This window comes from Rhodoluna sp. KAS3, assembly GCF_026000575.1.
Taxonomy (GTDB): domain Bacteria; phylum Actinomycetota; class Actinomycetes; order Actinomycetales; family Microbacteriaceae; genus Rhodoluna.
On the sequence record NZ_AP026910.1, the window covers coordinates 919082 to 975737 of the forward strand.

The window sequence follows — 56656 nt, forward strand, 5'->3', positions numbered from 1 at the left end:
AAGTTGTCTTGATCGGACGAGCCAGCCTTCGTGATCCATCGTGGCCACTTCGAGCAGCCCACGAACTGGGTGTTGAGTTGGACTATTGGCCAAAACAGTATCGTCGCGGCGGTTTCTAACTACTTCGTGGTTGCGTCTTGAACTTCGCCAACGAGTTCTTCAAGGATGTCTTCCAAGAACAACACCCCTAGGACATTGCCTGATTTATCGAAAGCTTTAGCCATGTGAGCGTGAACTCTGCGCATGCTGGCCAAAGCATCTTCAAGCTCCATTGAAGCCGGAAGCGAAATCAGCGAGCGAATGCGCTTGGTCGGGAAGGCATCATCGATTTCATCTTGCTCAAGGTCAATGACGTCCTTTAGGTGAAGGTATCCCATCAGCTCACCCGAGGAATCAGTTAGTGGGTAGCGCGAGAATCCATACTTGGCCACCGCCTGCTCGACCTCACGCGGCGTGACACTGGTAGCAAACGCAACAAGTTTCTCAACCGGAATAGCTACGTCAATAACCTTTTTTTCGGTGAATTCGAAGGTGTTTGACAGGGTGCCGCTCACATCTGACAGCGCGCCTTCTCGAGTGGAATGTTCCACGATATCTTCGACCTGGTCGAGAGTGTAAGAACTTGTCGCCTCGTCTTTTGGTTCAAATTTAAACAATCGTAAGATCGCATTAGACACAGCATTAAGGCTGCCGACCAAAGGCTTAACCAGCATTGCCAATCCGTACAGCACCGGAGTCAAAATCAAAGCAGAACGTTCAGGCAGCGCAATTGCTAAGTTCTTCGGAACCATCTCGCCAACCACAACATGCAAGTAGGTAACCAGAAGCAGGGTGATAGCGAATGAAATCGTTGAAACCAACTCGTCACTGAGCCCCAGAAAGTGCAGCGGGTATTCGAGGAGGTGGTGAATACTCGGCTCGGCAATCAACAAAATAAGCAATGAAGAAATTGTGATGCCAAGCTGAGCGGTGGCCAACATCAACGAGACTCGCTCCATGGCGCGCAGCGTGATTTTGGCTGGGCGGCTACCTGCCTCGGCCCTTGGCTCAATCTGGGCTCGACGCGCACTGATCAGTGCGAACTCGGCCCCTACGAAAAATGCGTTGGTTAGCAATAGAACTACGAACCAAACCAAACCCTGAAGGTCAGAATTCACTATTCGCTCCCCTCCGCATCGGTGGTAGGTGTAAACCTGACTCGGTCAACTCGACGACCTTCCATACGCTCGACACGCAAGACGCCATCTTCAATCTGGACTTCATCGCCGTTGGCAGGAATACGGCCGAGCTCACTCATCATGAAACCTGCGACGGTCTCGTAGGCGCCGTCGGCCGGAACCTTGATTGCCATCTCGCGCAGTTCATCTGGGCGAATCAGGCCCGGAAACAGGATTGAGGAGTTTGCACCGCGAGTGACACCCGCCTTTGCTCGGTCGTGCTCGTCGGCAAGTTCGCCCACCAATTCCTCGATGAGGTCCTCAAGAGTCGCAAGACCGGCTGTGCCGCCGTATTCATCGACCACGATGGCCAGCTGAAGTCCCTTGGCTCGCAGTTCCACCATCAGAGTCTCTAACCGCATGGTCTCAGGTACGCGAAGCGCCGGCGCCATGATGGCCGAGACCGGCACGTCGGCACGTTTTTCGCGTGGCACTGCAGCCGCCTGCTTGACGTGAGCAACACCGATGATGTCGTCAGCCGAACCATCTGAGATCGGGAACCTAGAGTGCCCGGTTTTGATCGATGCCTCGATGAGAGCCTGAAGGTTTGAATCCTTGTCAAGCACGTGCATTCGCGGCCGAGGAGTCATTACGTCGGCTGCTACCAGCTGACTCAACGCAAGGGTCTTGGTGAGTAGCGTGGCGGTTTGCGCATCAAGCGCACCCATGCTTGCCGAGCGCCTTACCAGCGATGAAAGCTCTTCGGCGGTTCGAGTCGAGCTCAGTTCCTCTTTGGGTTCAATTCCAAACATGCGAACAATCCGGTCACCGGTAACACTCAAAAACCGAATCATGAATTTAAAGACCCATGTAAAAGCAACCTGAAAACGAACTACAAAGTTCAGGACCTTAAGCGGGCTAGAGAGCGCCATGTTCTTTGGAACCAGCTCACCGATAAGGAACGAGAAGATTGTTGCGATGGTCATTCCGGCAACCACCGAGAGTGCTTTTTGCGCGCCAGACTCAAGTGAAAGGCCGGCGAAGGCAGGCGTGAGTAGTTTGGTTAACGACGGCTCAGCAACAAATCCGGTTAAGAGGGTGGTAAGCGTGATTCCCAGCTGGGCGCTTGAAAGGTGTGTGCTGGTCACTTTTAGGGCAGCAATTGAAACCGAAAGGCCTTTTTCACCTCGACTACGACGTGCTTCGAGTTCATTTCGCTCGACATTCAGCAGCGAGAACTCGCTCGCCACAAACAGCCCGGTTCCGATAGTGAGTAGGACACCTACTCCGAGCATGAGCCAATCGTTCATCGGGGTAAATCACCCCAAGAACTATGGTCAGAACCTGCTTTATCCATTGCTTTAAGCATAGTCAGACTAAAAGCCACAATTCATTAGGCAAATCACCGCTAATCGCAATTTGCTGCAGACTCAAGCCGGTAGGCTTAACCCTGCACATCGAACGGATAATCATAAAGAGGTGGTTTCTCTGTCAGGCAACGCTGAGAACACAAATGGCGAAAACAATTTCGGAGCCAATGACTGGCTAGTGGACGAAATGTACGCCCAGTATCAGTCGAACCCCGATTCGGTCGATAAGGCTTGGTGGCCAATTCTCGAGAACTACCACCCAACCCAAACACCTCATGCCACCGCGTCGAGCGCAAGTCCAGCCGCTCCGCAGGGTAGTGCGCCGGCCCCGGCCGCCCAGCAGGTTATTCCAGCTGAACCGCAGACCATTCCTGCCGCTCCCCTAGTGGCAAAAACCACCCGCGTTGAGGCCCGCCCTCAGCCAATTCCAGCTCAGGCACCGGTCACCGAAGTTATTACTCAGGTCGCTGAAGCTGAAGAGGCGCAGGACAAGGTAAACGTACTAAAGGGCATGTCAAAGGCCCTAGCAACCAACATGGATGCTTCGCTACAGGTTCCGACCGCGACCTCGGTTCGAACCATTCCGGCCAAACTTTTGATTGACAACCGCATTGTGATCAACAGCCACTTGGCTCGAACCCGTGGCGGCAAGGTTTCCTTCACCCACATCATCGGTTACGCGATCATCCGCGCTCTAAAAGAGTTTCCAAGCCAAAACGTCTACTACGACATCATCGATGACAAGCCAGCTGCGGTAACGCCTGCGAACATCAATTTTGGACTCGCGATCGACATTCCAAAAGAAGACGGCACCCGTGCACTTTTGGTTCCAAACATCAAGCGCGCTCAGCGACTCAACTTTGCCGAGTACCTAAGCGCCTATGAAGACCTGGTCAAGAAGGCACGTGACAACAAGTTGACCGCCGGTGATTTTGCCGGCTCAACAGTTTCACTGACCAACCCAGGTGGAATCGGAACCGTTCACTCGGTACCTCGCCTAATGAAGGGCCAGGGCTGCATTATCGGCGCCGGCGCATTGGACTACCCGGCTGAGTTCCAGGGAATGTCAGACGCTCAGCTGTCAAAGTTGGGTGTCAGCAAGACCATCACACTAACCTCAACCTACGACCACCGTGTTATCCAAGGCGCTGGTTCAGGTGAATTCCTCAAGAAGATCCACGAACTCCTGCTGGGCGCTCGTGGCTTCTACGACGAAATCTTTGCCGACCTTCGCATTCCTTACGAGCCGGTCAAATGGGTCACCGACTTCGAGCGAAACGAAAACGACGACCGCACCAAAGAGACCCGCATCCAGGAACTAATCAACGCCTACCGCGTTCGAGGCCACTTGATGGCCGATGTTGACCCGCTTGAGTACAAGCAGCGCTCGCACGAGGATCTTGACATTTTGAACCACGGTTTGAGCCTCTGGGACCTAGACCGAACCTTCAAGACCGGTGGTTTTGGTGGCAAGGCCAAGGCTGAGTTCCGTGAGATTTACAAGATTCTTCGTGACAGCTACTGCCGCACCGTTGGTGTTGAGTACATGCACATTCAAGACCCAGCCCAGCGCAAGTGGTTCCAGTCCAAGCTTGAGCGCCCATACGCTAAGCCGACTCGCGACGAGCAGCTGCGCATTCTTGAAAAGCTGAATGAAGCCGAGGCTTTTGAAACTTTCTTGCAGACCAAGTTTGTTGGGCAAAAGCGCTTCAGCCTTGAGGGTGGCGAATCCACCATCGCAGCCCTTGATGAAATCTTGCAAGAGGCCGCCGACGCACAGCTTGAAGAAGTTGTAATTGGTATGGCTCACCGTGGCCGCCTAAACGTTCTAACCAACGTTGCCGGCAAGACCTACGGTCAGGTCTTCAAAGAATTTGAAGGCAACACCGACACCAAGACAGTTCAGGGCTCAGGTGACGTTAAGTACCATCTAGGCACCGAGGGTGTTTTCACCAACATGGACGGCAAGCAGGTTAAAGTTTCACTTGCCGCTAACCCATCTCACCTCGAGGCTGTAAACCCGGTGGTCGAGGGTATCGTGCGCGCCAAGCTTGACCGCACCGACTCTGTGATCAACAACAGCTTCCCGGTTCTTCCGGTTGTTATCCACGGCGATGCTGCTTTTGCAGGCCAGGGCGTAGTGCCTGAGGTACTGAACATGTCTCAGTTGCGTGGATACAAAACTGGCGGAACCATCAACATCGTCATCAACAACCAGGTTGGTTTCACCACTCCTCCAGGTGAGTCTCGCTCTACCGTTTATGCAACCGACGTTGCGAAGGGTATCCAGGCGCCAATTTTCCATGTAAACGGCGATGACCCTGAAGCAGTAGTCCGCGTGGCACGTCTAGCTTTTGAGTTCCGCCAGGAATTCAAAAAAGATGTCGTTCTTGACATCATTTGCTACCGTCGCCGTGGTCACAACGAGGGCGATGACCCATCGATGACCCAGCCTTTGATGTACAACCTGATCGAGGCCAAGCGTTCAGTACGCACCCTTTACCTAGAGTCACTCGTTGGCCGCGGTGACATCACTCACGAAGAGTTTGAAGCTGCAAACGCTGGCTTCCAGACCCGCCTTGAGAATGCATTCGTCGAGGTTCACGAGGCCATGATCGCTGCACCGGCTCTGCCGTCGCGCCCAGTTGGCATCGGTACCACCGCAAGCGACCAGACCGGAGTTGCGCAGGCCACTGCGATTTCACGCGCGGTTGTTGAGCAAATCGGTGATGCCCACAACAACCAGCCACCGGGCTTCCACGTGCACCCTAAGCTTCAGCAGCTGCTGACCAAGCGTGTTGAGATGAGCCGCGAAGGCGGCATCGACTGGGGCTTCGGCGAGCTACTAGCTCTAGGCTCGTTGCTTATCGAAGGCAAAACCGTTCGCATGGCCGGCCAGGACAGCCGACGCGGCACCTTTGTTCAGCGTCACGCTGTGTTCCACGATCGCGAAAACGGTCAAGAGTGGATGCCACTGCGCAACCTGTCTGCTGACCAAGCCAAGTTCTACATCTATGACTCACTGCTTAGCGAATACGCGGCCATGGGTTACGAATACGGCTATGCAGTTGAAAACAAGGATGCACTTGTTCTATGGGAAGCACAGTTTGGTGACTTTGCCAACGGCGCGCAGACCATCATCGATGAATTCATTTCATCAGCCGAGCAGAAATGGAACCAGCACTCCGGTGTAGTTCTGTTGCTGCCTCACGGCTACGAAGGCCAGGGGCCAGACCACTCATCAGCCCGAATCGAGCGCTACCTACAGTTGTGTGCTGAAAACAACATGACTGTTGCTCAGCCTTCGACTCCGGCATCTCACTTCCACCTACTTCGTCGCCAGGCTTACTCGACTCCGAAGCGCCCACTGATTGTGTTCACTCCGAAGTCAATGTTGCGTTTGAAATCAGCAGCATCGTCTGTTGAGGACTTCACCAATGGAACCTTCCAGCCGGTAATTGATGACCAGCAGGGTCTGGACAGAAACGCAGTCAAGCGAGTGCTGTTCTGTTCAGGCAAGATCTACTGGGACCTTTTGGCAGAGGCTCAAAAGCGCAACGATGGCACCACCGCAATCGTTCGTGTTGAGCAGCTCTACCCAACCCCGGTTGATGAAATCAAGGCGACCTACGCACAGTATCCAAACGCAGAATTGGTTTGGGTACAGGATGAGCCGGCTAACCAGGGACCATGGACCTACATCGGTCTATTCTTGCCTCGTTACATGGATGGCAAGGTGGCCAAGTTGGTTTCACGCCCAGCTAGCGCATCACCAGCAACAGGTTCTGCAAAGCGCCACGCTGTTGAGCAAGCTGACCTTATTGCCAGAGCGTTCTCGATCTAAGCATGCTGCAGGAGCCGCGTAAAGACATCAGAATCGTCATTCTTGGCGACTCGATAATTTCCGCTGCCGGCGACCCTAAAGGAATGGGGTGGGTTGGTCGCGTAACGTCCAAAACTCCAGCCAATTCGCCAAGGGTCGACATCTTTGCTTTGCCAGCGCCAGACGAAACAACCAGCAAGCTATCTGAGCGTTGGGCTCAGGAGGTTCAACGCCGGTTTAGCGACCAGACCGAAAACCGCCTGGTAATTGCGCTCAACAATTTGGATCCAGCCGCAGGTATATCAATCTCACGCAGCCGACTCAACATCGCAACTATCGTTGACGAAGCCAAGCGCGCAGGCATTGAGTCATTCCTGGTTGGCCCAACCCCTCACCGCAACCCTGAGTTGAATTCCGAGATTGAGCACCTAGCCTCTGGCTTTGAGGACGTTGCGTCAAGACGCGGCATACCGTTTGTTGATTGCTTTAGACCGCTCGTTGAGCACGAGGGTTGGAATCAAGAAATTGCCAACACCGAACACGGATTACCGGGGCAAATTGGTCACGGATTAATCGCATGGCTGGTGCTAAACCGTGGCTGGTACGAGTGGCTTGGGCTTCCAGAGCCAGAATAAAAAAATCCGCACCCAGGTGCGGATTTTTCGTTTAGCAAATCTTTTTATGCGTGCTTAGTGAGCCGCACCATTCTGAATATCGCGGATGCGCGACATCACGCGCTGGGCAAGTTCGGCAGGCGGGGCTTCATCGCAGGCGCCCTTAATGACACCGTTGATCAGGTTCTCAAGGTCGTAGTCAGTCTCACAACTATCGCAGTTTGCGAGGTGAGCAGTAATGTCATCGATGTCCTGGCCACTGAGTTCGTTGTGCAGGTACTCGTGCACGTGGCGCTTGGTTTCTTGGCAATCGAAGTTAGACATTCGAGGCCTCCCCTTTGTTGGATTCAGATACGTCGTAGCCCTCTTGAGCCGCATACTCAGCAAGTAGCTTTCGGAGAAGCTTCTTACCTCGGTGAAGGCGGCTCATGACTGTTCCGACTGGAGTGTGCATGATGTCTGCAATCTCTGCATAAGGCAGGCCATCGACTACGGCGTAGTAGACCACCATTCTGAATTCATCTGGGATAGCGTGAAGGGCTTTCTTGATGGTTTCTGAAGGCATGTTGTCAATGGCTTCGAGCTCGGCAGACCGAGTCGAGTGAGCTGTGACCGACTCGGCTGAACCGAGCTGCCAGTCCTCTAGCTCGTCTAACCCACCCTTGGCCTGATCTTTGGCCCGCTTGTTGTACAAGTTGATGTGGGTGTTGGTCATGATGCGGTACAGCCAGGCCTTTAGGTTGGTGCCTTGCTGGTACTGGGCCCATGCTACGAACGCCTTGGCAAAGGTCTCTTGAACCAAATCCTCGGCGTCAGATGGATTACGAGTCCAGCGCAAAGCTGCACCATAAAGTTGCGGCATGAGTGGTAGCGCCTGCTGCTCAAATTCGTGAATTTGGAGGCGCTTTTGTTCTGCATCAGATTGCTTCATCACGTTTGAGTTTAGCCGCGAGTGCGACAACCCCATTCCAGAGACAGCAAAAGTAGACATGGTACTTTTAACTCATGACTTCTAACCAAAATTCCCAGCCTTGGCACGCTCCTGTGGCCTCGGCGCCACTCGATGCAGCGGTGGCCCTCCCTGGTTCAAAGTCACTAAATAATCGAGAGCTTGTGCTTTCTGCGCTGGCCTCCGAACCAACTCTTCTAACCGGCACCTTGGCTTCTCGCGACAGCACACTGATGATCGAGGCGCTTCGGCAGCTGGGTACTGACATCGAAGTCCGCGATGTCGGGTCTATTTTGGTTACCCCAAAACCGTTCGACAACCCAGCGGTCATTGACTGCGGCTTGGCCGGCACCGTGATGCGGTTTGTTCCGCCAGCTGCGCTGCTAAGCAACCAAAAGGTAGTTTTCGACGGCGATGAAGCTGCACGCCGCCGTCCTATGAGCACAACCATCGATAGCCTGCGTGCGCTGGGTGTATCGGTGTCAGATGAGGGTAAGGGCTCATTACCCTTCACGGTTCACGGCACCGGCACGGTAGCGGGCGGCGAGGTCACCATCGATGCCTCCGCTTCAAGTCAGTTTGTATCCGGGCTGCTACTAGCTGCTGCCAGATTTGAGAATGGCCTAGTGCTGCGTCACGTTGGCGAGCACCTGCCATCGATGCCTCACATCGAAATGACCCTAGATTGCCTAACCAAGCGCGGCGTTAAGGTTTCAACCCCAGAACCAGCTGTCTGGAAGGTCGAACCAGGTTTGATTAGCGGCGGTTCAGTAGCAATTGAGCCAGATCTCTCAAATGCTGGTCCTTTCCTGGCCGCAGCGATGGTTGCCGGTGGCTCGGTATTCATTCAGGGCTGGCCTGATTCCACAACTCAGGTCGGCGACGAATTTGATGGAATTCTTCAGCAGATGGGCGCAGAGATTGTCCGTGAAAATGGTGGCCTAACCATCACCGGCACTGGCGCGATTCACGGAATCGACATTGATCTTTCTATCGGCGGCGAACTCACCCCGGTAATTGCTGCGCTGGCGGCTCTTGCTGACAGCCCAACTGTGATTCGCGGTGTAGCACACCTTCGCGGTCACGAGACCGACCGTCTGGCGGCGCTGGCAGCCGAAATTAACCGCATCGGTGGAATTGCACGCGAGACCCCTGACGGTCTAGAAATTGACCCGAGCGATAACCTTCACGGCGCCATTTGGCAGACCTACGAGGACCACCGAATGGCGACTGCCGGTGCAATCATTGGACTTCGGGTTCCTGGAATCCAGATTGAAGACATCACGACTACTTCAAAGACAATGCCAAACTTTGCCTCAATGTGGCAAGGCATGCTTGGCCAGAACAACTGGCAGATTCAGCTTGGTGAAGACGCTTGAGTTGGCTTTATGAGCCAGATCCGGGTCAAAACGACCTAGACGAAACCGATGTGCGTGTGCGCCCAAACCCAAAGGGCAACAAGCCAAGAACTAAGAAACGCCCAGAACACAAAGAGGCACCAATCGGCTTGGTATTGGGCGTTGACGTCGGGCGCTATCGGGTACTCCTCGAGTCTGAGGACCGAATCATAAATGCCACCTTGGGTAAAGAATTACGCAAACAAGGTGCCGCTGTAGGCGACCGTGTAGCGCTTGCCGGCGACATCTCCACTACCGAGGGCGCGTTGGCGCGAATCGTGCGAATCGAACCTCGCACTTCGCTGCTGCGTCGCAGCGCCGACGATTCTGATGTGGTCGAGCGGGTAATCGTTGCTAATGCTACCCAAATGGCCATTGTGGTTGCTATTGCTAACCCAGAGCCAAGAACCCGATTGATTGATCGCTACCTTGCGGCTGCCTACGACGCGGGTCTTAGACCAATCTTGGTAATCACCAAAACCGACTTGGCCAACCCAGATGAGTTCCTGGCTAACTTTGCTGGACTGAGTATTCCGGTAGTGCTCAACCGCTCTGATGCACCCGCTCTGCCGGCATTGCGCGAGTTGCTGACTGGCCAAACCACCGTGTTTGTTGGGCATTCCGGAGTTGGTAAATCGACTTTGGTAAACGCCCTGGCACCGCATGCGCAGCGTGCAACCGGCGGAGTAAACATTGTGACCGGTCGCGGCCGCCACACATCTTCTTCGGTGCGGGCCATCCGCTTGGATGAAAACTTCGGCGAAGGTTGGATCATCGACACCCCGGGTGTTCGATCATTTGGTTTGGGGCATGTGAAGCCTGAAAACCTTTTGCGTTCATTTGAAGACCTTTGGGCAGTGATTGAGACCTGTCCGCGCGACTGCAACCACACATCCGACGCCCCAGATTGCGCCCTCGACGATGCCATCGCGGCAGGGTCACTTGGTCCTAGCGGTGAGGGGCGAGTCGATTCACTCCGCCGCCTGATTACATCACTGGCAAACCACAGCGAAAAGCCCGGCGAATAGAATTTCAATCATGACCTTTTCTTCTGACCTCGACCTAGCTCTGGCAATTGCTGACCTTGCAGATTCAATTGCGCTCGAGCGCTTTCGGGCATTGGACCTAAAGGTTGAAACCAAACCTGATCGCAGCCCGGTCACCGATGCAGATCAAGCGGTAGAGCGCGCCATCAAGGCGCTGCTGGCTGAAAAAGCGCCTTCTGACGCACTCATTGGCGAGGAGTATGGAAGCGCCGACGGCACCACTAACCGCACCTGGATCATTGACCCGATTGATGGAACCGCAAACTACCTGCGCGGTGTTCCAGTTTGGGCAACTCTGATTGCCCTGGCTATCGATGGCAAACCAACTGTAAGTGTGGTTTCAGCCCCTGCAATGGGAAGACGCTGGTGGGCTGCCCCAGAAATCGGTGCTTGGACGCGAGACATCGATGGATCAACTCGACAGTTGGCCGTGTCTGGAATTTCTGATTTCGAAAACGCCTCAATCAGCTACAACAACTTGCAGCTGTGGGACCAATCAGGGCGATTGCCGCAACTTTTAGAACTAAGCCGCAAACTATGGAGAACCCGTGCTTACGGTGACTTCTGGAGCTACATGCTGCTAGCTGAAGGCGCCCTTGAAATCGTTGCCGAGCACGACCTGAAGATTTACGACATTGCCGCCTTAGTGCCAATCGTGGAGCTAGCTGGCGGCCAATTCAGCGACTTGGATGGTTCGCTGAACGCAGCATCATCCAGCGTGCTGGCAACCAATGGAAAACTCCACTTTGCAACCGCCGAGGCGCTCCGAGCCTAACCAACTTAGGCTGATAATGTATTAACAACTTGTCAAAGTTTGACGAGTGTAAACATCGGCGTTGAGGATGGCAATGAACCAGCAGGAGAATATTCTTCCCCTATCCGTATTCATGGATCTTGACCGTTCGGGACCGATTCCTCTCTACTTCCAGGTAGCTCAAAAAATCGAAGATGCCATCATGAGTGGCCAGCTAGCGGCTGGTTCACGTCTTGAAAACGAGGTATCCCTTGGTGAGCGACTGGGGCTTAGCCGCCCTACTGTTCGCCGCGCGATTCAGGACCTAGTCGATAAGGGACTTTTGGTTCGCCGTCGTGGAATCGGAACCCAGGTGGTTCACGGTCAGGTAACACGTGGCGTTGAGCTTACTTCCCTCTACGAGGACTTGAGCCGAAGTGGGCAGAAGCCTTCGACCAAAATTCTTGACTACAAACTCACCAAGGCCGATGCCAAAATTGCCGAGAAACTAAACGTTGCCGTAGGCTCACCGGTGCTTTACGTCAAGCGTCTACGCTCAGCAGATAAAGTTGCGGTGTCAATTCTCGAAAACTGGCTGCCAGCCGAATTCACCGACATAACCGAGGCGGATTTGAACGAACACGGCCTTTACCAAATCCTTCGACTACGCGGCGTAACCATCCGGGTTGCTAAACAGCGAATTGGTGCGCGCAAGGCAAACCAGGCTGAGGCAACCGCACTCGACATTGAAAAGAACGCTGCGTTGCTAACCATGGACCGCACCGCCTATGACAACTCTGGCCACGCGGTTGAATTTGGCCACCACTGCTACCGCCCAGATCTTTACTCATTCGAAGTAACCCTGGTTGAAAAATAGAATCCAGGCACATACCTGTTAAATGAGAAATCGGGCCAATCCCCTTCGGCCCGATTTCTTCTTTTTGGCGTAACTCACCGACTATGCAGACGGAACAGCCAACTCCCCAGTTTGATACTGTGCGACGCCAAACCCAAACGACCAATCCTGTGGGCCGTTTTCGACATATCCGATGAAAACATCTTCGCCAGCGATCTCAACCTCGGCTAGCTTCTCGGAAATGCGTGCATACAAAGCCTGCTTTGTTTCATCGCTTCGCCCACGTTGGGTGAAGATCTGGATCATCACAACACCGTCGGTCCGATCGAAGCCCAGCCCGGCGTCCTCAGCAATAATCAGCGTTGGCTGATTGATTATCTGAAAACGATCACGGATAGGAATGCCGTAAACCTCGACAATCGCGGTGTGAATTCCATCGGCAATTGCCCTTACCTGCTCGGCACTGTATCGCGGATTCAGGTCAATACGGACCAGCGGCATGTGGCTTCCCTTCGATAGAAATTTACTTTGTTAGGACATTCTTACATATATCGAAGAGTAAGGCAATAGCCCCGAACTTAGGGATTGTTTTTCTACTGAGGAGTCAGTAATCGCCTAAATTCAGCCAAGGCGTGGCTTGAATCACCTTTCGCCCACCCCTCAAGTGCAACCACTCCGCCGTATCCAATGCTCTCCAGCTCGGCTGCAATGCGCGGGTAATAGATTTCCCCAGTGCCTGGCTCACATCGGCCCGGGACATCAGCTACTTGAATTTCACCGATATACGGAAGCGCTTCTCTTACCAACTCAACGAGATTGCCCTCGCCAATTTGAGCATGGTAGAGATCTAGATTCATTTTTAGGTGTTCACTGTCAACCCGGCGGACGAGTTCCATAGTGTCGGCGGCACGAGCAAAAGGCGTTCCAGGGTGGTCCACTGCCAAGTTCAAATTCTCGAGAGTAAACACTCTCCCAGCTGCCTCGCCAAGCTCCGCGATTCGCTTGAGTGTATCTACGGCCTTGGCCCAGTCATCGGGGGTGACTTCGGTTCCCTGACGGATTGCCTGACCATTTTCATCGAGACCGGTTCCATGCAGGTTGAGCCTCGGTGAATCGATTACCTCCGCTGCCTGCAAGGAGAGCTTTGCCGTTCTAATAAGTTCTGCGGCACCGTCATCGGTAATTAGGTCACCGGTTAAATATCCGGTCATCGATGAAAAAGTGGCGCCAGTCTTTGCCAGTGCTTCGAGATCCTTATTGGCCCAATTCCAAATCTCAACCAAAAAGCCTTCGTCTTTGATGCGATTCACGCGCTCAACAAAAGGTAGATCTAGAAATAGCATCTCCGCGGATGCGCCCAACTGATACTTCATGTATTTCTCCACAAATCAAGGCTTCGTCGCCTACGAGTAAGTCTAGTTTGGACCGGTCCATCTATTTTCACCATTTTGGATTCAAACACAGAAAACCCCCGAGATTTTTCTCATCCCGGGGGCCTCCAATCAACTTCTAGTTATAGAACGTCGGCTTGTTCGCGTATTTTGCATCAACGCACCCTCCGGTGTGTAGAGCCTCAAGCCCTGCCTCAACAGCAGCTGCCGCCAGATAGCCATCCCAGGCGCTTGGGCCATCGATTTCGCCACGCTTAGTTGCATTGACCCAGCGTTGAATCTGAGAGTCGTAAGCCGCAGCAAAACGGGTTTTGAATGACATGTGCTCTGCAGTGCCAATTTGGCCATCGAACCAGGTATTCATGCCACTGGTACGCCCAATCTCGGCGATGCCGTTCTCAAAAACGGCCTCGGTCTTAACTTGGTAACCGAACTTCACTGAAACGTTCATTTCCACGGTCGCCAATACATCTGATTCCGTGGTCAACAGAACCAAAATCGGGTCATTGAAACCATCATGATTGTTTGAATTTCGCTTCATTGCTTTGACTTCAACACTTTTAATCGGTGAATCAGTTAGGAAGCGCACGATGTCAATCTCGTGGACTACCGAGTCAAAGATCAACATGTCGTTGTGATACGACTCTGGGACCTCAGGGTTCCGGTGGGCGCAGTGCAATCCGAGAAGTTCACCCTGTCCTTTGGAGCTGATCAGTTCTTTTAGATTTTGGTAACCTGCGTCGAATCGGCGCATGAAGCCCACCTGAATGAGCTGCTTTCCGGTTGCCACCTCTGCCTCGACCATTCGCATTGAAGACGCTGAGTCAGGGGTGAGAGGTTTCTCGCAAAGTATTGGAAGACCTGCAGCTAGTGCCGGCAAAAGCACAGGCTCGTGGAATTGACCCGGGGTTGCAATCAGCACCGCATCGATGCCTCCGGCTGCGATTGCCGCCTCAATGTTTGGGAACCACACTGCTGCTGGGGCTTCAGCCAAGGCGGCCCTTGCCCGACCTTCGTCAGGTTCAACGACTGCCGCCACCGAAGCTCCAACAATTCGATTTTCAATTCGAATAATGTGATCGGCTCCCATTAGGCCCGCGCCGACTACGGCGATTCTTAGTTCAGACAATTTTCTCTCTCTGGTTTAGATGAATCGGGCCGCGTGCGTGCATGAACCAATATGTTCGCGAGTGCGCTTGGCGATTGGGAATGGAAAATCTACTTCACAGCCGTACATGTCCTGCTCAACGATTGCGAACATCTCCGGGTTGATTTCGGCTGCCTTTTCAAGAATCGGAGCGAACTCTGGAACGCCCTCGAATCCCGGCTCTGTCATAACGCCCTTTGCGACTGCGTCCACAAACGGCATGTCATTCTTGAGCGCTTCAGCCAAAATGTCAGGGTGAACCTGCTTCAGGTGGAGATATCCGATTCGGTCCGGGTAGGCGTTCATGAGCTTGACGTTGTCGCCGAGGTAGTAGGCAAAGTGACCAGTATCCAGGCAAAGGTTAGTGAACTCTTTGTTCGTCTCCTGCAAGAATCTCTCCACCTCGGCATAAGTGCCGATGTGACTGTCCGCGTGCGAGTGGAATTGTTGCTTGATGCCGTATTCCTCTAGAAGCGCCTTGCCCAGTTTGTCGTGACCCGCTGCCAACTTCTTCCATTGATCATTGTCCAAAGTTCTCGACTCCAGGACTTCTGCGGTTGCGTCAGAGCGCCACAAATCCGGAATCACTACCAGGTGTTCAACACCCAACTTTGAAACCAGTCCAGCTACATCGAGCGCTTGGTCCCACGCGCGCTTCCACTGGTCATCACCCTTGTGGAAGCCGGTGAACACCGTTCCTGCCGACAACTTTAGGTCGTGCTCGGCAAGAACGTCAGCAAGCTGATTTGGATCCGTTGGCAAATAACCAAAAGGCCCTAACTCGATCCAGTGGTAGCCAGCAGCTTGCACCTCGTCTAGGAATCGCTCCCACGGAACCTGCTTTGGGTCATTTGGAAACCAGACACCCCACGAATCAGGGGCAGTTCCAACGCGAATTTGATTAGTCATAGTTAGTTTCCCTGCAAACTTTCACGATATTTGCGAATGCCCTCTGCGCCGCCAACCACCGCAGCGGTCAACTCCTCGACAGTCGTGCCCTCCCGGCGCACATCAAGGATTTTGCGGCCATGATTCATGACGATGTGCCGATCGCAAACTTGGTAGGCATGGTGAAGGTTGTGAGTAACCAGCACCGAACTAACACCCTCGGTTTTCAATTGACGGAGGTAATCGAGCAATGCCTCGGTGGCACCAAGAATTGCTAGTGCGGCGATGCTTTTCTTTCTGATAGATAGCTTCACTTCATTGTGTCCTTTGTTAGTTGGATGTGGAGATTGACTTCTAGTAAGTAATCGAACCCACATCGAACTTAGCGTTAAGAAAAACGCTATGTAAGGACAAAGCGCATTTATTTGATAACGAATTAGTAAAGTTATACTAGCACGTGCCAATTGAGATAGGCCAGTATCTAGAGCTTTTTTCGGCTAATCCGTTAGATTGTTTGGCTGGCACGTGCTAGATCTAACGACCAGAGTTGAGCTGGTGAGAGACGTTTCCGATAGGTACTTGTCGCCCCGAATACGGGCAGCCAAGTCCTCAACGCTAGCCTTGGCAAGCTCAGTCGGATCCTGACGCACCGTAGTCATGTCTAGGTAGGACTCTTTGGCGATCGTGTCATCGTAGCCAACGACAGAGACGTCCTCTGGAACCTTTAGGCCTGCCTTTTGAAGGCAGTGAATGAGGCCAAATGCGCTTTGATCGTTATTGCAGACCACGGCGGTTGGTAATTTCTCCATCGCCAGTAGTCGTTCGGCAGCTAGAGCACCCCCGGCCTCAGCGAAGTCACCCGAAATCCCAATAATGGTTTTCTTTAGGTGGTGCTTATCCATCGCTGATTCATAGCCCTCAAGTCGATATTCGATGTCGAGCATATCCTTGGCATTCACGTAGGCAATCGACTTATGCCCAAGACCGATCAAATACTCAACCGCGTCGAAAACTCCCGATTCGCCGCGCGATGAGACCACTCCGCACCTGACGCCCGTGAGTCTTCTACCTAGACTTACCAACGGAATTGTTCTCGCCAACTTTTGCAACCTGGTCAGACTTAGCGTCGAGGCTATAAGTATTAGACCGTCGCATCGATGGCCAATTACCTCGTCAATGGCCTCCAAATCGGTTCGATCACTTGAAATGGCGCTCAAGACCAGCTGAAAGCCCTGTTCCGCAGCCTGCTTATAGATTGCCGGAATGATGTCGTAGGTTGAGCTTTCAGAAGCGTGAAATACCAGGCCTATGTACTTAGAACCCTCGCGTCTAAGTGACTGCGCCGCCAGATTCGGTCGGTAGCCCAATTCCTTTGCAGCTGCGCGAATTTTGGCCTCAGTGTCAGCGCTCACTCCCGGTGCATCTCGAAACACCAAGCCCACCAATTGACGCGATACGCCCACTCGCTCAGCCACATCGGCCATAGTTGGCGGACGCTGGTCATAGCGTTCCTTGTTTTCCTTCTTAGCCATGCTCTAATCCTAAAAACAGAGATGGGTCACCCGTAAAGGTAACCCACTTTTCCTAATTCGCTTACTTCAAGGCCGCGATGCGCTTTTCCATCTCTTCACGCTGGTAAATCGCCACTGCGCGAGCATTTTCATTCTCAGCAAAGACGCTTGAGCACATAATGCTGTTCGGATTATCCAAGAACCCAATGCTCTTGAGGCCGCCGAAGAATTCATCGAAGTTCACATCTCCATCACCCATCTTGAGGTGCTGGTGAACACGAACTGCGTTGCCAGGAGGGTTTGTGATGTAGCGCAGACCGTGAGAAGCGGTGTGGTCCATGGTGTCTGACACGTGAACAATTCCAAGTCGATCGCCGGCCGCCTGCATAATTTCGAGCGGCTGGTTACCCATGTGGAAGGTGTGCGAAGCCACATAAACCATGCCGAAATTCTTTGAATTGATTCCACGGATAACGCGCCAGGCAGCTAATCCATTTTCAACAAAGTCATCTGGGTGCGGGTCAATGAATACCTTGATGCCCTCTTTTTCAATGATAGGAACCAGCTCTTCCATCGAACGGTAGAAAGCGCGTTCCGACTCCTCGGCGCGCTCTGGGCGCCCGTTGAACTCGGTTCCAATCGTGTCAACACCAAGTTCGGCGGTAATCCGAATTACGCGCTTCCAGTAACGCACCGCGGCTTCGCGGGCGTCTTCATCTGGGCCTGACCAACGAAGCACCGGCAAGGTTGATGCAATCTCGACACCGGCATCCTGACAAGCCTTCTTCATCTTCTTGACTAGGTCATCATCGGCCTTCGGGTGATTGAAGAACGGAATCATGTCGGCATGCGGAGTCATCTGCAGGTATTTGTAACCGAGGTCTGCGGCGAGCGCCGGAAACTCAAGCAGTGAGTGAGTGCTGTGGAACGGGGTTGGGTCTAGTGCAATCTTGACCATTGACTTCTCCTTCGAAGCAGTTTTGAACTTAGTTATTTCTTTCGACTGCGCCTTTGCCCAGCAAGAGCTTCTGCGACTTCTTGACCTCGGCGTATCCGATGTATGCCTGCTGAGTACTCTCAAGCTCTGAAACAGGCATTACCGGAACATCCCACCAGCCCTCGCCGTCAGGTGCGTAAATCAGTGGGTCGTTGTTGATGTGAATCAGCACTGGCCCACCCTGGTGCGCCTTGGCCGCCTTTACGGCCGCCTTTAGATCGGTGATTGAGTCAGGGCCCGGCTCAACGCGAATTACCTTGACGCCATAGCTCTCGGCATTGGCCGCAAGATCGATTGGCAGGACATCGCCGGTCTCGTGGTTGTTGCCAGACTCGTCGCGGTAGCGGTACTTGGTTCCGTAGCGCTGTGACCCAACATCCTCAGACAGGTGGCCGATAGAAGCGTATCCGTGGTTCTGAATCAAGACTGTGATGAACTTCAGGCGCTCAGCTACGGCAGTTACTAGCTCGGTGTGCATCATCAGATATGAGCCATCACCCACCATCACGATGGCATCGCGGGTCTTGTCGGCGCGAGCAACACCAAGACCGGCTGCAATCTCGTAACCCATGCAAGAGAAGGCGTACTCAACGTGGTAACCCAGGTCGTCGCGCACTCGCCATAGCTTGTGTAGGTCGCCAGGCAGTGAACCCGCGGCACAGATAACCACGTCGCGCGGGTCAGAAGACTCTTGAACGGCACCGATAATTTCAGGCTGGCCTGGCAACTCACGTCGCTGATCTACGAATGAAGCATCAACTGCGGCATCCCAGATGGCCTTCTGCTGGCCGTAGTGCTTGCGGAACTCCTCAGCAACCGCGTAGCCAGAAAGCTCCTCTGAAAGCTCTGTGATTGACTCACGCGCATCTGCAACAACCGGGATGGCCGATCCGTGCTTGAAAGCATCGAAAGAAGCCACGTTGATGTTGATGAACTTAACTTCTGGGTTTTGGAAGGCAGTGCGGCTGGCAGTTGTGAAGTCACTGTATCGAGTACCAATACCGATAATCACGTCGGCCTCAGCTGCAATTCGGTTTGCGGCAGTGGTTCCGGTTGCACCAACGGCACCTAGGTTCTGGTCGTGGTCCCAAACCAACGAACCGACTCCAGCCTGAGACATACCTACTGGAATTCCAGTCTGCTCAACAAAGCGGCGAAGTTCTTGGTTTGCGTCAGAGTAGATCACTCCACCACCGGCAATAATCATTGGGCGCTTTGCACCTCGAATTGCCTTGGCAACCTCGGCCATCAGACCTCGGTCTGGGCGTGGGCGGCGAATGTGCCACTCGCGGTCAGCCAAGAATTCTTCTGGAACGTCAATTTCCTCTGCCTGAACATCCTCTGGCAGGGCGATGGTTACGGCGCCAGTCTCAACCGGGTCGGTCAAAACTCGCATGGCTCCGAGCAAGGCCGAGAAGATCTGCTCTGGGCGGGTAACGCGGTCAAAGAAACGAGACAGCGGACGGAATGCGTCATTCACAGTCATTACCGCGTCGTAAGGCTGCTCAAGCTGCTGAAGCACTGGGTCGGCCACTCGGTTTGCGAAGGTGTCCGAAGGCAGCAATAGGACCGGCAAGCGGTTGGTAGTTGCCACCGCTGCGGCGGTCAGCAAATTGGCAGCACCTGGGCCAACTGAGGCAGCGCACGCATAGGTTGAACGGCGGCGAGTCATGCGAGAGAAGGCAATCGACTCATGCCCCATCGCCTGCTCGTTGCGCGCCTGGTGATAAGGCATGGCTTTTGGATCGGTCACAGATAACTGCTTGAGCGCCTGACCGATTCCGGCAACGTTACCGTGACCAAAGATTCCGTAAACACCTTCGATGGTGCGTACACGGATGTCTCCGTCGACGGTGTACTGGTGAGCCAGGAATTCAACGATTGCCTGACTTACTGACATTCTGCGAGTAGCCATTTTGATACTTTCTCTGTTTACGCGGTGTATGGGAGTCTTGGGTCTGGATCTTGGTGGTGCCAGGTTTCGCGAATCCAGGCGTGGTTTGGGTCGTCGGTGATGTTCCAGCTGCGATCTGGGTCTGGGCCAGCCATGACGTTGAAGAAATAGAGGTCATAACCCGGCGAAGCCATGGCCGGACCGTGCCATCCGTGTGGCACTAGGCCGACGTCGCCCGAGCGAACCTCTTCGAGCAAGTCGTACTCGCGCTCATCTGAGGCATAGCCGCGAAGGTAGCCGATTGCATCAGAGGCTGCCGGCGGTGTTACTCCCCTAGTAACGGCAGTCTCGAAGTAGTAGATCTCTTCAAGGTTTGATTCAACGCCAGGAATGTAGGTGTCGTGCTTGTGAGCCGGGATTCCCGACCAGTTGCCAGCCGGAACGATGACCTCGACCACAATGAAGCGGTCAGCATCAAGGTGCTCTGGCACACCAAAGTTGTGAACCTGTCGGCTTTCACGACCGGCACCGCGCACAAATACCGGAACCTCCTCGGCGGCGATAAATTTGACCGCCTTAGAGTTCTTTGCAGGCGCTTCACCGATGCAAACTCGGCCTTCTCCGTGGATCTTAATTTCGGTATCCACCGGCAGGTAAATCAGATCTGAGGTGCCGTGGAACACTGACTTTCGTCCACGCAGGAACTGCGTTTGAAACGCGGTTTCACCAGCCAGGCGGTACTCAACAGTCAGGCCGACGCCCTCGAGCGGGAAGATTAACCTCTCGAGGCCGTCAGCGATGATGTGGAACTGCCTACCTGCACCAAGGGTGCCCACTCGAAGGCCGGTGTGCTGCCAGCCTTTGATTGAGCCGTCGACCAAGACATCCCAGTTGTCTTTGGCTAACTCACCCTTTTTGAAAAACCACGTCATTGGAGTCTCTAACTAATTTGACTAGTTCTGAGGGAAACCGAGGTTGATGCCACCGTGTGATGGGTCAAGCCAGCGGCTGGTGATTGCCTTGCCTCGGGTGAAGAAGTGAACACCCTCAACGCCGTGAGCTTTGGTGTCACCGAATAGAGAGCTCTTCCAGCCACCGAACGAGTAGTAGGCAACGGGCACAGGAATTGGAACGTTGATACCGATCATTCCAACTTCGATTTCGTTCTGGAAACGACGAGCCGCTCCACCATCGTTGGTGAAAATTGCGGTTCCGTTACCGAACGCACCGTTGTTGATCAGTTCAACACCCTCTTCGTAGGTGTGGACACGAACGATCGAAAGCACAGGGCCAAAGATCTCTTCGGTGTAAACCTTTGATGAGGTTGGAACCTTGTCAATCAGGGTTGGGCCAAGCCAGAAACCGTTCTCGGCACCGTCAAACTTGTCGTTGCGACCATCGACAACAACGGTTGCACCGTCTTCGGTAGCGATATCGATGTACGAAGCAACCTTGTCACGGTGGACCTTGGTAACCAATGGGCCCATGTCGCAACCACGACGACCGTCACCGGTGCGAAGCTTGCTCATGCGCTCCTTGATCTTTTCGATCAGGTCGTCTGCAACAGGCTCAACCGCTACGACCACAGAGATCGCCATGCAGCGCTCACCGGCAGAACCAAAGCCCGCGTTGATAGCTGAATCGGCAACTAGGTCCAGGTCAGCGTCAGGCAGAACCAACATGTGGTTCTTTGCTCCACCAAGAGCTTGAACGCGCTTGCCGTGGCGTGATCCGGTCTCGTAAACATACTGAGCAATCGGGGTTGAGCCAACGAATGAGATGGCCTTGACATCAGGGTGGGTCAAAAGACCATCTACTGATTCTTTGTCACCGTTTAGAACGTTGAAAACACCATCTGGCAAGCCTGCCTCTTTGAGTAGCTTGGCCATCCAAATTGCCGCTGATGGGTCTTTCTCAGATGGCTTCAAGATGACGGTGTTACCTGCGGCGAGCGCAATCGGGAAGAACCACATCGGCACCATTGCCGGGAAGTTGAACGGGCTGATGATTCCGACTACGCCAAGAGCCTGACGGGTTGAGTAAACATCAACACCAGTAGATACGTTCTCTGAATAGAAACCCTTTAGAAGGTGAGGCATACCGGTTGCAAATTCAACTACTTCCTGACCGCGGGTGATCTCTCCCAGCGCGTCCGACAGCACCTTGCCGTGCTCTGAAGTGATGATTTCGGCAAGTTCTGGCTTCTTGCGGTTTAGCAACTCGCGGAAGTTAAACATGATGGCCTGGCGGCGTGCCAATGACAGGTTGCTCCAAGCTGGGAATGCTGCCTTGGCTGAGGCAATCGCAGCCTCAATTTCAGATGCGTTAGCTAGGGCAACGTGCTTGGTGACTTCACCAAGAGCTGGATCGAATACTTCAGCGGTACGGCCTGAAGTGCTTGGTCGCTCAGCGCCATCAATCCAGTGTGGAACTACAGGTAGGTTGCTCATTTTTTATCCTTTTCTGAAACTAAATTATCCGTGGACAAGCTTGACTGCGGTGTCAATAGCGGCGACTACGTTGCCGTCTTGCGGGTAAAGCAGGCTTCGACCAACTACAAGGCCTCGAACGCCCGGCAACTCTAGGGCCTTGCCCCATGAGTCGTAGATGTCCTTAGGGTCACCGACTGGGTCGCCACCAAGTAGGAGGGTCGGAAGAGTGGTTGACTCCATCACGCGAGCCATGTTTTCAACTACTGGCAACTTCATCCAGGTGTAAGCAGATGAGTTACCGAGGCCGCTGGCAATGCTGATTGAGTCGATCACGGCATCGGTTGAAAGGTCATTGCGGATTTTGCCGTCAACCCATTCGCTCATGAACGGCTCCAGCATGATCGGCAACTTGGCTGCGGCGGCCGCGTTTACGGCGTGGTGTGAGTACTCAAGCATGTTTGCGGTGCCGGCATCGCCAAGGTTTACGCGGTTTAGCATTTTGGCAAAATCTAGCTGGTCACGAACAATTCCATCGATGTTATAACCGGTAATTCGGTCGTCCATCTCAAAGCTTGCCCCACGAAGACCACCGCGGTTTAGTGAACCCACGACCAGTTTGTCGTCAAGGCAACCAAGCAACGCCAAGTCATCGATGATGTCTGGGGTTCCGAGCACGCCGTCTACCCCTGGTCGAGAAAGCGCTGTTGCCAGACGCTCAATCAGGTCGTAGCGGTTCTCCATGGCACGCGGGTTGTTGCGAACCGAGAGGGCATTTCTGGCCGGGTGATCAGCAGCGATGATGAATAGACGACCATCGCCCTGAACGACATCGCGACGCTTTCTTGCTGAATAAATCTCGGCTAGTTTGCCCGGGTTAGCGGCACGGATGTTGCGAAGTGATTCGAAGTCCAATGACATTAGTTCATTCCCTTCAGAATCTCTTCAACTTCTTCGAAGCTTGGCATGGCGGTTGAGCACTCTAGGCGGCTTGCCACAATTGCACCGGCAACGTTGGCAAACTGAAGAATTCGCTTTAGTTCCCAGCCCTGAAGCAGTCCGTAGCAGAATGCTCCACCAAAGCTGTCACCGGCACCAAGACCGTTAACCACGTCAACAAAGTAAGGCGGCACCTCAACGGTTTCGCTGCGGGTCTTGGCCAATACACCTTTAGGGCCCTGCTTAACCACTGCAATTTCGAGTCCACGCTCAAGTAGTGCATCTGCCGCACGCATTGGCTCGGTCTCACCTACGGCAACCTGACATTCCTCTTTATTGCCGATTGCGATGGTTACCTTGTCAAGTGCACGGGAAACCTGCTCGCTGGCAAGTTCTGGTGAAGACCAGAACATTGGGCGGTAGTCCAAGTCCAGGATGGTGTGCTCCTTGCGACCACGGGCATCCCAGGCCACGTGGTGTGCGGTGCGGCTTGGCTCTTGACTCAATCCGGTCACGGTTGACCAGTAAATCTTTGCGTGAGAGATGGCGTCGAGATCCAGCTCGTTCTGGTTGATAACTAGATCTGGGGCCTTTGGCTCACGGTAGAAGTAGAGCGGAAAGTCATCTGGCGGAAAAATCTCGCAGAACACGACCGGAGTAGGCAACCCCTCAACGCCAGAGACAAACTGGTCGCTAACGCCAAGGCGCTGAAGCTCGGTGTGAATGTACTTACCAAAAGGGTCATTACCGGTGCGGGTGATGACTGCCGACTTGAGTCCGTATTTCGCCGCCGCTACTGCAACGTTTGTGGCGCTTCCGCCAAGAAACTTGCCAAAGGTTGATACCTCGTCGAGACCCACACCGGTCTGCAGCGGGTAGATGTCTACTCCAACGCGACCAATAGTGATCACGTCAAATGGTTGATTGCGCTCGGTCATACTGCGTCGTACAACTTTCTTCTAGGTAGGCCGTTAGGTGTTTGTCCTAACATACTGACATTAAACAACAGTATAGGCACATAAGCAACACGCTATTCAGTAAAGAAATGCCAACCTAGCCACCACCAGACCACAACCAGAGCCAATCTGGTGTTCCGATGGTGCATTATTCGCGCAATTAGAGCGCCGAACGGTGAAACCAGGTCAGGCCTCAGCCTTCCTAACAGCCACATAACGATTCCGGCAACAATCACTAAAAGGTATTCAAAAAGAGGAATTGTCATCGCCGACGCCCCTTTCTGATCTGGAGCAGACCCACACCAATAGCCATCCAGACAATCAAAAAGATGGCTCGTCCGTATGGCGAATCAAGGATTGGATTCACCAAAATCGAAATTGTCGGATAGGTCAGGTCATCCTGAAAAACCTCGGCGAATATGTAAGCAAAAAGCTCGGACACCGCCATCACTAAAGCCAGAGTTACCCAAATCCACTTCGTGCGGGCCATGACTTTATTTGAGGAAGGTTTTGGTCCGTGATCGCGGTAGTAAACCAAGACCACTGCGATAGGCGCTAGGGCAAGAAGCAGCACTTTGTCTTGCCAGCTATTGCGTTCTGAAAAGAACAGCACGGCACTGCTGATTGCCATCACGAACAAAAGTGCTTGAACACTTATCTGTGGCCGCTCTGGCATGTGAAACTTCACGAGCTTCTTCCAGTCTGCAATTAGCAAGATGGTGCCAGTGCCAAAAATGATGGCGTCCACTACCGATCCGCGCTGCAGGTGAAACATTGTCACGAACGCGAAAACAGGCAACCAGGGGTTGATTCCACGCAGCAATTGCTTCACAGGACGAGGCTATCGCTAAACCGTAACAGTCTGAAACATCAAAAATACTCTCGCTATATTTATCCCAAGAGCACCAACTTGTCCTATCTGAAGGAAATCATGGCGATTTACAACAACATCACCGAGGTAGTCGGAAACACCCCACTAGTTCGCATCAACCGCATTATTGAAGGCCCTGCCGAAGTTCTAGCCAAGCTAGAGTTCTACAACCCATCAGCAACGGTTAAGGACCGCATCGGTATCGCCATGGTTGATGCCGCAGAAAAGTCAGGTGCACTAAAGCCTGGTGGCTCAATCGTTGAGGCAACCTCTGGAAACACCGGAATTGCCCTGGCCATGGTTGGTGCTGCGCGCGGCTACAAGGTAATCCTGACCATGCCTGACTCAATGAGCAAGGAGCGCCGCACTCTATTGCGTGCCTATGGCGCAGAGCTAGTTCTTACCCCAGCCGCTGAGGGTATGCGCGGTGCCGTTGCTAAGGCAGAGGAAATCGGTAACACCCAGGGTGCAGTTCAGGTTCGCCAGTTTGCTAACCCAGCAAACCCAGAGATCCACCGCAACACCACCGCTCAGGAAATCTGGCGCGACACCGATGGCCAGGTTGCCGCAATTGTTGCCGGAATCGGAACCGGTGGAACCATTACCGGTGTTGGCCAGGCCCTAAAGGCGCTGAACCCAGACATCAAGATCTTTGCAGTTGAGCCAGAGGCTTCACCGATTCTTAACGGTGGAACCCCAGCAGGCCACCCAATCCAGGGAATCGGCGCCAACTTTATTCCAGAGATTCTCGACACCACCATCTACGACGAAGTTCTTGATGCCCCTACCGAAGAGGCAATCAAGTGGTCACGCCGTTTGGGTGCCGAAGAGGGTATCCTCGGTGGAATCTCATCTGGAGCAGCTATCTGGGGCGCATCAAAGATTGCGGCTCGTCCAGAATTTGCCGGCAAGAAGATTGTCGTAATCATCCCGTCATTCGGTGAGCGCTACCTATCAACAGTTCTTTACAAGGACCTTCAGGACCTAGACTAAAAGGTACTTTGATACGTTTTCGCGAAGACATTAGAACAGGCATCGAGCGCGACCCAGCAACTTATGGCGCGCTCGAGCTTGTTTTAACCTCACCCGGTCTCCACGCTCTTTGGCAGCACCGGATTAACCACGCTCTATACAAGAGTGGCTTTCGCGTACTTTCAAGAGTCCTTGCTACCGGAACCAGATTCTGGACCGGAGTTGAGATTCACCCGGGCGCCACGGTTGGCCGCAGAGTCTTTATCGACCACGGTATGGGCGTTGTTATTGGTGAAACCGCGATTATTGGCGACGACGTACTGATTTACCACGGCGTGACCCTTGGTGGCCGTGAGAACATCACAGCAAAACGCCACCCGACCATTGGCAACAACGTTGTCATCGGAGCGGGTGCCATTGTTCTTGGCAACATCACCATCGGCGATGGCTCATCGATTGGTGCCGGAACCATCGTTACCAAGGACTTGCCGGCCAACTCGGTTGTAGTTGGTCCGCAAATGCGCACCATCAAGTAGCGCAAAACCTCCCCTCTCGTTCCGGCTTAACTTCAAGTTTGCTGTGAGTCCCTTGACTGAACCTCGGATAGAGGTACCCTTCTTACGTAACCCTAAGAAGGAGGAACGGATGATTAATATTTCTGATGGCTGCTGTGGTGGCGGTTGCACCTGCAGCAAGTAAGCCAAACAAAGAAAATCCTCGACTGTAAAATCGAGGATTTTCTGCTATCCGGCCTAAAAGACCTTGAATTGGACCCTAGAGCCAGGCGCCGATGATTAGGCCCATAACCGCGAGTGAAACGATGTCTTGGCCGACCTCAATGATCCAGACACCAAAACCGTGGCGGGCAAACAGTCGGTGTGAAAGAGATGATGCCGCGGCAATACCGGCACCCAAGAGAGCACCCGCAGCCAGACCCTGCCAAGCACCAAAGCTTGGGTCAGCCAAACTTCCAACCTCGATGACAATTGCCACAGTTGCAGCCTGCGCGATGGTTGCCAAGTACGTCGAACCAAACAAGACAGCCACGCTGGTGCCACCCGGATCAGTTGTAGGCTCGTTGCCGTTTAGCTTCCACCAAATTGGATAAAAAGTCTTTGGGCCAAACCAAACACCGCCGACAACAAAACCGGCGATTGAAGCGACCAATACGGCCAACCAGTTAATCTGTGAAAAATCCATCTATTTCTTCTTTCTGTGACCGTAGCCTTCTGCGCTTTCAACCTTACGAGCTGCAATCAACAGGGCGATTAATTCGGGTGTAAGTTTTTGAGTTTCTTTGACATGCAGAGAACCGCTGGTCTTATTGAAATCCCGAAGCTCATCGCTAAGCGTTACTAGGGTTTGCCCGCTGAACGGAAAATATGCGCAGTGATTCTTGTAGGCAGCGAAGCCGCCGATAGCTTGGCCGTCGACTTTGAAGCAGGGCACCCCGTAGTAAATGACCTGTTCAGAATCAGGCTCAATTTTTAGCATTTCAGCCTGCCACTCCAGCAACATATCTTGCTGCCAGCCAGCAACGGTAGCTAGGTACTCATCAATCGCGTTCATGCCACCAATTATGGCCGCGCAATTAACTGCGTGGGCGCAGGGTTGCAACCATAGGACACACAAACGGGTCGGCGTTGTTGCTCAGGCCAACCTTGCTTAGGTAGTCAATGATCACTTTGTAGCTGGCCATCAAGTTCATTTCGACCAGGGTTACACCCTTTTCTTCGCAGAACTTTTTGACGATGACGTTTGCCTTAATCAAGTTAGGTCGAGGCATAGACGGGAATAGGTGATGCTCAACTTGGTAGTTCAGGCCACCCATTAGGTTGTCTTTCAACCAACTGCCCTTGATGTTGCGACTGGTCAAAACCTGACGCTCAAAAAAGTCAATCTTGGAGTCCTTTGGCACCAGCGGCATGCCCTTGTGGTTCGGTGCAAAAGCAGCACCCATAAAGAAGCCAAAAACCATCATCATGAAGACCCAAAGGGCAATCGCCCAGAGCCAGCCAAACATCCAGGTCATCAGCAGGTAAGGAGAGGTCTGACGAACAATCATCAGCGAAAATTCGAGAAGTCTTGTGCCGATTGGGCGGTCTTTGCGGCGAAGGTTTGCGATGCTGTCTAACAGCAGGTCAAAACCGGTTAGCAGCAACAAAAACGGAAAGAAGTAGCCCTGTCGTTCGCCGATCCAGCGCTCAATGCCGCGCTTTTGATCGCGTGATTCTGGTGTAAAACTCAGGATTCGAATTGCGATATCCGGGTCTTGACCAATTTGGTTTGGGTGCTGGTGGTGCTTATTGTGCTTGCGCAACCAGAAACCGTAGCTAAGACCAGCAAATAGATTGGCTAGAACCAACCCAAGAGCATCGTTAGCTTTGTTGTTTTGAAAAATCTGACGGTGAGCTGCCTCGTGCGCGATGAAGCCATACTGAGCGCTCATGATTCCCAAAAGCCCCGCAATGCCAAAAGCCGCAAAGATCCAAGCCCAATGGGTTTGAACTGCTCCCCCGATAAAACCGCCGGCAACCCAAAGGCCAGTGGCAATTGCCGAAATTACAGATAAACGGATGATGTAGAAACTTGGCTTCTTCTTTAGCAATCCCGCCGACTTAACCAAGTTAAGGACTTCGTGAAAATTAGTTGCCGCTCTAGTTGCGGTCGCGACGGTCATAGACCGAGTCTAGGCGCTCTAACTGTTAATACCCTGAAGATACGCCTCGAGTGAATTGAAGTAGCTCTCCATGCCCTGACGAGTCAGTTCAACCTGCTCAGCTGGCATCTCGCCGAACTGCGAGAACCTAGCCCAGGTTCCTCCGTCACGCTCTTCGAAGTCAATTTCGATGCGGTGAGATGGGGTGTTCATGTCCTTCAACTCAAAATCGGCTGGATCCTGGCTGTAATGCATGGTGTGGACCAACTTTTTATTTGGAACCACACGCTGATATTCGCCCCAGAAATAGGCGTTGAAGCCGTGCGCAGAAACATCAACCCCGATAGCCCACAGGCCACCTTCACGTGTCTCTGATGAGGCAGAACCAGCAACAACCTTTAGCTCAGTTGGGCTGTACCACTTTTCTAACTGTGCTGGTTCGGTCCAGGCCGCCCACATTTGCTCCATTGATACCGGGTACACCCGCTCAACTGAATACAGAAAAGATTGCTCCATCACGGGCTCCTTTTACGCTTCTGAATGCATTAAACGTTGAAACGGAATTCGACTACATCTCCATCTTTCATGATGTAGTCCTTTCCTTCCATACGAACCTTGCCAGCAGCCTTGGCATCTGCCATTGAACCTGCGGCCATTAGGTCCTCGTAAGACACAATTTCAGCCTTGATGAATCCACGCTGGAAATCCGTGTGAATTACACCGGCAGCCTGCGGCGCGGTCCAACCCTTGCGAATAGTCCAGGCACGAGCTTCTTTAGGGCCCACAGTCAGGTAGGTCTGAAGACCAAGGGTGTCAAAACCGATGCGAGCCAGCTGGTCTAGACCAGATTCATCCTGACCCAAAGAGGCTAGGAGCTCGTTGGCCTCTTCAACCGAGAGGTCGATAAGTTCAGACTCAACCTTGGCATCGAGGAACACTGCCTCTGCCGGTGCAACCAAGTCGGCGAGCGCCTTCTTCTTGGCGGCGTCGGTCAAGATTCCCTCGTCTACGTTGAAGACGTAAATGATTGGCTTGGCGGTCAAAAGGCCTAGGTCTTTGATCGGGGTTAGGTCAACATCACTGGATGACAGCGGCTTACCTGCGTCGAGAACTGCCTTGGCCTCGTCAATTGCCTCTAGAGCGGCCGGCTCCATTTTCTTGCCCTTGACTTCTTTTTCAATTCTTGGGCGAGCCTTATCTAGGGTCTCCATGTCGGCCAAAATCAACTCGGTGTTGATGGTCTCAATGTCGCTGGCGGCGTCAACCTTGCCGTCCACGTGCACTACATCGCCGTCGACAAAACCACGAACCACCTGAGCAATTGCGTCAGCCTCGCGGATGTTGGCTAGGAACTTGTTGCCCAGGCCTTCACCGACCGATGCGCCGCGAACGATGCCCGCAATGTCGACGAATGACACCGGCGCAGGCAGAATACGCTCTGAGCCATACATGTCAGCCAAGCCCTGAAGGCGAGGGTCTGGAAGGTTCACGACACCAACGTTTGGTTCGATAGTTGCAAACGGATAGTTTGCCGCTAGAACGTTGTTTTTGGTGAGTGCATTAAAGAGGGTCGACTTGCCTACGTTAGGCAGTCCCACGATTCCGATTGTAAGAGCCACGAGGGTCAAGTCTACTTTGCTGTTGGCGCCTACTGGCAGACTTAGCTTGTGCCTCTTAACTTCACTGCCATAGATTTCGAAACCGCGAACGGATCGCCGGCTAGCCCCTGCGCAGTTGGGTTGGTGAAGGTACGCGACGGAAAAATCGCAGACACGCTGGCATTTCTAATCCAACCCCCATCGCCAAACGATTGGTTCCATGAGGGCAACATCCGTATTCATGGAATTAGACCGAGTGATGTTGACGGCGCTGCGACTGCTGCCGAGGCCCTGCAAATAATGCAGTCCTTCATCGGTGACGACACACTGATTGCCCACAACGCACCGTTTGACATGGGGGTTTTGCGGGCTACTGCAGCGTTAGTTCAGCACGAGCTGCCAAAGCTTCAGTACAGCTGCTCATTGGCGATTTCAAGAAAAACCTACAACCTTGAGTCCTACCGATTGAACGCCGTGGCTTACGCAATTGGCCATGAAGAGTTCAACCACCACGACGCACTTGCCGACAGCGATGCCTGTGCTCGCATCATCATTCATGCTGCGGATCGTCACGGTGTCGATGACTTAGCCGAACTCCTCAGTGCCACCAAACAGGTTTTCAAAGACCTTTAGGCAATTTGTCACCCCATGGTGAAATACTCGGGGCATGGAATCTTATATTTTTCTCGCAATCGGTTTAGCCGCAGGTGTGCTCCTGGGCTGGTTCATAGCCAAGGCAAAAAAGCCTGCTGATGCGGACCAAACTCAGGATCTCCTGATTCAAATTGCGGGCCTCGAAGCCAGCTCGGCCGGACTAAAGGCACAACTTGAACAAGCGGCAGCCGAAAAACGCGAACGCGATGAACGCGATCGAGAAGAAAACAAAATGCTTCAGGCCCTGGCTCCGGTGCGCGTTCACCTGGAGCAAATGCAGTCTGTGGTGACCCGTCTCGAAAAAGAGCGCACCGAACAGTTCGGAACAATTCAAGAGCAACTCAAGAACGCCATTGACTCTGATGAAGCACTGCGCAAGCAGACGCAGCAACTTTCTCAAGCCCTTTCCTCAAACAGCATTCGCGGAGTTTGGGGAGAGACCCAGCTGCGTAAGTTGGTTGAACTTGCCGGCCTAATCAAGCACGCCGACTTTGATGAACAAGCCAGTTTTAGCACCGATACCGGTTCTGGGCGCGCCGACATGATTATCAACCTGCCAGGCGGCAAGTCATTGGCGATTGACTCTAAAGTGCCTTTCAACTCTTACCAAGAGGCCTCAACCATTTCCGAACTTGCATCTGGCGAAGAGTTGGCCCGGCGTAAAAGACTGATTGACGAACACGTCAAGGCGGTCAAAGGCCATATCGATGCCCTGGCGTCTAAGGGTTATTGGAGCGGGTTGAATGCCAGCCCAGATTTTGTGATTGCCTTCGTGCCTAGCGAGTCACTGCTATCGGCAGCACTGGATGCCGATCCGGCACTGCTCGAATACGCCTTTAAAAAGAATGTGGCCTTGGCATCACCAGTCAGCCTCTTTTCGGTCCTCAAGACCATCAACTACATCTGGCGTCAAAATGCAGACGAAACTTCTGTAAAAACCATGATCAAGCTGGGCAAAGAGCTTTACGAGAGGGTCGGCAAGCTTGCTGAACACGCTGAAAAACTTGGGCGGTCAATCACAGCCTCGGTGCGCGACTACAACGGCTTCATCTCTAGCCTCGAAACTCGAGTGCTGGTAACGGCCCGCAAGCTAAACGACCTAGACGAAACGCAACTTGGCACTAACGAGATTCCAAGCCCACCGGAGCTTGATGCCACACCGCACACTATGAGCGCCAGTGAGTTGACCGAAAACCCAAACATCTCAGAACGGTAACAAAGCGCCAGTTTTGTAATTCCAAATCAAAGTTGCTGGCTCAGGTTTCGGTATACTTTTTCGAAGCGCTCGACAATGAAGTTTGCAGCCCGATAAAACGCTGAAATCGGCGATTCACCACGCAACTCCAAGGAGTACTTCATGTCTGACATCAAATCACCCGTTGTCACGCTTACACCTGCGCCAACTTTGGACCGCACCTATTACGTTCACGACCTAGTCGAAGGTGGAGTTAACCGCGCCGACGGTGTTGTAGAAGAGCTTGCCGGTAAGGGCATCAATGTCACTAAGGGCTTGAACCTAGTCGGTATGGCTGCCCCTGGAGTTGTGCCAATCGGTAACTCAGACCCAAGCGTTCTTGCTCGCACCGGCCACACCGAGTCACTCGTTCCACTTTGGGTTGACGGCACACTACGAGTTTCGACCACCATGGTCATTAAAGACGGCGCAACCACCAAGGTAAACGAGGCACCGCGCCCATTGAGCTCAGAAGACTGGAAGTCAGTCGTTGACCTAACCATCGAAACCGTCCGCAAGGCCGGCGCAAAGTGGCTAGTTATCGCTGGTGCCCTGCCAAATGACCTATCGACTGGAACCTACGTTGACCTGCAGCCTATTTTTGATGCAATGAAAACCATGGGCGTTCGAGTTGCACTAGACACCTCAGGCGAGCCGCTACAGACTTGGGCACGCAAGGGTGCTGCCAGCGTTATGAAGCCAAACGCAGAGGAGCTTGCTTCAGCTGTTGGCCGCTCACTTCACACCAACGGTGACGTGATCGACGCTGCTCGTGAACTTTGCGCAGCCGGAGTCGAGTGCGTTCTTGCCAGCCTTGGCCCAGACGGAATGATTGCTGTCACCAAGGACCACTCATGGGCTGCTCGCACTCCGCCAATCAAGGTCATCAACACAGTTGGTGCCGGCGATTCAACTCTTGCCGGTTTCTTGTCAGCCGTGGCCGAGTCAACTACAGCAGAAGCTGATGAGCGCTACGGTGTAGGTTTTGATGTACCAAAGGGTGTAACCACGGCGGTTCAGTGGGGTGCAGTTGCTGTTCAGCAGCCAACCTCTGGTCTCCAGAACCTAGATGGCATGCCTGAGGCATTCTTGACTGTTGAGCCAAACCGAGAAGAACCTCTCGGCGAGCCAGCAATCATCTAGTTCTTCGGAACCCTTACTTCGAGCACTCTGGCATCGCCCAACTGGCTGTCGAGCACAAAACTCTGAATCTCTAGAAACTCCTCGGTTTCGCGCACACCGCGGGCCAGCGGACCATCGGTGATTGCCGTGCAAACGAAAATGAACTGGTCACCCGAAACCAACTCATCCAGCTCAAATTTTCGTTCAAGGTCATAATTAGCGCCTAAAGCCCGAGAGATTTCATCTGGAGTTTCCGGCGCAAATCGGGTTTGCATAAAACCGCCCAGAATCTGAACGGCACAGGCAGTGACCACACCCTCGGGAGCCCCACCGATTCCTAGCAGGAGGTCAACTCCGCTGTCTGGAGTTGCCGCCGCCACAGCCATGGTGATGTCACCCTCATCAAACCTGACCCAATGTGCCCCGGAGGCTTTTACCTCGGCGATTAGGTCGTAGTTTCGAGGTTTATTGATCACAGCCACCCGAATCTCAGAAACATCTTTGTTCAAGGCCGCCGCCAATCGGTTAATGTTCTCGGTAGCTGCAACATCTAGGTCCAGTACTCCCCTGGCAGCAGGTCCGCTAACAATTTTCTGCATGTAGTAAACCTCTGAAGAAGCCAGCATGGCACCGCGCTGAGCAGCAGCCATGACGGACACAGCACCGTCTAGTCCGCCAGCCGCCAGAGCAGTACCGTCAACCGGATCCACCGCGATGTCCCACTCGACAGGCTGCCCGCCACCGATGATCTCGCCGTTGAAAAGCATCGGGGCCTCGTCTTTCTCACCCTCACCGATAACGACCACGCCACCAAAGTTTGCCCCGCGAAGAGAGTCACGCATGGCATCAACCGCAGCACCGTCGACGGCATTCTTATCGCCCGAGCCAACCAAGTGCCAGCATTCGGCCGTGGCCGCGACTGTTGCCTTGAAGATATCGATAGTTGGACCGTTCGCATTGTGAAGACTCATGGTGCCTTTCTTGAAGCGGACAAACCCGCATCCTTGCTAACATCTTATTAAGCCGCCGATGACGTCGTTTCCCACGTAGAACTTAGGAGTTCAGCAATGCCAGTTGCATCACCAGACCAATACCTAGAAATGCTTGACCGCGCAAAAAACGGCGGCTTTGCTTACCCAGCAATCAACGTTTCAAGCTCACAGACTTTGAACGCGGCACTTGCCGGTTTGGCAGAAGCTGGCTCTGACGGCATCATTCAGGTAACCACCGGTGGTGGCGACTACTGGTCTGGTCCGACCATTAAGAAAATGGCATCTGGCGCAGCAGCTATGGCTGCATTTGCTCGCGAAGCAGCAAAGAACTACGGCATCACCATCGCCCTGCACACCGACCACTGCGCCAAGCACCAGCTTGACGACTTTGTAATGCCTCTAATCGCAATTTCAGAGGACCGCGTAAAGCACGGCCAGGACCCACTTTTCAACTCACACATGTGGGACGGTTCAGCAGTGCCAATGGCCGAGAACCTTGAGATTGCCAAGAAGATGCTTGCACTCACCAAGAACATCGGTGCTGTTCTAGAAATCGAAGTTGGCGTTGTTGGCGGCGAGGAAGACGGCGTTGAGGGCGGTATGGGTGAGCACCTTTACACTACCCCTGAAGACGGTCTTGCAACTGCCGAGGCACTTGGTCTTGGCGAGAACGGCCGCTACATGGTCGCGCTAACCTTCGGAAACGTTCACGGTGTCTACAAGCCAGGAAACGTAAAGCTTCGCCCAGAGTTGCTCGGTGAGATCCAGGCAGCAGTCGGCGCCAAGTACGGCAAGTTGATGCCGTTTGACCTTGTCTTCCACGGTGGTTCAGGCTCAACCCCAGAGGAAATCGCAGAGGCAGTTTCACACGGTGTTATCAAGATGAACATCGACACCGACCTTCAGTACGCGTTCACCCGCCCAATTGCTGGTCACATGCTTTCTAACTACGATGGCGTGCTAAAGGTTGACGGCGAAGTCGGCAACAAGAAGCACTACGACCCACGCGCATGGGGCAAGTTGGCTGAAGCCGGCATGGCTTCTCGTGTTGTCGAGGCTGCAGCTGAACTTGGTTCAGCAGGTAAGTCAATGAGCCTCTAAATTTAGACTCAATCAAAAGAGCCCGTCCAATTTGGACGGGCTCTTTTGTGTTTGCGCTCATTATTGGCGCAGAAAAACTGGGCTTAGCTGCGCTTGACCTTGTTGTTCAGATCGGTGCCAGCTGCCTTCAGTTCTTTGCGAAGCTCGGCAGGGAGCGAGAACTGAACATCTTCTTCAGCGGTCTGGACGGTTCGAACATCGCCAAAACCTCGCTTAGCTAGGTTCACCAGCACCTCATCAACCAACTCCTCTGGAACAGAAGCACCAGAAGAGACACCTACGGTCTCGACGCCTTCAAACCAGGCATCCTCAATCTCGCTGGCAAAGTCAACGCGGTACGACGCCTTGGCGCCGGCTTCGAGTGCCACCTCAACCAGTCGAACTGTGTTTGATGAGTTAGCTGATCCAACCACGATTACCAAATCGGACACAGCGCCAACCTTCTTGATAGCCACCTGGCGATTTTGAGTTGCATAGCAAATGTCGTCGCTCGGTGGGTTCTGCAAAGTTGGGTACTTTTCACGCAGCTTGACCACGGTTTCCATGGTTTCATCCACAGAGAGGGTGGTTTGCGAAAGCCAAATCAACTTCTTTGGGTCTCTGACCTTAGAGGCCGCGATGCTGTCATCCTTGTCGATGATCTGTACGACATCGGGTGCTTCACCGGCGGTACCCTCAACTTCTTCGTGTCCTTCGTGGCCAATCAAAAGGATGTCGTAATTTTCGGAGGCAAATCTTTGAACTTCACGGTGAACCTTGGTTACCAGAGGGCAGGTGGCATCGATGGTGTTCAAGCCACGCTCGGCAGCGGCGGCCACGACTGCCGGAGAGACACCGTGGGCTGAGAAAACCAGCACGGAGCCGGTTGGAACCTCGTCAACCTCTTCAACGAAAATGGCACCGCGCTTTTCGAGTGAAGAGACAACGTGCTTATTGTGCACAATTTGCTTACGCACGTAGACCGGTGACCCGTAGTGGTCCAGTGCTTTTTCGACTGCTATAACGGCACGGTCAACACCCGCGCAATAACCTCTTGGGGCTGCCAACAGTACCTTCTTTGAGGTCGGTTGCTGTCGCAGGTCAACGGTATTCTTGATTTCAGTCACCCCTCAATGATAAACCGCGTCAGTTGATGGATTGTGGTGACGATTTGGAGGGACGAATGAGCGAAGACGACGTCGCCGCAGCCTCCAAAGTCAGTTCAGAATCCTCTCCGTGGCCGGTGTCGCGGCTTTCTGCCACGCTCAAAGACTGGATTGAGCGCCTAGGAATGCTCTGGATTGAGGGCGAGCTCGCCTCGATCAAAATCGGTCCCAGCAATATGTTCGGCGAACTGCGTGACCTTCAACTAGAGAACAGTGTGTCAATCCACTCTTGGAACACCGCCAAGATTCCCAAGGACCTAAAACAGGGCGACCGCGTATTGGCGCTGATCAAACCTGCCTTTTGGCCAAAGGGCGGCAAGCTCACCATGCAGGTTTTCGAAATGCGCAAGGTTGGCCTGGGTGAACTTCTCGAGCGGATCGAGAGGCTACGAACTCAACTGACTGCTGAGGGCCTGACCTCTCCGGAGCGCAAAAAGCCACTGCCGTTTCTTCCAAACAAAATTGGCCTGATTACTGGCAAAGATTCAGATGCCGAAAAAGACGTCCTGCAGAATGCTCGATTGCGCTGGCCTGATGTCGACTTTCGAGTGATTCACACCTTGGTTCAAGGAGATAAAGCGGCGCCAGAGGTCATCGCAGCTATCAAAGAACTGGATTCAGACCCCGAGATTGATGTGATCATCATCGCTCGCGGCGGCGGGTCTTTTCTGGATCTCATTGTGTTTAGCGATGAAGGCTTGGTTCGCGCTGCAGCCGCTGCACAGACCCCGATAGTCTCGGCCATCGGCCACGAGAATGACCGACCAGTACTCGACGACGTTGCCGATTTACGAGCATCTACCCCGACCGACGCTGCTAAACGAGTGGTCCCCGATGTCGCTGATGAACTTCACAAGGTGAGCCAATACCGTCAGAGAAACTACCTCCGAATCGACTCGATAATTACCGGTCAAGAGGCGTTCCTAGAACAAATCCGATCCCGGCCAATTATGGCGAATCCGCACCTACTGATTGACGATAAGTCCCTCGAAATTGAGCGCTGGGTAAGCCAAATTTGGAATCAAGTTGACCAGTACTTGGTTCGAGAGAGTATGCACATTAGCCACCTTTCACAGCAGGTTCGGTCGCTCTCTCCGCAATCCACCCTTGACCGCGGCTACTCGGTGATCCGCGATGCCAATGGCCACGTGATTTCCGATTCAAGCTCAATCACCTCCGGGCAAAAACTCCAGGTTCGCCTGGCTAAGGGCCAAATCGGCGTTACCGCCGACTAAGAAATAGACTGGATACCAAGATGACTGCAGAAAAAGCCACCGCCAAAGACAAGGCAAATGCCGACGTAGCCTCAATGAGCTACGAACAGGCTCGCGATGAGTTGGTAAAAGTGGTATCTGAACTTGAGCAGGGTTCAGCAACCTTGGAAGCATCGCTAAAACTCTGGGAGCGTGGCGAGGCTCTGGCTGCACAATGCGACAGCTGGCTTACCGGCGCCCGCAAGAAACTTGATGACACACTTGCCGCAAAGAAAGCCAAGTAACGTGAGCGAAGATTCAGCAGCCAAGCACCGCGCAAAACAGACCGTCATCAATCTGTTGCTGTCGCTGGCTGCTTCTCTTGGAGTAATGCTGGCGATCATTCTCATTGTTCCTAGGGATGACAGCAATCGAATTAAACCGGTTGACCACATCGCACTCGCTGAGGGCGCATCGGCTGCCGCTGGCCGTCCAGTCCTTGGCCTTCCTTTGCCAGAAGGTTGGTGGGCAAACCACGCCACTTGGGTAGCCACTGCCGCTGATGGCGTTGACTACTGGGAGGTTGGCTTCGTTGGGCCAAAAAATCAGTACATCGGCCTAACCCAAGCTTTCGAGGTGAACCCAACCTGGGTTGCGCTGCGCAGTGCGGGTTTCATTCCCGATTCATCGACAACCGGTAGCGCAAACTGGCTGAAACTTACTCCCGGACCAAACGTAGATGCCGATCCAATCCTCTGGACTCTTGAGACTAACGGAGACTTTGTCTCGCTCGAGGGCAATGCCACAGCCGAGGAGTTTTCGGAATTTGCTGAACTTGTCGAGAAGGAGTTATCCGAATGAGTGAATCTCAGCGGCCACAGACACCTGCCGAAGCCTGGCGTGCTATGGCAGATGGTAACCGCCGATTCGTTTCGGGAGCCCCGGCCCACCCTCGCCAAGACATCGATCGTAGAGAGCAACTCGCTGGACAGCAGAAACCATTCGCCGCACTATTTGGCTGCTCAGACTCTCGCCTATCGGCAGAAATCATTTTTGATGTTGGCCTAGGTGACCTATTTGTAGTTCGTAATGCCGGTCAGATTATTGCCGAAACTATTCTTGGCTCACTTGAATACTCGGTTGAGGTTCTCGGCGTTCCGCTGATTCTGGTTCTTGGCCACGATGAATGTGGTGCAATTCGGGCCACGATCGATGCCACTGAGGGCAAGTTGCAGGCCAAGGGAGACTTCATTCACAACCTGGTCGAGCGCATTCGCCCGACCGTTGAGGCTGCCAACCAGCAGGGTTTGCACCACATCGACGCTGTCACCGACCTACACATCAAAGACACCATCAACGAACTTCTAACTCGGAGCAAATTGATTGCAGAAGCAGTCAAATCGGGCAAGGTGGCCATCGTAGGCGCCAACTACACCCTTGCTCGAGGCGAGATTTCACCGATTATTACCATCGGCGAACTGAACTAATACCAAACGGCAACGAAAGGCCAAGCAAGTGGAATACCGCATTGAACACGACACCATGGGTGAAGTCAAAGTTCCTGTAAACGCTCTTTACCGCGCACAAACTCAGCGCGCGGTCGAGAATTTTCCGATCTCAGGTACCACTCTGGAGCGTGCACACATCGCGGCTCTTGCACAGATCAAAAAAGCAGCTGCTTTGGCAAACGCCAAGTTGGGCGTTCTTGACGAGGCACTCGCAAAAGCAATTGCAGATGCGGCCGATCAGGTAATTGCTGGGCAGCACGATGCCGAGTTCCCGGTAGATATTTTCCAAACCGGTTCGGGAACCTCTTCAAACATGAACATGAACGAGGTTTTGGCTACCCTGGCCACCCAGGGTCTGGGCACCAATGTGCACCCGAACGACCACGTGAACGCATCACAGTCGTCAAACGATGTTTTCCCTACCTCGGTTCACGTTGCAGTCACCGCTGCGCTGATCAACGACCTATTGCCAGCGTTGGACTACCTAGCAACCTCACTCGAGAAGAAGCGTGACCTTTGGAAGACCGTGGTCAAGGCAGGCCGTACCCACTTGATGGATGCCACCCCGGTAACCCTTGGTCAAGAATTTGGCGGTTATGCAGCTCAAATTCGCTACGCAATCGAACGAGTCCAATCAACTATTGGCCGCACCGCCGAAGTTCCACTCGGCGGCACAGCTGTAGGAACAGGAATCAACACCCCTAAGGGTTTCCCTCAAGAAGTTATTCGCCTCTTGGCCGCCGAAACTGGACTTCCGATCACCGAGGCTCGCGACCACTTTGAGGCTCAGGGCGCTCGTGACGCACTAGTCGAGGCATCTGGTGCCCTTCGCGTGCTGGCCGTATCGCTGACCAAGATCAACAATGACCTTCGCTGGATGGGCTCTGGCCCAAACGCGGGTATTGCCGAGTTGCACATTCCAGACCTTCAGCCTGGTTCGTCAATCATGCCTGGCAAGGTCAACCCAGTGGTTCCAGAAGCCGTAATGATGGTTTGCGCTCGCGTGATCGGTAACGACGCAACCGTTGCCTGGGCCGGTGCCACCGGAAACTTTGAGCTAAACGTTGCCATTCCAGTAATGGGCAACTCGTTGCTTGAATCGATCCGACTGCTGGCAAACTCAATGCGATTGCTTGCCGACAAGACCATCGATGGCCTTGAGGCCAACGTTGAGCGTGCTCGTGCCCTGGCTGAGTCAAGCCCATCAATCGTGACCCCACTAAACAAGTACATTGGCTACGAGGCTGCGGCCAAGATTGCCAAGCACTCAGTTGCCAAGGGGCTAACCGTGCGTGAAGCCACCATTGAATTGGGCTACGTCGACGGCGAAAAACTCACCATGGAACAGCTTGACAAGGCACTCGACGTTCTATCGATGACCAGCCCTGGCCTCTAGGACTAATCATCGAAGGTTCAATTGATCTTGGTTTCACCATCGCAGCGATTGCTGCTTTGGCAACCTTGCTCGGTTACCCGCTGGCAGGACACAAAAAACACTCGACTCGGTTCAACGCCATAGTTCTACTACTGGCAGCGGCGGCCATGATTGCAGCCAGCGTGATCGAGCTAATCCCGGCAGCATTGACGATTGACTCAGGATGGGCCGACTCGGCGTTATGGCTGTTCGTCGGCTTCGGCGTGTTTGCTGTGATCAAGTTGGTCTCAAGCCTGCTTCAAAAACACGCTGCCGGACTTATCGGTTCAACTACCGTGGTTACTATCGCGCTGACGCTTCACAACATCCCAGAGGGCACCGCGGCCGTAGCAGCGGCCAGCACCGACCTAACCACCGGAATTCACACCGGTATTGCGATTGCCCTGCAAAACATTCCAGAGGGCCTGTCTATCGCAGCCTTGGCCTTTGCTGCCGGTTCAAGCCGCCGCTGGACTTTCGGCCTGGTTGCTGTTTCGGCGATTGCCGAGGTCCTCGGCGCGGCCGGTGTTTGGGTGAACCGCGAGGTGCTTAGCCCTGAAATCAACTCGCACATGCTGTTGGCGGTAGCCGCAATTATGTTGGCCATCAGCTTCATCGAACTCATCCCAGATGGCATTCGTTTGCTTCAGCTAAACGGTAAAACGCCAAAAACTCCGATAATTCCGACTAATAAGTAGGGCCCTAGCGCCATGCTTTGTTTGAGGCTTAGGCGGCGCATGAGCACCTTTGGCAAAACAATCAGGCTCGCCAGCGTAAAGGCAAGGCAAACGGCCACAAGCGGCCACAGCGGGCCGAACCAGCCCAGCATCAGGCTGGCTGCCGCAATCAACTTGACGTCTCCCATGCCCAATGAGGCAAACCGGTTCAGAAGCACCCCGATAGCAAACGCCAACGTCATGGCCAGCAAAGCCTGGCCAAATCGAATCCACTCTCCCGTAATCATTGCGGACAGGCTCTGCCCCAGGATAGTAATCGGCACTGCCGGCAAAACCAGCCGGTTGGGTAACCGGTGTTGTTTGAGGTCTATTCGAGCAAGCGGTACTGCGACCGCAACTAAATACGCCGGCCCGAGAAAGGCAAACCACTCACCAAATTCCATGCGGCAAAGATAATTTCTCGGCGATTTAATTGCCGAGGTTATCCCCAACTAGCTAATGGTCGAGCAAATCGGTGACCAGAGCGGCAATCGCTGAACGCTCAGATCGAGTGAGAGTGATGTGGGCGAAGAGATCCTGTCCCTTCAGCGCCTCAATAACCGCAGCGATACCGTCGTGGCGACCAACTCGCAGGTTATCGCGTTGGGCAATGTCGTGAGTAAGCACCACCTTGGCGTTTTGGCCAATTCGTGAAAGCACAGTGAGTAGCACATTTCGCTCGAGCGACTGAGCCTCATCGACAATTACGAATGCATCGTGAAGGGAACGGCCGCGAATGTGAGTTAGCGGCAAAATTTCTAGAATGCCTCGGTCAACAATGTGATCGATAACCTCTTTTGAAACTAGGGCACCAAGCGTGTCGAAGATTGCCTGGCCCCAAGGGTTCATCTTTTCGTTTTCGCCACCAGGTAGGTAACCCAGCTCTTGGCCACCAACCGCAAAAATTGGCCGAAACACAATGATTTTCTTGTGCTGGCGGCGTTCAAGCACAGCCTCGAGAGCTGCCAGCAGGGCCATGGCAGATTTACCGGTACCGGCTCGTCCGCCCAGTGACACAATCCCGATTTCTGGGTCAAGAAGCACATCAATCGCAAGCCGCTGTTCAGCCGAGCGGCCGTGGACACCAAAGACATCGCGGTCCCCGCGCACAAGTTTGATCTTGGAACCCTTGTCGACCCGACCAAGTGCATGACCGCGCTCGGATGAAATTACCAAACCGGTGTTTATCGGTAGCTCAGCAACCGCCTTGTGCTTAATTACCTCAGTGTCGTAAAGGTCAGCCATCTCGTCGGCCGAGAGCGCAACTTCAGCCAAACCAGTCCAGCCTGAGTCAACGGCATTGTCATTTCGGTACTCCTCAGCTGCCATACCCAACGCTGAGGCCTTTACGCGCATCGGTAGGTCCTTTGAGACCACGGTCACATTTGCGCCCTCGCTCGAGAGGTTGAAGGCACAGGCCAAAATCCGGCTGTCGTTATCTCCAAGCTGAAATCCCGCCGGCAACACCGATTGGTCGATGTGATTTAACTCGACACGAAGAATTCCGCCGTCACCAACCTGAATTGGAAAATCAAGGCGTTCATGCTCTTCACGAAGGTCATCGAGTAGCCGAAGAGCCTGGCGAGCGTAATAGCCGATTTCTGGGTCGTGGCGTTTCTTTTCTAGCTCGTTGATCACGATGATCGGAATCACGACTTCTTGTTCTTTGAATTTGAAAAGCGCCCGTGGGTCTGAGAGCAAAACCGAGGTGTCTAAGACATATGTCTTGGTTGCCTGATTGGTTAGATTGGACTGCTTTTTAGTTGTTGCCGCTGCTTTACCCACCCAAGCTCCTTTGAATCAACTTGAGGTGAGATTACGCCTGTGGGTTTGATTAAAGTCGGCAAGACACGCCCGAATCGGGGTGTCGTTACCCAGCGTTAATTTAGGCGCCGAACCGACGGTGCCGCGACTCGAAAGCTCGAATGGCACGCAAGAAATCGACGCGTCGAAAATCTGGCCACAGGGCTTCTTCAAAATAAAACTCAGATTGGGCAGACTGCCACAGCAAAAATCCTGAGAGGCGCTGTTCTCCCGAAGTTCGAATCACGAGGTCTGGGTCAGGTTGCCCCGAGGTATACAGGTGCTGCGTAATCAAATCAGGGTCAAGCAGCTCAGCCAATTCATCAATCGTGGTTCCCTCTTGGGCGTGCTGTCTAAGGATTGAACGCATTGCGTCGGCAATTTCTTTGCGACCACCGTAGCCAACTGCCAGGTTCACGTGCAGCCCATCAATTTTGCCGGTCGACTTCTCGGCCTTGGCAATTGAACTTTCAAGGCCTGCCGGCAGTGACGCGCGGTCCCCCACCAATTGCAGGCGCCAGCGCTTGGTGGCGGCAAGATCGGTAGCCAATTGACCAATGATGTCCTGCAGTTCCTCCAACTCGGCCTCAGCACGGCCCTTGAGGTTATCTGTTGAGAGCAGATACAGAGTCACAACTTTGATGCCCAAGTCGTCACACCAGCCCAAGAATTCAATGGTCTTCTTGGCCCCAACTTCGTGCCCGTGGCTCGCCGAGGCGCTGCCCTGCCGCTCGGCCCAGCGCCGGTTACCGTCCAAAATAACACCGATGTGCCGAGGTAAATCCTCAGGCCTTAGGCCGCGCTCGAGCGACCTCTCGTAAAGCTTGTAAATCAAGTTGCGCACAGTCATAACGCTACTTGAAACTCGGGCGTAGAGTTGCCTCATGAGCATGCCCATTTCCGAAGGCTTTAGAGAGACCCCTGCCGATGAAAAACCAACCTGGCGGGGTTGGATTCACGCCGGAGTGCTGCCAATTGTCATCGCCGGCGGCATAGTTTTGGTCGCACTGGCCGACGGAATGGCTGCAAAAATCACCACCGCAATTTTCTTTGCCAGCTCGGTGCTCCTGTTCGGTAATTCAGCGCTGTATCACCGATTCAACTGGAGCCCAAGGGTAAAAGTTGCCCTCAAGAGAATTGACCACGCCAACATCTTTCTGCTGATTGCCGGCAGCTACACACCAATCACATGGTTGGCACTACCCCAAGAAAAAGCCGTCGTGCTAATGAGCATTATTTGGGGCACGGCTCTACTCGGCATCGGATTTCGAGTCTTCTGGATTTCTGCGCCGCGATGGCTATACGTGCCGATCTACATCGGCATGGGTTGGGGCGCAATGGCCTACGTCGTTGACTTTATGAATGCCAATGCACCCATGATGATTCTTATTCTGGCCGGCGGTCTTTGCTACACGCTTGGCGCGGCAGCCTATGGCTTCAAGCGCCCAAACCCGTTTCCGGGGCATTTTGGGTTTCATGAGATTTTTCACTCATTCACGGTTTTGGCATTTATGTGCCACTGGACCGGAATCCTGCTTATTGCACTTGAGCCAGCGGCCGGAAGCTTCGGCTAAATTCAGCCGCAATCGGGCAAAAGTTAGTCGCGCTTTGGCTTAGCCGGAGGCGCTGGTCTTGCTGGCTTGCTCGGCGCCGATGGCTTTTTAGCGGGTGTCTTTATGGCAACCGGCGTAGCCTGGGCATCCTCAGCATCAAGTCGAGACTCAATTTCAGCGCGGTATCTGACTCGACGGACTCGTCGAACCATGTCAAAAATTAGGCCAATCGCTCCGGCAGCCATTGCAAAAACCGCAAGGAATCCGATGGTGCCCGGGCTGTAAAAAGTATTTGCCGGATCAACTGATGGTGACGGAGTCGCTGCGAGAAGAGCCGAAAACAAAATGTCCATGCTTTAAGTATGTAGCCTTAAACGTGATGAGCTCTCAAACTGACCTTTTGAACGAACGTTATGGCCGCAAACCGGTCAACGCGTCAAAATCGCGGGCCCGGATAATTATTGCGGCGGCCTCGTTACTCACACTTTTTCTGGGTTGGGCCATCTGGGTCAGCATCGACACCGCCAACCAAATCAAGCACCAGGACCAGGCCTTCGAGATCATCGACGCAACCCAGGCCTCCGTCACTTTTGAAATAACCAGACCAAATGGCAATGCCGTCGTTTGTGCTGTACAGGTTCTGAACCAGTCCTACGCGGTAGTCGGATACAAGGAAGTTGTAATTCCCGCCTCCGACCAGAAAATTGTGGCTACCGAGACCAAACTAAACACCACCGAAAAAGGCGTCACCGGCTTAGTCGATAAATGCTGGTTCCAATAAACTAGAAAAACTATGTCTGAAACCCACGAACCAACCTGGCTAACCCAGGCTGCCTATGACCGACTCGCCGCTGAGCTTGAATACCTTCTCACCGTCGCACGTCAGGACATCGCCAAAAAGATTCAAGAGGCCCGCGAAGAAGGCGACTTGAAAGAGAACGGCGGTTACCACGCAGCCAAGGAGGAGCAGGGCAAAATCGAAGCCCGCGCGGCACGCCTTGAAAACATTCTGGCCAACGCCGTTGTTGGCGAAGCACGTGAGTCTCACGGCGTCGTTGAACAGGGCACCGTGGTTCGTCTGACGATGAACGGCAGCGAGCTAGAGTTTTTGCTCGGCAGCGCTGAAATCGCCGAGGGCACCGACATCGATGTTTACAGCCCAGACAGCCCAATTGGAACAGCAATTATGGGAGCCAAAGTCGGCGAGACCGTGAGCTTTTTTGCCCCAAACGGCAAGGAGCGCACCATTGAGATTCTAGAAGTAAAAAACTTCGAGGGCTAAAGCCAAAAAAAGAAAAATCCCGGCCTATACAGACCGGGATTTTTTGCTAATCAGCTTCGATGCGCGCCTTTAGGCCGGCAGCCTGCAGAGCCTTCAAGACCCGCTGGCGGTGTTCGTGGCCAGTTGTTTCAACGCTCATACGAAGCTCAACTTCGCTGATCTCAAGACCCTTACCGTGCCTAGTGTGCAGCACTTCAACCACGTTTCCGTGCGCGGCTGCAATTGCCTCGGCAGTTTTTACCAACTGACCTGGGCGATCCGGAAGCATGACCGAAATTGTCGTGTATCGCTCCGAGGCAGCGAGACCGTGCCCAATTACCTTTTGCATTAGGAGTGGGTCGATGTTGCCGCCCGAAAGTACTGCCACGGTCTTACCCTTTGGCTTGAATGCGCCAGACATCAGCGCAGCTACTGCAACAGCACCGGCAGGCTCAACCACCTGCTTTGAACGTTCCATCAAAACCACAATCGCCTTGGCAATTTCATCATCACTTACCGTGACCACTTTGTCTACGTGCTGCTTGATTAGCTCAAATGGAATGCGTCCTGGCTTACCAACAGCAATTCCATCAGCAATGGTTCGACTAATCGTGATTTCGGTCAGCTCGCCCGACTTTAGCGAAGGCACGTACGGTGCAGCGTGTTCTGACTGAACACCGATGACTTTGATCTTTCGGCCTGACTCGGCCGCAGTAAGTTTGGCTGCCACAGCAAGGCCAGCTGCAAGGCCACCTCCACCGATAGCAACCACGATGTTCTCTACATCTGGAACCTGCTCCATGATTTCAAGACCAACGGTTCCCTGACCCATAACCACATCGATGTGGTCATAAGGCGGAATAAAGATTGCCCCCTGCTTGGCTGCATACTCTTGCGCAGCCTTGAGGGTCTCGTTGAAAACCGCGCCGGTCAGTACAACCTCGGCGCCGTAGTTTTCAGTTGCCTGGAGTTTTGGCAGTGATGCACCAATTGGCATAAAGATGGTTGCCTTGATACCCAACTTTTTTGCGGCCAAAGCCACACCCTGTGCGTGGTTACCCGCGCTGGCTGCCACTACGCCAAGTTTGCGTTCATCCGCGGTCAATTTGGTCATGCGGTTGTAGGCACCGCGAATCTTGTAGGCACCAGTGCGCTGAAGGTTCTCGGCCTTCAAATAGACCTCTTGGCCGGTTAGGTCAGTCAAGTAGTTTGAGTGCAGAACCGGGGTCACAATGGCAACCTGAGACACAATCTCGCGAGCAGCTTCAAACTCATCGAGAGTTGGCGCAACTACTGGACTGGTCTTTGGCATGGGGTTACCTCACTAGATTCAATGCTTCTAGCAGTCTAGTTTGATTGTTGGTTTTTAGAACTTAGTGCCAATTTCACGAAGGCGCGCGATTCGCTTAGGAATGGGTGGGTGGGTCGAGAACAAACGTTCAACCATGCCCGGCTTGACTGGGTCGTTTATGTACATGTGGGCCATCGATGAGCTGGCTCGGCGCATTGGTCGCCCATAGGTACCCAATTTCTCAAGCGCACTGGCTAGGCCTTCTGGGTAGCGAGTTGTGTGAGCGCCGGTGGCATCTGCCAAATACTCGCGCTGACGCGATACCGCGGCAGAAACCAACGGGCCAATAAACCAAGCAATGATGCTTCCGATGATTCCGATCACGATCAGTGCCAAACCAAAGCCATTGTCGTTCGAATTGCGGTTATTTCCGTGGTTCGCGAAGAAAGCCATGCGTATAGCAAAGTCAGCCAACACTGCCACTGCGCTAACAAGGCCAAAGACGATCGTTGAAACCCGGATGTCGTAATTTTTAACGTGCCCAAGCTCGTGTGCCATGACACCCTCGAGCTCCTTGTCATCCATGATTGCTAGCAAACCAGTGGTTGCGGCCACAACGGCATGTTTTGGGTCGCGACCAGTCGCAAAAGCGTTGGGGGCCTCATCGGGAATTACATAAACCTTCGGCATCGGCATGCCCTCGGTGATTGAAAGGTTTTCGACGATTCGCCAAAGCCTTGGGTTATCTGACTTTTCAATCGGTACCGCGCCACTCATGGCAATCGCAATCGAGCTGGCCATGTAGTACTGGAAAAGGGCGTAAACCGCGATAAAGCCGATGATCAGAAATGAGCTCGAGCCGTTTCCGCTGGCCAGACCCCACCAATATGCCAGCCCGCCGAGTAGCAAAACAAAGCCCGCAACGATGAAAACCGTGTTGCGTTTATTAGCCGCGATGGCTGAATACATCTTGCCCCTGTGTGACTAGGTGGTGTGCTGGTGGATCGCTAAGCGAGCTTAGAACTTTACGGTTGGCGGCTCTTGAATTGCTGCAGCGTCAGCCACCTCAAAGAACGCGCGTTCCTTGAAGCCAAGGCTGCGCACAAAAAGAGTCTGCGGGAACTGCTTGATCTTGGTGTTTAGTTCACGAACGCCACCGTTGTAGAAGCGGCGTGCAGCCATTACCTTGTCTTCGGTGTCGGTTAGTTCTTGCTGAAGGCTCAAGAAGTTTTGGTTGGCCTGAAGCTGAGGGTATGCCTCAGCAACCGCAAACAAGCTCTTCATCGCGGCGTGGAAGCCGTCTTCGGCAACCGCTGCGGCAGCTGGGTCGGCCATCACGGCCGGAGAAATTGTTTCGGCTCGCGCCTTGGTCACGTTCTCAAACACTTCACGTTCGTGAGTCGCGTAACCCTTGACGGTTTCGATGAGGTTTGGAATCAAGTCGGCACGGCGCTTGAGCTGAACTGTGATGTCACTCCAGGCCTCATCAACACGAACGTTTAGCGTGACCAAGCCGTTGTATGTTGACCATAGAAAAATACCGATAACAGCAATAACTGCAATGATTACGATCCAAGTGAATTCCATGTCTCAATCGTATGGGAATAAGATTTGTCTAGTGGGGCTTTACTTAGGTACTCTAGGTAAGTTCCCAGATATTAGGAGATGGCAAAATGCCAGCAGTTACAGCGGACACACTCACACTTCCAAGACTCGAACCGGCAACCGGTCGAGCCAGAACCGTGAAATCAGTTACCCGAGGCCCGCAGGGCCACGAGGGCGAAGGTTTTCCTGTAACTCGCGCATTTGCAGGCGTGCCATACCAGGACCTAGACCCGTTCATCCACATGGACCAGATGGGCGAGGTTGAATACGCGCCATACGAGCCACGCGGTACCGCATGGCACCCACATCGCGGTTTTGAAACCTTTACCTACATGATTGACGGCACTTTTCAGCACCAAGACAGCCACGGAGGCGGCGGCATCATCGAAAACGGCGCCACGCAGTACATGACTGCCGGTGCTGGTGTTTTGCACATCGAAACCCCACCTGAGGCATTGGTTATGTCAGGCGGAATATTCCATGGCATTCAGCTGTGGATTAATTTGCCGGCCAGCAAAAAGATGATCAATCCGGCCTACCAGGGCATTCAGGGTGGTGACGTCGAGTTGGTCTCTAGCCAAGATGGCGGTGCGCTAATCCGTGTTCTTGCTGGTCAAATTGGCCCATTCACCGGTCCTGGTAAATCTCAAACACCGATGGCGATTGCGCACATTACCCTGGCACCCGGAGCTTCAGTATCAGTGCCTTGGAACCCTGAATTCAATGCCTTGGCCTACACCTTGGCGGGGCAAGGAACCGTTGGAGAAGACGGGCCGGGCACCAACTCAGCCCCGATCTCAACTGGCGCGCTTGCCGTGTTTGGCGAGGGAGACCGAGTGGTATTTACCGCGGCCGAGACTCAGGAGTCGCGACACAATGCCCTCGAGATATTCTTGATCGGCGGACAGCCAATTAGAGAACCGGTCGTGGCCTACGGCCCATTCGTAATGAATGACAAGGCCGGAGTCTTGAAGGCTATGGAAGACTACCAATACGGTCGTTTTGGGCAGATTCCTGACGACGCAATTCAGCCTTTTCACCACAGAGGACACTAATTCGATGATTTTGGAGCCACGCCTGGTGAAACTCACTACCCGAACAGGTATTGAGATTCGCCGGACGCTGCCCAATGCACGAAAGCGGATGATTGGCGCATGGGCATTTGTGGACCACTTTGGCCCAACCCAGCAGACAGACGGCATGGTTGTTGCCGCTCACCCGCACACCGGACTCCAAACCGCCACTTGGCTATTTGAAGGTCGCATCGAACATCGCGACAGCATTGGCACGATTCAGCACATCGAGCCTGGGCAACTGAACCTGATGACCGCTGGGCACGGAATTTCGCACAGCGAGCTCTCTGAAGCGGGTCCGCAATCGCTGCACGCCGTTCAATTGTGGATTGCCCTCCCGGATTCTGTTCGCGAAGTCAGCCCCGCATTCGAGCACATCAGCGAATTACCCGAGGTTGTTCTGGGCCAGTCGACCATCAAAGTTTTTGCTGGAGAATTGCTGGGCGTTACGGCACCGACAAAGCTCTACAGCAAACTCGTTGGTGCAGAACTGAGGATTCCAGCCGAAACCTCGTTGACGTTACCGGTGAACTCATCTTTTGAACACGGAGTCATGCCGGTGCAGGGTGACGTAACCGTTAACAGCACCGTGGTAGCCCAAGAGCTAACCGAGTACCTATCCCCCGGCACTGAGCGGCTTGAAATAACTGCCGGCAAAGATGACGTGATTGCCGTTTTACTCGGCGGCGAACCATTTTCTGAGCCGATTGTAATGTGGTGGAACTTTATTGCACGAACTCACGACGAGATAGTTGAGCAGCGCGAGCAATGGAATGCTCGTGACTCAAGATTTGGCGAATTTCAAGACCGAATTGGTGGATGGATTCCCGCTCCGGACCTACCAAACGTGACCCTGAGATCACGCAACTAGGGCTCTCCCCGCCCCAATAAATTTGGAGACCGACGGACTCTCACCCCGCCCCAATAAATTGGGGCCCCGGTATGTTTCTCGCCCTACACACCCAAAAAATAAACGACTTGTCGAGATGACAAGTCGTTTATTTTTAGTGCCCCTAGTGGGACTCGAACCCACACTGTGTCGATTTTAAGTCGACTGCCTCTGCCATTGGGCTATAGGGGCGGAAAAGAAAAGGGATGCCGGAGGGCATCCCTTTTCAACTTCAGAACTTACTTCTTTGGTCGAGATGCAAAAGTCTCGAACGCTAAGCGCGGGTCCTTGGTAGCTGAGATCGCAACGATGTCGCGACGTAGCAAGAAGTTCCAGATCCAGCCAGAGAATACGCGAATCTTGCGCTCCCACATAGGCATTGCCAGACCGTGGTAACCACGGTGCATGAACCATGCGATTAGACCCTTGACAGCAAACTTCTTGTACTGGAACACACCAACACCGATACCTAGGCCTGCAACTGCACCCTTGTTCTTGTGGAAGTACTCCTGGATGCCCTCGTTACGCAACGAAGCAACGATGTTCTTGGCAAGCAACTTGGCCTGGCGAACAGCGTGCTGAGCGTTTGGAACACAGAAGCCACCAACGCCGCCACCTGAAAGGTCTGGGACAGCTGAAACGTCACCCGCAGTCCAAGCGTCTGCGATCACGTTCTCGCCATCGACAACCTGAAGGGTTGCCTTTGCGGTGATGCGGCCACGCTCGTCTAGCGGAAGGTCTGTGTTGCGAACAAATGGGTGCGCCATAACACCAGCGGTCCAGACGATTACATCTGACTCGAAGCTTTCGCCGGTTGACAGCTCAATCTTGCCCTTTTCGGCTGACTGAAGCTGGGTGTTCAAGTGAATCTTGGCACCGCGCTGGTCAAGGTTGGCAATAACCCACTGGCTGGTCTCTAGTGAAACCTCAGGCATGATGCGACCCATTGCCTCGATTAGGTGGAAGTGGGTGTCTTCAAAAGTGATGTTTGGGTAGTAGCGAAGCAAGTAGCTGACTAGCGAACGCATCTCAGCAAAAGTCTCGATACCGGCAAAACCGCCACCAACAACCACGAAGGTCAAAAGACGGTCGCGAGCTGCACCTGCAGGCAGGTTGGCTGCCTTGTCTAGGTTGGTGATGATGCGGTTGCGAATCTCAACAGCTTCTTCGATGGTCTTCAGGCCGATTGCGTTGTCTGCAACACCCGGAATCGGGAAGGTTCGAGAAACGGCACCAGCGGTCACGACGATCTGGTCGTACTGCTGCTTATAAGGCTTTAGACCTGCAACTTCGATGGTCGCAGTCTTCTTCTTGTGATCAACGTTGGTCACCTTACCGGCAACGATGTTGGTCTTGCGAAGGTGGCGACGGTGTGAAGTCACAACGTGGCGCGCCTCGATTGAACCGGCCACAACCTCTGGAAGGAATGGCTGGTAAGTCAGGTATGGAAGTGGATCAACTAGGGTCACTTCAGCTTCGTTCTTACCTAGAAGTTTTTCTAGTTTGAAAGCAGTGTAGAAACCGGCGTAGCCGCCACCGACGATAAGGATCTTTGGCGCAGTGGCGCCACTCTTGTTTGCAGGCATTGTTCTAATTTACTACCTTCCGGCTGCTTATTTGTTACGTCTAAGTCTGCGAGCCACAGAAATCACGGCAGCCGTAAAAATAAGACCGTAAATCAAGGTCGGAAGGACGTTCGAATAATCCTTGGGTGTGGCCGGAATGGTCTCTGAAACCTGTTCGCTGGGCACCGGTTCTGAGATGCCTCCATCGATGATTTCTGAATCAACATCGCGGTAGAGCTCGATCCACTCAGCCAGCGATCCGAGCGGGTTTTCAGACACGGGTTCGACGGTTGCCGTAAGCGCACGAAGCGGATCGATAAGCCCATAACCGTACTTAGGTGAATAGCTTTCTTCGGTGACTTTCTTAGCTGTTTTGATCACACGATTTATGACATTTGCAGCATCCAAATCGGGGTAATAAGACCTGACCAACGCGACCAAACCGCTCACGATAGGCGCTGCCCCGCTGGTGCCACTCCAGACCTTGTACTCTCCGTTCGGTCCCGCACCAACCAAATCGGTGGCCGGCGCGCTCACGCCAATAGTTAATCCATCTACAGATGCTTCTTCGCTGGCTTTTCCATTTCGATCAACGCCAGCAACTGCCAGGACCCCCGGGATGGTGGCCGGGGCACTAGCAAACTCGGCCCCAGACGCGCGATTTCCGGCGGCAGCGACAACCACCACATCGTGCTCGAAGGCATAGGTGAAGGCATCATCCCAAGACTCGGGCCAACCAGCGTTATTGCGAGAAAGCGACAAATTAATGACGTCAGCGCCGTGATCGACAGCCCACCGGATTCCTTCAGCCACTTGGTCGTCGGTACTCAAGCCCGCTACACCAAAGGCCATCGAAGCGCTCAAAAGATCAGCCTCGGGTGCGGTTCCCAGAACCCCATTGCCACCGCCGTGCCCACGACCGGCAATCAGACTGGCCACCATAGTGCCATGAAAACTGCTGGCCCCAACTGGAATGCGGCCATTGAAAGACCCCAAGCCAGATAGATCGGTACCGCCAACTAAGACGTTTTGAAGGTCAGGATGACTGCCGTCGACGCCGGTGTCAATGACGGCAACGGTGACTCCGGCGCCTTTGGTGAGGTTCCAAGCTTTTTGAAATGAGTAATCGGTGAGCCAATACTCACGATCACGAATGATGTCAGCTCGAGCGGGTTGCGAAACCAACAAAACACTGGCCGCAGCCAGCGTTATTGCTAGTAGCTTTCGCAGACGCACTTGTTTGGGCTCCAGGAGCAAGCCTCTAGAGCGATATCACCAATTGGGTTTACACCAGGACCGGCAGCGAGAGCGTGACCAATTAGCGCATGCAAACACTTGACGCGGGCAGGCATTCCACCGGCAGAAATACCGGCAATTTCAGGCACATCCAACCCCAAGTCTTTTGCAGTGCGGTCACGATCGGCAATGAATGCCTCGTGCGCTTTTTGGTAGGCGGCTGCCAATTCTGGCTCTTCGGCCAGCCTTGCCTGAAGCTCGGCCATCAAACCGCTTGCCTCGAGGGTCGAAACAGCTGCGGTCGCCCCGCGATGGGTTAGGTAGTAGGTAGTTGGGAACGGTGTTCCGTCAGACAGTCGCGGAGCGGTGTGGACAACGGTTGGCTTGCCGCAGACGCATCGAGCGGCAATGGCCACGATGTCTCGCGCTGGACGGCCGAGTTGGCGAGAAACTTCAGCAATGTCACTTTCAGTAACTGGGGTAAGTGGCATGTGTTTATTCTCCTGCGGTTTCTTCGACCGGCTCTTCGATTCCGGCACGAATTACTGATTCAAGCACGGCGTCGACCCAGTTGTTTGAAGTCTGTCGAATATCGGTTGAAATTTCATCGGTGTTGGCACGTTCAGCGAGCATGGCACCAACTGTTCCCGATGTGTCTGACATGTCAACGCCATCGGCATCCATGACTAGGTATGAAACCTCACCCGGCATTACGTAATAAAGGCGGTCGCGCGCTTGAGCACGGATGTAAACCGGGTCTTCCCAGCGCTTGCGTTCTTCCTGCATGTCCAGGACATCCTGCTTGGCTTTATCAACCGCGGCCTGCGCCTCAGCAATTTGCTGTCGCTGGGTTACCCAGGTTTGAACCCGGGGTGCCAGCGTGACAACTCCAAACACAATTACCGTCAGGAGCGTGAGTGTGTAGGTGTTTAAACGAAAACCCCGCAAAGCGGCCGATACGGATACCGGCGCGGCCTTTGCGGGGCGTTTCATTTATCTGAACTTACTTAGCGGTGAAGCGTGGGAAAGCTGCGCGACCAGCGTAGAACGCTGCGTCTGACAGTTCTTCTTCGATGCGAAGCAACTGGTTGTACTTGGCAACACGCTCTGAACGAGCAGGAGCACCGGTCTTGATCTGGCCTGCGTTGGTTGCAACAGCCAAGTCAGCGATGAAGGTGTCCTCGGTCTCACCTGAACGGTGAGAAATGATTGCCTTCATGCCGTGAACCTGTGCCAAAGTAACTGCATCTAGGGTCTCGGTTAGAGTACCGATCTGGTTTACCTTTACCAAGATGGCGTTTCCGGCCTTCTCGTCGATGCCCTTCTGCAAACGTGCAGGGTTGGTTACGTAAAGGTCGTCTCCGACTAGCTGAACCTTGTCGCCAAGCTGAGCAGTCATCTTGGTCCATGAAGCCCAGTCATCTTCTGAAAGTGGGTCTTCGATAGAAACTAGTGGGAAGCGAGCAACTAGGTCAGCGTAGTAAGCGATCATTTCATCGCCAGTGCGCTCCTGGCCTTCGAAGGTGTACTTCTGGGTCTCTTCTGAGTAGAACTCGGTCGCTGCAACGTCAAGTGCAAGCGCGATGTCGGTTCCTAGCTTGTAGCCAGCCTTAGCAATTGCCTCAGCGATTAGCTCTAGCGCAGCGGCGTTGGTTGGAAGCTCAGGTGCAAAACCACCCTCGTCACCAAGACCGGTTGCCAAGCCCTTGCTTGAAAGCAGGCTCTTAAGCGCGTGGTAAACCTCAACGCCCCAACGAATTGCTTCGCTGAAAGTTTCGGCACCCAAAGGAACAATCATGAACTCTTGAATGTCTACACCGGTGTCAGCGTGAGCGCCACCGTTGATGATGTTCATTAGAGGAACTGGAAGAGTGTGGGCGTTTGGGCCACCAAGGTAGCGGTAAAGCGGCTGACCGGTTGCCTCAGCAGCGGCACGAGCGTTTGCCATTGAAACACCAAGGATTGCGTTTGCACCGAGGTTTGACTTGGTGGCGGTGCCGTCAAGTGAAATTAGCGCTGCGTCAACCAGGCGCTGGTCTAGTGCATCAAAGCCAACCAATGCTTCGTCAACGGTCTCAACAACTGCCTTGACCGCGTTCTGAACGCCCTTGCCTAGGTAGCGTGACTTGTCGCCATCGCGGCTTTCGTGTGCTTCAAAAGCACCGGTTGATGCGCCAGATGGAACCGCTGCGCGGCCAAAGCTGTCGTCTTCTAGCAGAACTTCTACCTCAACGGTTGGGTTACCGCGTGAGTCAAGAATCTCGCGGGCGCCAATGGCTTCAATGATTGACAAGGTGTCTCCTTATTTGGGCTGTTTTAAAACGCGCCAGATGACGCGAAAAACGTCATCGTAATGGTTATTAGTTTAGTGAAGAAAGCGTTTAGTTGCTGATTGGCTTGATGGTCAAAGCACCGATGTCTGATGAATCTTCGGTAACAATTGCAAAGTGGGTTAAGCCGTGCAGCGCGAGGTTTTCAAGCAGCTGATTGAGTTTCTTGGGGCGCTGCTCAAGGCGAACCGAATACCCCTGCTCGAAAAGAGCCGACTGAAGCTTGAGCGCATTACCAACAACCGTCGGAGCCGTGCTGTCTAGAACCAGCACGAGGTTGGATGCAGCACTCTGAACTTGCTGATCGCTGACTAGTTCAACCGCGCGCTCAAAGCCGATCGAGATACCAACGGCCGGAACATCCTCGCCGGTCCAGCGGCCAACCATTCCGTCATAACGACCACCGCCGCCGATTGACGAACCAGATTCTGGGTGCTCAATCTCAAAGATCGTGCCGGTGTAGTAACCCATTCCACGAACCAGAGTTGGATCGAATCTGAGTCGACTAGACCCAAACCGCGCTTCGATAGCCTCAAAAATCGGTGCCAGTTCTGAAGGCACCGGAAGGTTTTCTGAAATGGCGTTTAGCCAGACAGCGGCTCGCTCAGCGACCGAGGCGTCAAACTTTTCGGCCAGCTCGGCTACCACTCCTTCGGCTGCAATTTTGTCGAGCTTATCGATGGTGATCATGGCCGAGCCTCGGCCAGCCTCTGGAACACCAAGCTGCTCGAGCAGGTTCGTAAGCAAAACCCTGTGGTTCACACGAATGGTTGC

Annotated in this window: 62 protein-coding genes and 1 tRNA gene (2 of these 63 cut by a window edge); 24 read left to right on the forward strand and 39 right to left on the reverse strand. The window is 53.6% G+C overall.

What is annotated here, in order from left to right:
* Nucleotides 1-119 carry the final stretch of an NADH:flavin oxidoreductase/NADH oxidase gene (locus OO731_RS04580; RefSeq protein WP_264889819.1) on the forward strand. It extends 952 nt beyond the left edge of the window, so only the last 119 of its 1071 coding nucleotides appear in the window; the start codon falls outside the window, past its left edge; its stop codon occupies nucleotides 117-119.
* On the opposite strand, the gene OO731_RS04585 is transcribed toward OO731_RS04580, so the two are convergent.
* Both OO731_RS04585 and OO731_RS04590 read right to left on the reverse strand, forming a co-directional pair.
* Nucleotides 120-1157, reverse strand: a complete 1038-nt coding sequence (locus OO731_RS04585) for a hemolysin family protein (protein ID WP_264889820.1) — start codon at nucleotides 1155-1157, stop codon at nucleotides 120-122.
* Complete coding sequence (locus OO731_RS04590) at nucleotides 1157-2467, reverse strand: hemolysin family protein (protein WP_264889821.1); 1311 nt, start codon at nucleotides 2465-2467, stop codon at nucleotides 1157-1159. The genes OO731_RS04585 and OO731_RS04590 overlap by 1 nt, the downstream gene beginning before the upstream one ends.
* Nucleotides 2468-2645: 178 nt before the next feature.
* Here OO731_RS04590 and OO731_RS04595 point away from each other — a divergent pair, with 178 nt between their 5' ends.
* A complete protein-coding gene (locus tag OO731_RS04595; RefSeq protein ID WP_264890670.1) occupies nucleotides 2646-6371 on the forward strand; it encodes a multifunctional oxoglutarate decarboxylase/oxoglutarate dehydrogenase thiamine pyrophosphate-binding subunit/dihydrolipoyllysine-residue succinyltransferase subunit in 3726 nt (1241 codons plus the stop codon).
* A 2-nt stretch (nucleotides 6372-6373) separates the two neighbouring features.
* A complete protein-coding gene (locus OO731_RS04600) occupies nucleotides 6374-6985 on the forward strand; it encodes a GDSL-type esterase/lipase family protein (RefSeq protein WP_138315682.1) in 612 nt (203 codons plus the stop codon).
* A 54-nt stretch (nucleotides 6986-7039) separates the two neighbouring features.
* Here the strand turns inward: OO731_RS04600 and rsrA are convergent, their stop codons facing one another.
* The gene (gene rsrA, locus OO731_RS04605; RefSeq protein ID WP_138275614.1) at nucleotides 7040-7288 is read right to left on the reverse strand and encodes a mycothiol system anti-sigma-R factor; all 249 of its coding nucleotides are present in this window, start codon (nucleotides 7286-7288) and stop codon (nucleotides 7040-7042) included.
* Nucleotides 7281-7895, reverse strand: a complete 615-nt coding sequence (locus OO731_RS04610; RefSeq protein WP_264890671.1) for a sigma-70 family RNA polymerase sigma factor — start codon at nucleotides 7893-7895, stop codon at nucleotides 7281-7283. Before OO731_RS04610 ends, rsrA begins: the two co-directional genes overlap by 8 nt.
* A 74-nt stretch (nucleotides 7896-7969) precedes the next feature.
* Between OO731_RS04610 and aroA the strand changes: the two genes are divergently transcribed.
* The 4 genes from aroA (at nucleotide 7970) to OO731_RS04630 (ending at nucleotide 11966) form a co-directional block, all read left to right on the forward strand.
* Nucleotides 7970-9292 (forward strand): 3-phosphoshikimate 1-carboxyvinyltransferase, encoded by a 1323-nt coding sequence (gene aroA / locus OO731_RS04615; protein ID WP_264889822.1) that lies wholly within the window; start codon nucleotides 7970-7972, stop codon nucleotides 9290-9292.
* Nucleotides 9289-10338, forward strand: a complete 1050-nt coding sequence (rsgA, locus tag OO731_RS04620) for a ribosome small subunit-dependent GTPase A (RefSeq protein WP_138316465.1) — start codon at nucleotides 9289-9291, stop codon at nucleotides 10336-10338. Before aroA ends, rsgA begins: the two co-directional genes overlap by 4 nt.
* Nucleotides 10339-10348: 10 nt before the next feature.
* Nucleotides 10349-11131 carry an inositol monophosphatase family protein gene (locus tag OO731_RS04625; RefSeq protein WP_138316466.1) on the forward strand — a complete coding sequence of 261 codons (783 nt, stop codon included), beginning with the start codon at nucleotides 10349-10351 and terminating at the stop codon, nucleotides 11129-11131.
* A 73-nt stretch (nucleotides 11132-11204) separates the two neighbouring features.
* Nucleotides 11205-11966: a GntR family transcriptional regulator gene (locus OO731_RS04630; RefSeq protein WP_138316467.1), complete on the forward strand. Its 762-nt coding sequence runs from the start codon at nucleotides 11205-11207 to the stop codon at nucleotides 11964-11966.
* An 81-nt stretch (nucleotides 11967-12047) separates the two neighbouring features.
* Here the strand turns inward: OO731_RS04630 and OO731_RS04635 are convergent, their stop codons facing one another.
* From OO731_RS04635 to OO731_RS04700, 14 genes are all read right to left on the reverse strand, one after another.
* The gene (locus OO731_RS04635) at nucleotides 12048-12446 is read right to left on the reverse strand and encodes a tautomerase family protein (RefSeq protein ID WP_138316468.1); all 399 of its coding nucleotides are present in this window, start codon (nucleotides 12444-12446) and stop codon (nucleotides 12048-12050) included.
* A 92-nt stretch (nucleotides 12447-12538) separates the two neighbouring features.
* Nucleotides 12539-13318, reverse strand: coding sequence for a TIM barrel protein (locus OO731_RS04640; RefSeq protein ID WP_264889823.1), 780 nt, complete (start codon nucleotides 13316-13318; stop codon nucleotides 12539-12541).
* A gap of 136 nt (nucleotides 13319-13454) precedes the next feature.
* Nucleotides 13455-14465, reverse strand: a complete 1011-nt coding sequence (locus OO731_RS04645) for a Gfo/Idh/MocA family oxidoreductase (protein WP_264889824.1) — start codon at nucleotides 14463-14465, stop codon at nucleotides 13455-13457.
* A gap of 15 nt (nucleotides 14466-14480) precedes the next feature.
* The gene (locus OO731_RS04650; protein ID WP_264889825.1) at nucleotides 14481-15392 is read right to left on the reverse strand and encodes a sugar phosphate isomerase/epimerase; all 912 of its coding nucleotides are present in this window, start codon (nucleotides 15390-15392) and stop codon (nucleotides 14481-14483) included.
* Nucleotides 15393-15394: 2 nt separating this feature from the next.
* A complete protein-coding gene (locus OO731_RS04655) occupies nucleotides 15395-15685 on the reverse strand; it encodes a hypothetical protein (protein WP_264889826.1) in 291 nt (96 codons plus the stop codon).
* A 183-nt stretch (nucleotides 15686-15868) separates the two neighbouring features.
* Nucleotides 15869-16903, reverse strand: a complete 1035-nt coding sequence (locus OO731_RS04660) for a LacI family DNA-binding transcriptional regulator (protein ID WP_138316472.1) — start codon at nucleotides 16901-16903, stop codon at nucleotides 15869-15871.
* 61 nt (nucleotides 16904-16964) lie between these two features.
* Nucleotides 16965-17840, reverse strand: a complete 876-nt coding sequence (locus OO731_RS04665) for a sugar phosphate isomerase/epimerase family protein (protein WP_138316473.1) — start codon at nucleotides 17838-17840, stop codon at nucleotides 16965-16967.
* Nucleotides 17841-17868: 28 nt separating this feature from the next.
* A complete protein-coding gene (iolD, locus tag OO731_RS04670) occupies nucleotides 17869-19794 on the reverse strand; it encodes a 3D-(3,5/4)-trihydroxycyclohexane-1,2-dione acylhydrolase (decyclizing) (RefSeq protein WP_138316474.1) in 1926 nt (641 codons plus the stop codon).
* A gap of 17 nt (nucleotides 19795-19811) precedes the next feature.
* A complete protein-coding gene (iolB, locus tag OO731_RS04675) occupies nucleotides 19812-20705 on the reverse strand; it encodes a 5-deoxy-glucuronate isomerase (protein WP_264889827.1) in 894 nt (297 codons plus the stop codon).
* Between the two features lie 21 nt (nucleotides 20706-20726).
* Nucleotides 20727-22223 (reverse strand): CoA-acylating methylmalonate-semialdehyde dehydrogenase, encoded by a 1497-nt coding sequence (locus OO731_RS04680; RefSeq protein WP_138275631.1) that lies wholly within the window; start codon nucleotides 22221-22223, stop codon nucleotides 20727-20729.
* Between the two features lie 24 nt (nucleotides 22224-22247).
* Complete coding sequence (locus tag OO731_RS04685) at nucleotides 22248-23123, reverse strand: deoxyribose-phosphate aldolase (RefSeq protein ID WP_138316476.1); 876 nt, start codon at nucleotides 23121-23123, stop codon at nucleotides 22248-22250.
* Complete coding sequence (gene iolC / locus OO731_RS04690; protein ID WP_264889828.1) at nucleotides 23123-24079, reverse strand: 5-dehydro-2-deoxygluconokinase; 957 nt, start codon at nucleotides 24077-24079, stop codon at nucleotides 23123-23125. The genes OO731_RS04685 and iolC overlap by 1 nt, the downstream gene beginning before the upstream one ends.
* Nucleotides 24080-24171: 92 nt before the next feature.
* Nucleotides 24172-24363, reverse strand: coding sequence for a DUF6186 family protein (locus OO731_RS04695; protein ID WP_264889829.1), 192 nt, complete (start codon nucleotides 24361-24363; stop codon nucleotides 24172-24174).
* Entirely contained in the window at nucleotides 24360-24929 is a 570-nt protein-coding gene (locus OO731_RS04700; RefSeq protein WP_264889830.1) for a hypothetical protein, read from the reverse strand. The genes OO731_RS04695 and OO731_RS04700 overlap by 4 nt, the downstream gene beginning before the upstream one ends.
* 99 nt (nucleotides 24930-25028) lie before the next feature.
* Between OO731_RS04700 and cysK the strand changes: the two genes are divergently transcribed.
* Nucleotides 25029-25961, forward strand: a complete 933-nt coding sequence (gene cysK / locus OO731_RS04705) for a cysteine synthase A (protein WP_138275636.1) — start codon at nucleotides 25029-25031, stop codon at nucleotides 25959-25961.
* Nucleotides 25962-25969: 8 nt separating this feature from the next.
* Entirely contained in the window at nucleotides 25970-26476 is a 507-nt protein-coding gene (gene cysE, locus OO731_RS04710) for a serine O-acetyltransferase (protein ID WP_264889831.1), read from the forward strand.
* Nucleotides 26477-26714: 238 nt separating this feature from the next.
* Here the strand turns inward: cysE and OO731_RS04715 are convergent, their stop codons facing one another.
* From OO731_RS04715 to ychF, 5 genes are read right to left on the reverse strand one after another with little or no spacing between them, the layout of a single operon-like run.
* The gene (locus tag OO731_RS04715; RefSeq protein WP_264889832.1) at nucleotides 26715-27140 is read right to left on the reverse strand and encodes a DUF1761 domain-containing protein; all 426 of its coding nucleotides are present in this window, start codon (nucleotides 27138-27140) and stop codon (nucleotides 26715-26717) included.
* Complete coding sequence (locus OO731_RS04720) at nucleotides 27141-27509, reverse strand: DUF1801 domain-containing protein (RefSeq protein ID WP_264889833.1); 369 nt, start codon at nucleotides 27507-27509, stop codon at nucleotides 27141-27143.
* Nucleotides 27510-27531: 22 nt separating this feature from the next.
* Nucleotides 27532-28620 (reverse strand): acyl-CoA desaturase, encoded by a 1089-nt coding sequence (locus OO731_RS04725; protein WP_264889834.1) that lies wholly within the window; start codon nucleotides 28618-28620, stop codon nucleotides 27532-27534.
* An 18-nt stretch (nucleotides 28621-28638) separates the two neighbouring features.
* Nucleotides 28639-29115 (reverse strand): SRPBCC domain-containing protein, encoded by a 477-nt coding sequence (locus OO731_RS04730; RefSeq protein ID WP_264889835.1) that lies wholly within the window; start codon nucleotides 29113-29115, stop codon nucleotides 28639-28641.
* Between the two features lie 29 nt (nucleotides 29116-29144).
* Nucleotides 29145-30218, reverse strand: coding sequence for a redox-regulated ATPase YchF (gene ychF / locus OO731_RS04735; protein WP_264889836.1), 1074 nt, complete (start codon nucleotides 30216-30218; stop codon nucleotides 29145-29147).
* Between the two features lie 48 nt (nucleotides 30219-30266).
* On the opposite strand from ychF, the gene OO731_RS04740 reads away from it, so the two are divergent.
* The 3 genes from OO731_RS04740 to OO731_RS04750 all read left to right on the forward strand — a co-directional run bounded on the left by OO731_RS04740 (nucleotide 30267) and on the right by OO731_RS04750 (nucleotide 33228).
* Nucleotides 30267-30830: a 3'-5' exonuclease gene (locus OO731_RS04740; RefSeq protein WP_264889837.1), complete on the forward strand. Its 564-nt coding sequence runs from the start codon at nucleotides 30267-30269 to the stop codon at nucleotides 30828-30830.
* A 34-nt stretch (nucleotides 30831-30864) separates the two neighbouring features.
* A complete protein-coding gene (locus OO731_RS04745) occupies nucleotides 30865-32067 on the forward strand; it encodes a DNA recombination protein RmuC (protein ID WP_264889838.1) in 1203 nt (400 codons plus the stop codon).
* Nucleotides 32068-32208: 141 nt separating this feature from the next.
* Nucleotides 32209-33228 (forward strand): PfkB family carbohydrate kinase, encoded by a 1020-nt coding sequence (locus OO731_RS04750; RefSeq protein WP_264889839.1) that lies wholly within the window; start codon nucleotides 32209-32211, stop codon nucleotides 33226-33228.
* Here OO731_RS04750 and OO731_RS04755 read toward each other — a convergent pair.
* Nucleotides 33225-34178, reverse strand: coding sequence for a fructose-bisphosphatase class II family protein (locus tag OO731_RS04755; protein WP_264889840.1), 954 nt, complete (start codon nucleotides 34176-34178; stop codon nucleotides 33225-33227). The genes OO731_RS04750 and OO731_RS04755 overlap by 4 nt on opposite strands.
* Before the next feature lie 96 nt (nucleotides 34179-34274).
* Here OO731_RS04755 and fbaA point away from each other — a divergent pair, with 96 nt between their 5' ends.
* A complete protein-coding gene (fbaA, locus tag OO731_RS04760; RefSeq protein ID WP_138275647.1) occupies nucleotides 34275-35300 on the forward strand; it encodes a class II fructose-bisphosphate aldolase in 1026 nt (341 codons plus the stop codon).
* A gap of 83 nt (nucleotides 35301-35383) precedes the next feature.
* Here the strand turns inward: fbaA and OO731_RS04765 are convergent, their stop codons facing one another.
* Nucleotides 35384-36406: a 4-hydroxy-3-methylbut-2-enyl diphosphate reductase gene (locus OO731_RS04765; protein WP_264889841.1), complete on the reverse strand. Its 1023-nt coding sequence runs from the start codon at nucleotides 36404-36406 to the stop codon at nucleotides 35384-35386.
* Nucleotides 36407-36462: 56 nt separating this feature from the next.
* On the opposite strand from OO731_RS04765, the gene xseA reads away from it, so the two are divergent.
* Genes xseA through OO731_RS04795 form a run of 6 tightly spaced genes read left to right on the forward strand, consistent with a single transcriptional unit; the run spans nucleotide 36463 to nucleotide 41258 of the window.
* Nucleotides 36463-37680: an exodeoxyribonuclease VII large subunit gene (gene xseA / locus OO731_RS04770; RefSeq protein ID WP_264889842.1), complete on the forward strand. Its 1218-nt coding sequence runs from the start codon at nucleotides 36463-36465 to the stop codon at nucleotides 37678-37680.
* A 20-nt stretch (nucleotides 37681-37700) separates the two neighbouring features.
* The gene (locus OO731_RS04775; RefSeq protein ID WP_138275650.1) at nucleotides 37701-37943 is read left to right on the forward strand and encodes an exodeoxyribonuclease VII small subunit; all 243 of its coding nucleotides are present in this window, start codon (nucleotides 37701-37703) and stop codon (nucleotides 37941-37943) included.
* 1 nt (nucleotide 37944) lies between these two features.
* Nucleotides 37945-38499, forward strand: a complete 555-nt coding sequence (locus OO731_RS04780) for a DUF4245 domain-containing protein (protein WP_264889843.1) — start codon at nucleotides 37945-37947, stop codon at nucleotides 38497-38499.
* Complete coding sequence (locus tag OO731_RS04785; protein ID WP_264889844.1) at nucleotides 38496-39125, forward strand: carbonic anhydrase; 630 nt, start codon at nucleotides 38496-38498, stop codon at nucleotides 39123-39125. The genes OO731_RS04780 and OO731_RS04785 overlap by 4 nt, the downstream gene beginning before the upstream one ends.
* A gap of 28 nt (nucleotides 39126-39153) precedes the next feature.
* Nucleotides 39154-40542, forward strand: a complete 1389-nt coding sequence (locus OO731_RS04790) for a class II fumarate hydratase (RefSeq protein WP_264889845.1) — start codon at nucleotides 39154-39156, stop codon at nucleotides 40540-40542.
* A gap of 56 nt (nucleotides 40543-40598) precedes the next feature.
* On the forward strand, nucleotides 40599-41258 hold the full coding sequence (locus OO731_RS04795) for a ZIP family metal transporter (protein WP_264889846.1): 660 nt from the start codon (nucleotides 40599-40601) through the stop codon (nucleotides 41256-41258).
* Here OO731_RS04795 and OO731_RS04800 read toward each other — a convergent pair.
* The 3 genes from OO731_RS04800 to OO731_RS04810 all read right to left on the reverse strand — a co-directional run bounded on the left by OO731_RS04800 (nucleotide 41207) and on the right by OO731_RS04810 (nucleotide 43929).
* Complete coding sequence (locus OO731_RS04800; protein WP_264889847.1) at nucleotides 41207-41680, reverse strand: A24 family peptidase; 474 nt, start codon at nucleotides 41678-41680, stop codon at nucleotides 41207-41209. The genes OO731_RS04795 and OO731_RS04800 overlap by 52 nt on opposite strands.
* 52 nt (nucleotides 41681-41732) lie before the next feature.
* Nucleotides 41733-43061, reverse strand: a complete 1329-nt coding sequence (locus OO731_RS04805; protein ID WP_264889848.1) for a PhoH family protein — start codon at nucleotides 43059-43061, stop codon at nucleotides 41733-41735.
* A gap of 100 nt (nucleotides 43062-43161) precedes the next feature.
* On the reverse strand, nucleotides 43162-43929 hold the full coding sequence (locus OO731_RS04810) for an isoprenyl transferase (protein WP_264890672.1): 768 nt from the start codon (nucleotides 43927-43929) through the stop codon (nucleotides 43162-43164).
* A gap of 34 nt (nucleotides 43930-43963) precedes the next feature.
* Between OO731_RS04810 and OO731_RS04815 the strand changes: the two genes are divergently transcribed.
* Nucleotides 43964-44653 carry a hemolysin III family protein gene (locus tag OO731_RS04815; RefSeq protein WP_264889849.1) on the forward strand — a complete coding sequence of 230 codons (690 nt, stop codon included), beginning with the start codon at nucleotides 43964-43966 and terminating at the stop codon, nucleotides 44651-44653.
* A 23-nt stretch (nucleotides 44654-44676) separates the two neighbouring features.
* Here the strand turns inward: OO731_RS04815 and OO731_RS04820 are convergent, their stop codons facing one another.
* A complete protein-coding gene (locus tag OO731_RS04820; RefSeq protein WP_264889850.1) occupies nucleotides 44677-44985 on the reverse strand; it encodes a hypothetical protein in 309 nt (102 codons plus the stop codon).
* Nucleotides 44986-45011: 26 nt separating this feature from the next.
* On the opposite strand from OO731_RS04820, the gene OO731_RS04825 reads away from it, so the two are divergent.
* A complete protein-coding gene (locus OO731_RS04825; protein WP_264889851.1) occupies nucleotides 45012-45413 on the forward strand; it encodes a DUF4307 domain-containing protein in 402 nt (133 codons plus the stop codon).
* Nucleotides 45414-45425: 12 nt separating this feature from the next.
* Entirely contained in the window at nucleotides 45426-45914 is a 489-nt protein-coding gene (greA, locus tag OO731_RS04830; RefSeq protein ID WP_138275660.1) for a transcription elongation factor GreA, read from the forward strand.
* Between the two features lie 46 nt (nucleotides 45915-45960).
* Here greA and ilvA read toward each other — a convergent pair whose 3' ends face one another.
* From ilvA to OO731_RS04845, 3 genes are read right to left on the reverse strand one after another with little or no spacing between them, the layout of a single operon-like run.
* Nucleotides 45961-47205 carry a threonine ammonia-lyase gene (gene ilvA, locus OO731_RS04835; RefSeq protein ID WP_264889852.1) on the reverse strand — a complete coding sequence of 415 codons (1245 nt, stop codon included), beginning with the start codon at nucleotides 47203-47205 and terminating at the stop codon, nucleotides 45961-45963.
* Between the two features lie 54 nt (nucleotides 47206-47259).
* Complete coding sequence (locus OO731_RS04840) at nucleotides 47260-48153, reverse strand: M48 family metalloprotease (protein WP_264889853.1); 894 nt, start codon at nucleotides 48151-48153, stop codon at nucleotides 47260-47262.
* Nucleotides 48154-48201: 48 nt separating this feature from the next.
* Nucleotides 48202-48771 carry a LemA family protein gene (locus OO731_RS04845; RefSeq protein ID WP_264889854.1) on the reverse strand — a complete coding sequence of 190 codons (570 nt, stop codon included), beginning with the start codon at nucleotides 48769-48771 and terminating at the stop codon, nucleotides 48202-48204.
* An 86-nt stretch (nucleotides 48772-48857) separates the two neighbouring features.
* On the opposite strand from OO731_RS04845, the gene OO731_RS04850 reads away from it, so the two are divergent.
* Nucleotides 48858-49844: a pirin family protein gene (locus OO731_RS04850; protein WP_264889855.1), complete on the forward strand. Its 987-nt coding sequence runs from the start codon at nucleotides 48858-48860 to the stop codon at nucleotides 49842-49844.
* A 4-nt stretch (nucleotides 49845-49848) separates the two neighbouring features.
* Nucleotides 49849-50733, forward strand: coding sequence for a pirin family protein (locus OO731_RS04855; RefSeq protein WP_264889856.1), 885 nt, complete (start codon nucleotides 49849-49851; stop codon nucleotides 50731-50733).
* Between the two features lie 137 nt (nucleotides 50734-50870).
* Here the strand turns inward: OO731_RS04855 and OO731_RS04860 are convergent.
* From OO731_RS04860 to hisS, 7 genes are all read right to left on the reverse strand, one after another.
* A tRNA-Leu gene (locus OO731_RS04860) sits at nucleotides 50871-50943 on the reverse strand.
* Between the two features lie 47 nt (nucleotides 50944-50990).
* Nucleotides 50991-52337, reverse strand: coding sequence for an NAD(P)/FAD-dependent oxidoreductase (locus OO731_RS04865; protein ID WP_138275666.1), 1347 nt, complete (start codon nucleotides 52335-52337; stop codon nucleotides 50991-50993).
* Nucleotides 52338-52364: 27 nt separating this feature from the next.
* Entirely contained in the window at nucleotides 52365-53552 is a 1188-nt protein-coding gene (locus OO731_RS04870) for a S8 family serine peptidase (protein WP_264889857.1), read from the reverse strand.
* Nucleotides 53531-54043, reverse strand: coding sequence for a DUF501 domain-containing protein (locus OO731_RS04875; protein WP_264889858.1), 513 nt, complete (start codon nucleotides 54041-54043; stop codon nucleotides 53531-53533). The genes OO731_RS04870 and OO731_RS04875 overlap by 22 nt, the downstream gene beginning before the upstream one ends.
* 4 nt (nucleotides 54044-54047) lie before the next feature.
* Nucleotides 54048-54545, reverse strand: coding sequence for a septum formation initiator family protein (locus OO731_RS04880; protein ID WP_138275668.1), 498 nt, complete (start codon nucleotides 54543-54545; stop codon nucleotides 54048-54050).
* A gap of 10 nt (nucleotides 54546-54555) precedes the next feature.
* Nucleotides 54556-55845, reverse strand: a complete 1290-nt coding sequence (gene eno, locus OO731_RS04885; RefSeq protein ID WP_138316492.1) for a phosphopyruvate hydratase — start codon at nucleotides 55843-55845, stop codon at nucleotides 54556-54558.
* Between the two features lie 88 nt (nucleotides 55846-55933).
* Nucleotides 55934-56656 carry the 3' portion of a histidine--tRNA ligase gene (hisS, locus tag OO731_RS04890; RefSeq protein WP_264889859.1) on the reverse strand. It continues 513 nt past the right edge of the window, so the window shows 723 of its 1236 coding nt (coding positions 514-1236); its start codon lies beyond the right edge, outside the window; its stop codon occupies nucleotides 55934-55936.

Coding starts and splice junctions, on each gene's coding strand:
- iolD (WP_138316474.1), bottom strand. CDS start 19,794: ATGGCTACTCGCAGAATGTCAGTAAGTCAGGCAATCGTTGAATTCCTG.
- OO731_RS04825 (WP_264889851.1), top strand. CDS start 45,012: ATGAGCTCTCAAACTGACCTTTTGAACGAACGTTATGGCCGCAAACCG.
- iolB (WP_264889827.1), bottom strand. CDS start 20,705: ATGACGTGGTTTTTCAAAAAGGGTGAGTTAGCCAAAGACAACTGGGAT.
- OO731_RS04730 (WP_264889835.1), bottom strand. CDS start 29,115: ATGGAGCAATCTTTTCTGTATTCAGTTGAGCGGGTGTACCCGGTATCA.
- OO731_RS04815 (WP_264889849.1), top strand. CDS start 43,964: ATGAGCATGCCCATTTCCGAAGGCTTTAGAGAGACCCCTGCCGATGAA.
- OO731_RS04680 (WP_138275631.1), bottom strand. CDS start 22,223: ATGAGCAACCTACCTGTAGTTCCACACTGGATTGATGGCGCTGAGCGA.
- OO731_RS04630 (WP_138316467.1), top strand. CDS start 11,205: ATGAACCAGCAGGAGAATATTCTTCCCCTATCCGTATTCATGGATCTT.
- OO731_RS04610 (WP_264890671.1), bottom strand. CDS start 7,895: ATGAAGCAATCTGATGCAGAACAAAAGCGCCTCCAAATTCACGAATTT.
- OO731_RS04800 (WP_264889847.1), bottom strand. CDS start 41,680: ATGGAATTTGGTGAGTGGTTTGCCTTTCTCGGGCCGGCGTATTTAGTT.
- OO731_RS04745 (WP_264889838.1), top strand. CDS start 30,865: ATGGAATCTTATATTTTTCTCGCAATCGGTTTAGCCGCAGGTGTGCTC.
- OO731_RS04855 (WP_264889856.1), top strand. CDS start 49,849: ATGATTTTGGAGCCACGCCTGGTGAAACTCACTACCCGAACAGGTATT.
- OO731_RS04685 (WP_138316476.1), bottom strand. CDS start 23,123: ATGTCATTGGACTTCGAATCACTTCGCAACATCCGTGCCGCTAACCCG.
- OO731_RS04865 (WP_138275666.1), bottom strand. CDS start 52,337: ATGCCTGCAAACAAGAGTGGCGCCACTGCGCCAAAGATCCTTATCGTC.
- OO731_RS04820 (WP_264889850.1), bottom strand. CDS start 44,985: ATGGACATTTTGTTTTCGGCTCTTCTCGCAGCGACTCCGTCACCATCA.
- OO731_RS04880 (WP_138275668.1), bottom strand. CDS start 54,545: ATGAAACGCCCCGCAAAGGCCGCGCCGGTATCCGTATCGGCCGCTTTG.
- OO731_RS04695 (WP_264889829.1), bottom strand. CDS start 24,363: ATGACAATTCCTCTTTTTGAATACCTTTTAGTGATTGTTGCCGGAATC.
- OO731_RS04625 (WP_138316466.1), top strand. CDS start 10,349: ATGACCTTTTCTTCTGACCTCGACCTAGCTCTGGCAATTGCTGACCTT.
- OO731_RS04720 (WP_264889833.1), bottom strand. CDS start 27,509: ATGAACGCGATTGATGAGTACCTAGCTACCGTTGCTGGCTGGCAGCAA.
- OO731_RS04840 (WP_264889853.1), bottom strand. CDS start 48,153: ATGTATTCAGCCATCGCGGCTAATAAACGCAACACGGTTTTCATCGTT.
- cysK (WP_138275636.1), top strand. CDS start 25,029: ATGGCGATTTACAACAACATCACCGAGGTAGTCGGAAACACCCCACTA.
- OO731_RS04590 (WP_264889821.1), bottom strand. CDS start 2,467: ATGAACGATTGGCTCATGCTCGGAGTAGGTGTCCTACTCACTATCGGA.
- OO731_RS04850 (WP_264889855.1), top strand. CDS start 48,858: ATGCCAGCAGTTACAGCGGACACACTCACACTTCCAAGACTCGAACCG.
- OO731_RS04725 (WP_264889834.1), bottom strand. CDS start 28,620: ATGACCGTCGCGACCGCAACTAGAGCGGCAACTAATTTTCACGAAGTC.
- ilvA (WP_264889852.1), bottom strand. CDS start 47,205: ATGCCAAAGACCAGTCCAGTAGTTGCGCCAACTCTCGATGAGTTTGAA.
- OO731_RS04755 (WP_264889840.1), bottom strand. CDS start 34,178: ATGAGTCTTCACAATGCGAACGGTCCAACTATCGATATCTTCAAGGCA.
- OO731_RS04665 (WP_138316473.1), bottom strand. CDS start 17,840: ATGGTCAAGATTGCACTAGACCCAACCCCGTTCCACAGCACTCACTCA.
- OO731_RS04650 (WP_264889825.1), bottom strand. CDS start 15,392: ATGACTAATCAAATTCGCGTTGGAACTGCCCCTGATTCGTGGGGTGTC.
- OO731_RS04750 (WP_264889839.1), top strand. CDS start 32,209: ATGTCTGACATCAAATCACCCGTTGTCACGCTTACACCTGCGCCAACT.
- OO731_RS04635 (WP_138316468.1), bottom strand. CDS start 12,446: ATGCCGCTGGTCCGTATTGACCTGAATCCGCGATACAGTGCCGAGCAG.
- OO731_RS04845 (WP_264889854.1), bottom strand. CDS start 48,771: ATGGAATTCACTTGGATCGTAATCATTGCAGTTATTGCTGTTATCGGT.
- OO731_RS04875 (WP_264889858.1), bottom strand. CDS start 54,043: ATGCCACTTACCCCAGTTACTGAAAGTGACATTGCTGAAGTTTCTCGC.
- OO731_RS04640 (WP_264889823.1), bottom strand. CDS start 13,318: ATGAAGTATCAGTTGGGCGCATCCGCGGAGATGCTATTTCTAGATCTA.
- iolC (WP_264889828.1), bottom strand. CDS start 24,079: ATGACCGAGCGCAATCAACCATTTGACGTGATCACTATTGGTCGCGTT.
- OO731_RS04660 (WP_138316472.1), bottom strand. CDS start 16,903: ATGGCTAAGAAGGAAAACAAGGAACGCTATGACCAGCGTCCGCCAACT.
- xseA (WP_264889842.1), top strand. CDS start 36,463: ATGAGCGAAGACGACGTCGCCGCAGCCTCCAAAGTCAGTTCAGAATCC.
- aroA (WP_264889822.1), top strand. CDS start 7,970: ATGACTTCTAACCAAAATTCCCAGCCTTGGCACGCTCCTGTGGCCTCG.
- OO731_RS04785 (WP_264889844.1), top strand. CDS start 38,496: ATGAGTGAATCTCAGCGGCCACAGACACCTGCCGAAGCCTGGCGTGCT.
- OO731_RS04775 (WP_138275650.1), top strand. CDS start 37,701: ATGACTGCAGAAAAAGCCACCGCCAAAGACAAGGCAAATGCCGACGTA.
- OO731_RS04810 (WP_264890672.1), bottom strand. CDS start 43,929: ATGACTGTGCGCAACTTGATTTACAAGCTTTACGAGAGGTCGCTCGAG.
- fbaA (WP_138275647.1), top strand. CDS start 34,275: ATGCCAGTTGCATCACCAGACCAATACCTAGAAATGCTTGACCGCGCA.
- greA (WP_138275660.1), top strand. CDS start 45,426: ATGTCTGAAACCCACGAACCAACCTGGCTAACCCAGGCTGCCTATGAC.
- rsrA (WP_138275614.1), bottom strand. CDS start 7,288: ATGTCTAACTTCGATTGCCAAGAAACCAAGCGCCACGTGCACGAGTAC.
- OO731_RS04715 (WP_264889832.1), bottom strand. CDS start 27,140: ATGGATTTTTCACAGATTAACTGGTTGGCCGTATTGGTCGCTTCAATC.
- OO731_RS04600 (WP_138315682.1), top strand. CDS start 6,374: ATGCTGCAGGAGCCGCGTAAAGACATCAGAATCGTCATTCTTGGCGAC.